The 57671-nt window shown below is 58.4% G+C and carries 49 protein-coding genes, 2 tRNA genes, 1 other RNA gene and 3 pseudogenes (1 of these 55 only partly in view); 34 read left to right on the forward strand and 21 right to left on the reverse strand.

Going from position 1 to position 57671, the window contains the following annotated elements:
- Both ACZRKZ_RS23170 and ACZRKZ_RS23175 read left to right on the forward strand, forming a co-directional pair.
- A protein-coding gene (locus ACZRKZ_RS23170; RefSeq protein WP_463970152.1) for a Rid family detoxifying hydrolase crosses the window boundary here: on the forward strand, positions 1-678 show its 3' portion. 594 nt of this gene lie to the left of the window's left edge; only the last 678 of its 1272 coding nucleotides appear in the window; the start codon falls outside the window, past its left edge; it ends in the stop codon at positions 676-678.
- A 781-nt stretch (positions 679-1459) separates the two neighbouring features.
- Positions 1460-2854 carry an aminotransferase-like domain-containing protein gene (locus ACZRKZ_RS23175; RefSeq protein ID WP_463982861.1) on the forward strand — a complete coding sequence of 465 codons (1395 nt, stop codon included), beginning with the start codon at positions 1460-1462 and terminating at the stop codon, positions 2852-2854.
- 11 nt (positions 2855-2865) lie between these two features.
- On the opposite strand, the gene panB is transcribed toward ACZRKZ_RS23175, so the two are convergent.
- The 9 genes from panB to ACZRKZ_RS23220 form a co-directional block, all read right to left on the reverse strand.
- Entirely contained in the window at positions 2866-3684 is an 819-nt protein-coding gene (panB, locus tag ACZRKZ_RS23180; protein WP_463982862.1) for a 3-methyl-2-oxobutanoate hydroxymethyltransferase, read from the reverse strand.
- Positions 3685-3727: 43 nt separating this feature from the next.
- Positions 3728-4981 (reverse strand): ATP-grasp domain-containing protein, encoded by a 1254-nt coding sequence (locus ACZRKZ_RS23185; RefSeq protein WP_463982863.1) that lies wholly within the window; start codon positions 4979-4981, stop codon positions 3728-3730.
- Positions 4962-6221 carry a methylaspartate mutase gene (locus ACZRKZ_RS23190; RefSeq protein ID WP_463982864.1) on the reverse strand — a complete coding sequence of 420 codons (1260 nt, stop codon included), beginning with the start codon at positions 6219-6221 and terminating at the stop codon, positions 4962-4964. Before ACZRKZ_RS23190 ends, ACZRKZ_RS23185 begins: the two co-directional genes overlap by 20 nt.
- Before the next feature lie 3 nt (positions 6222-6224).
- Positions 6225-7721 (reverse strand): hypothetical protein, encoded by a 1497-nt coding sequence (locus tag ACZRKZ_RS23195; RefSeq protein ID WP_463982865.1) that lies wholly within the window; start codon positions 7719-7721, stop codon positions 6225-6227.
- Positions 7718-8956: an ATP-grasp domain-containing protein gene (locus ACZRKZ_RS23200; RefSeq protein WP_463982866.1), complete on the reverse strand. Its 1239-nt coding sequence runs from the start codon at positions 8954-8956 to the stop codon at positions 7718-7720. Before ACZRKZ_RS23200 ends, ACZRKZ_RS23195 begins: the two co-directional genes overlap by 4 nt.
- A 42-nt stretch (positions 8957-8998) precedes the next feature.
- Positions 8999-9454 (reverse strand): cobalamin B12-binding domain-containing protein, encoded by a 456-nt coding sequence (locus tag ACZRKZ_RS23205; protein WP_463982867.1) that lies wholly within the window; start codon positions 9452-9454, stop codon positions 8999-9001.
- Positions 9451-10692 carry an MFS transporter gene (locus tag ACZRKZ_RS23210; RefSeq protein ID WP_463982868.1) on the reverse strand — a complete coding sequence of 414 codons (1242 nt, stop codon included), beginning with the start codon at positions 10690-10692 and terminating at the stop codon, positions 9451-9453. Before ACZRKZ_RS23210 ends, ACZRKZ_RS23205 begins: the two co-directional genes overlap by 4 nt.
- A complete protein-coding gene (locus ACZRKZ_RS23215) occupies positions 10685-11755 on the reverse strand; it encodes an LLM class flavin-dependent oxidoreductase (RefSeq protein ID WP_463982869.1) in 1071 nt (356 codons plus the stop codon). Before ACZRKZ_RS23215 ends, ACZRKZ_RS23210 begins: the two co-directional genes overlap by 8 nt.
- 63 nt (positions 11756-11818) lie before the next feature.
- Positions 11819-12748: an asparagine synthetase A gene (locus ACZRKZ_RS23220; protein WP_463982870.1), complete on the reverse strand. Its 930-nt coding sequence runs from the start codon at positions 12746-12748 to the stop codon at positions 11819-11821.
- 237 nt (positions 12749-12985) lie between these two features.
- On the opposite strand from ACZRKZ_RS23220, the gene ACZRKZ_RS23225 reads away from it, so the two are divergent.
- The 5 genes and pseudogenes from ACZRKZ_RS23225 to ACZRKZ_RS23245 all read left to right on the forward strand — a co-directional run.
- Positions 12986-14299 carry an MFS transporter gene (locus ACZRKZ_RS23225; protein WP_463982871.1) on the forward strand — a complete coding sequence of 438 codons (1314 nt, stop codon included), beginning with the start codon at positions 12986-12988 and terminating at the stop codon, positions 14297-14299.
- 321 nt (positions 14300-14620) lie between these two features.
- A pseudogene (locus ACZRKZ_RS23230) lies at positions 14621-14782 on the forward strand (amidase); the annotation flags it as partial.
- 107 nt (positions 14783-14889) lie between these two features.
- Positions 14890-16215, forward strand: a complete 1326-nt coding sequence (locus ACZRKZ_RS23235) for an OprD family outer membrane porin (RefSeq protein WP_463982899.1) — start codon at positions 14890-14892, stop codon at positions 16213-16215.
- A gap of 9 nt (positions 16216-16224) precedes the next feature.
- Positions 16225-16473, forward strand: a complete 249-nt coding sequence (locus tag ACZRKZ_RS23240; RefSeq protein WP_463982900.1) for a hypothetical protein — start codon at positions 16225-16227, stop codon at positions 16471-16473.
- Positions 16410-16700, forward strand: a pseudogene (locus ACZRKZ_RS23245) (integrase core domain-containing protein); the annotation flags it as partial. The gene ACZRKZ_RS23240 and the pseudogene ACZRKZ_RS23245, both read left to right, overlap by 64 nt.
- 7 nt (positions 16701-16707) lie before the next feature.
- On the opposite strand, the pseudogene ACZRKZ_RS23250 reads toward ACZRKZ_RS23245, so the two are convergent.
- From ACZRKZ_RS23250 to ACZRKZ_RS23285, 8 genes and pseudogenes are all read right to left on the reverse strand, one after another.
- Positions 16708-16932: pseudogene (locus ACZRKZ_RS23250) on the reverse strand (Arm DNA-binding domain-containing protein); the annotation flags it as partial.
- A gap of 153 nt (positions 16933-17085) precedes the next feature.
- Positions 17086-17479, reverse strand: a transfer-messenger RNA (tmRNA) gene (gene ssrA / locus ACZRKZ_RS23255).
- A gap of 103 nt (positions 17480-17582) precedes the next feature.
- Positions 17583-17864, reverse strand: coding sequence for a hypothetical protein (locus ACZRKZ_RS23260; protein WP_149413244.1), 282 nt, complete (start codon positions 17862-17864; stop codon positions 17583-17585).
- A gap of 136 nt (positions 17865-18000) precedes the next feature.
- Complete coding sequence (locus ACZRKZ_RS23265) at positions 18001-20811, reverse strand: FAD-binding and (Fe-S)-binding domain-containing protein (RefSeq protein WP_463982872.1); 2811 nt, start codon at positions 20809-20811, stop codon at positions 18001-18003.
- Positions 20808-21479 carry a LutC/YkgG family protein gene (locus ACZRKZ_RS23270; RefSeq protein ID WP_133103662.1) on the reverse strand — a complete coding sequence of 224 codons (672 nt, stop codon included), beginning with the start codon at positions 21477-21479 and terminating at the stop codon, positions 20808-20810. The genes ACZRKZ_RS23265 and ACZRKZ_RS23270 overlap by 4 nt, the downstream gene beginning before the upstream one ends.
- Positions 21479-22933: a LutB/LldF family L-lactate oxidation iron-sulfur protein gene (locus ACZRKZ_RS23275; RefSeq protein ID WP_463970159.1), complete on the reverse strand. Its 1455-nt coding sequence runs from the start codon at positions 22931-22933 to the stop codon at positions 21479-21481. The genes ACZRKZ_RS23270 and ACZRKZ_RS23275 overlap by 1 nt, the downstream gene beginning before the upstream one ends.
- A complete protein-coding gene (locus tag ACZRKZ_RS23280; protein WP_149413241.1) occupies positions 22930-23754 on the reverse strand; it encodes a (Fe-S)-binding protein in 825 nt (274 codons plus the stop codon). Before ACZRKZ_RS23280 ends, ACZRKZ_RS23275 begins: the two co-directional genes overlap by 4 nt.
- 138 nt (positions 23755-23892) lie before the next feature.
- Positions 23893-25587 (reverse strand): lactate permease LctP family transporter, encoded by a 1695-nt coding sequence (locus ACZRKZ_RS23285; protein WP_463970160.1) that lies wholly within the window; start codon positions 25585-25587, stop codon positions 23893-23895.
- 262 nt (positions 25588-25849) lie between these two features.
- Between ACZRKZ_RS23285 and ACZRKZ_RS23290 the strand changes: the two genes are divergently transcribed.
- Positions 25850-26617, forward strand: a complete 768-nt coding sequence (locus ACZRKZ_RS23290; RefSeq protein ID WP_463982873.1) for an FCD domain-containing protein — start codon at positions 25850-25852, stop codon at positions 26615-26617.
- A gap of 96 nt (positions 26618-26713) precedes the next feature.
- On the opposite strand, the gene smpB is transcribed toward ACZRKZ_RS23290, so the two are convergent.
- Positions 26714-27196, reverse strand: a complete 483-nt coding sequence (gene smpB / locus ACZRKZ_RS23295) for an SsrA-binding protein SmpB (RefSeq protein ID WP_133103657.1) — start codon at positions 27194-27196, stop codon at positions 26714-26716.
- Positions 27197-27365: 169 nt separating this feature from the next.
- Here smpB and ACZRKZ_RS23300 point away from each other — a divergent pair, with 169 nt between their 5' ends.
- Both ACZRKZ_RS23300 and ACZRKZ_RS23305 read left to right on the forward strand, forming a co-directional pair.
- Positions 27366-27800, forward strand: coding sequence for a type II toxin-antitoxin system RatA family toxin (locus ACZRKZ_RS23300; RefSeq protein ID WP_463970162.1), 435 nt, complete (start codon positions 27366-27368; stop codon positions 27798-27800).
- Entirely contained in the window at positions 27793-28107 is a 315-nt protein-coding gene (locus tag ACZRKZ_RS23305) for an RnfH family protein (RefSeq protein ID WP_463982874.1), read from the forward strand. Before ACZRKZ_RS23300 ends, ACZRKZ_RS23305 begins: the two co-directional genes overlap by 8 nt.
- Before the next feature lie 61 nt (positions 28108-28168).
- Here ACZRKZ_RS23305 and ACZRKZ_RS23310 read toward each other — a convergent pair whose 3' ends face one another.
- Positions 28169-28696, reverse strand: a complete 528-nt coding sequence (locus ACZRKZ_RS23310; RefSeq protein ID WP_463982875.1) for an outer membrane protein assembly factor BamE — start codon at positions 28694-28696, stop codon at positions 28169-28171.
- A 98-nt stretch (positions 28697-28794) separates the two neighbouring features.
- Here ACZRKZ_RS23310 and fur point away from each other — a divergent pair, with 98 nt between their 5' ends.
- A complete protein-coding gene (fur, locus tag ACZRKZ_RS23315) occupies positions 28795-29199 on the forward strand; it encodes a ferric iron uptake transcriptional regulator (protein ID WP_133103545.1) in 405 nt (134 codons plus the stop codon).
- Positions 29200-29296: 97 nt separating this feature from the next.
- On the opposite strand, the gene recN is transcribed toward fur, so the two are convergent.
- Complete coding sequence (gene recN / locus ACZRKZ_RS23320) at positions 29297-30970, reverse strand: DNA repair protein RecN (protein WP_463982876.1); 1674 nt, start codon at positions 30968-30970, stop codon at positions 29297-29299.
- A 243-nt stretch (positions 30971-31213) separates the two neighbouring features.
- Here recN and grpE point away from each other — a divergent pair, with 243 nt between their 5' ends.
- The 8 genes from grpE (at position 31214) to ACZRKZ_RS23360 (ending at position 41698) form a co-directional block, all read left to right on the forward strand.
- Positions 31214-31783, forward strand: coding sequence for a nucleotide exchange factor GrpE (gene grpE / locus ACZRKZ_RS23325; RefSeq protein ID WP_463970165.1), 570 nt, complete (start codon positions 31214-31216; stop codon positions 31781-31783).
- Between the two features lie 103 nt (positions 31784-31886).
- Positions 31887-33803 (forward strand): molecular chaperone DnaK, encoded by a 1917-nt coding sequence (gene dnaK / locus ACZRKZ_RS23330; RefSeq protein ID WP_463982877.1) that lies wholly within the window; start codon positions 31887-31889, stop codon positions 33801-33803.
- A 324-nt stretch (positions 33804-34127) separates the two neighbouring features.
- A complete protein-coding gene (gene dnaJ, locus ACZRKZ_RS23335; RefSeq protein ID WP_149413233.1) occupies positions 34128-35252 on the forward strand; it encodes a molecular chaperone DnaJ in 1125 nt (374 codons plus the stop codon).
- A gap of 10 nt (positions 35253-35262) precedes the next feature.
- Positions 35263-36069 carry a 4-hydroxy-tetrahydrodipicolinate reductase gene (dapB, locus tag ACZRKZ_RS23340; protein ID WP_463970167.1) on the forward strand — a complete coding sequence of 269 codons (807 nt, stop codon included), beginning with the start codon at positions 35263-35265 and terminating at the stop codon, positions 36067-36069.
- Positions 36070-36328: 259 nt separating this feature from the next.
- Positions 36329-37465, forward strand: a complete 1137-nt coding sequence (carA, locus tag ACZRKZ_RS23345) for a glutamine-hydrolyzing carbamoyl-phosphate synthase small subunit (protein WP_133103498.1) — start codon at positions 36329-36331, stop codon at positions 37463-37465.
- A 105-nt stretch (positions 37466-37570) separates the two neighbouring features.
- Complete coding sequence (gene carB / locus ACZRKZ_RS23350; protein ID WP_463970168.1) at positions 37571-40792, forward strand: carbamoyl-phosphate synthase large subunit; 3222 nt, start codon at positions 37571-37573, stop codon at positions 40790-40792.
- Entirely contained in the window at positions 40789-41265 is a 477-nt protein-coding gene (greA, locus tag ACZRKZ_RS23355; RefSeq protein WP_149413229.1) for a transcription elongation factor GreA, read from the forward strand. Before carB ends, greA begins: the two co-directional genes overlap by 4 nt.
- A gap of 28 nt (positions 41266-41293) precedes the next feature.
- Positions 41294-41698: an MFS transporter gene (locus ACZRKZ_RS23360; RefSeq protein ID WP_463982878.1), complete on the forward strand. Its 405-nt coding sequence runs from the start codon at positions 41294-41296 to the stop codon at positions 41696-41698.
- Positions 41699-41706: 8 nt separating this feature from the next.
- On the opposite strand, the gene ACZRKZ_RS23365 is transcribed toward ACZRKZ_RS23360, so the two are convergent.
- Positions 41707-42015: a YhbY family RNA-binding protein gene (locus ACZRKZ_RS23365; RefSeq protein ID WP_133103502.1), complete on the reverse strand. Its 309-nt coding sequence runs from the start codon at positions 42013-42015 to the stop codon at positions 41707-41709.
- A gap of 104 nt (positions 42016-42119) precedes the next feature.
- Between ACZRKZ_RS23365 and rlmE the strand changes: the two genes are divergently transcribed.
- The 15 genes from rlmE (at position 42120) to pnp (ending at position 57468) form a co-directional block, all read left to right on the forward strand.
- Positions 42120-42770 (forward strand): 23S rRNA (uridine(2552)-2'-O)-methyltransferase RlmE, encoded by a 651-nt coding sequence (rlmE, locus tag ACZRKZ_RS23370; RefSeq protein WP_463982879.1) that lies wholly within the window; start codon positions 42120-42122, stop codon positions 42768-42770.
- Positions 42771-42970: 200 nt separating this feature from the next.
- Positions 42971-44881, forward strand: a complete 1911-nt coding sequence (gene ftsH, locus ACZRKZ_RS23375) for an ATP-dependent zinc metalloprotease FtsH (RefSeq protein ID WP_463970169.1) — start codon at positions 42971-42973, stop codon at positions 44879-44881.
- Positions 44882-44889: 8 nt separating this feature from the next.
- On the forward strand, positions 44890-45741 hold the full coding sequence (folP, locus tag ACZRKZ_RS23380) for a dihydropteroate synthase (RefSeq protein WP_463982880.1): 852 nt from the start codon (positions 44890-44892) through the stop codon (positions 45739-45741).
- A 16-nt stretch (positions 45742-45757) separates the two neighbouring features.
- A complete protein-coding gene (gene glmM, locus ACZRKZ_RS23385; RefSeq protein WP_463982881.1) occupies positions 45758-47095 on the forward strand; it encodes a phosphoglucosamine mutase in 1338 nt (445 codons plus the stop codon).
- A gap of 66 nt (positions 47096-47161) precedes the next feature.
- Entirely contained in the window at positions 47162-47917 is a 756-nt protein-coding gene (tpiA, locus tag ACZRKZ_RS23390) for a triose-phosphate isomerase (protein ID WP_063033212.1), read from the forward strand.
- Between the two features lie 4 nt (positions 47918-47921).
- Positions 47922-48305 carry a preprotein translocase subunit SecG gene (secG, locus tag ACZRKZ_RS23395; protein WP_133103507.1) on the forward strand — a complete coding sequence of 128 codons (384 nt, stop codon included), beginning with the start codon at positions 47922-47924 and terminating at the stop codon, positions 48303-48305.
- Between the two features lie 29 nt (positions 48306-48334).
- A tRNA-Leu gene (locus ACZRKZ_RS23400) sits at positions 48335-48420 on the forward strand.
- Between the two features lie 96 nt (positions 48421-48516).
- A tRNA-Met gene (locus ACZRKZ_RS23405) sits at positions 48517-48593 on the forward strand.
- Positions 48594-48734: 141 nt separating this feature from the next.
- Positions 48735-49193, forward strand: coding sequence for a ribosome maturation factor RimP (gene rimP / locus ACZRKZ_RS23410; protein WP_133103508.1), 459 nt, complete (start codon positions 48735-48737; stop codon positions 49191-49193).
- A 47-nt stretch (positions 49194-49240) separates the two neighbouring features.
- Positions 49241-50722, forward strand: a complete 1482-nt coding sequence (nusA, locus tag ACZRKZ_RS23415) for a transcription termination factor NusA (protein ID WP_133103509.1) — start codon at positions 49241-49243, stop codon at positions 50720-50722.
- Between the two features lie 27 nt (positions 50723-50749).
- On the forward strand, positions 50750-53257 hold the full coding sequence (gene infB / locus ACZRKZ_RS23420; protein ID WP_463982882.1) for a translation initiation factor IF-2: 2508 nt from the start codon (positions 50750-50752) through the stop codon (positions 53255-53257).
- A 159-nt stretch (positions 53258-53416) separates the two neighbouring features.
- A complete protein-coding gene (gene rbfA / locus ACZRKZ_RS23425) occupies positions 53417-53818 on the forward strand; it encodes a 30S ribosome-binding factor RbfA (RefSeq protein WP_133103511.1) in 402 nt (133 codons plus the stop codon).
- 3 nt (positions 53819-53821) lie between these two features.
- On the forward strand, positions 53822-54739 hold the full coding sequence (gene truB / locus ACZRKZ_RS23430; protein ID WP_463982883.1) for a tRNA pseudouridine(55) synthase TruB: 918 nt from the start codon (positions 53822-53824) through the stop codon (positions 54737-54739).
- A 159-nt stretch (positions 54740-54898) separates the two neighbouring features.
- The gene (rpsO, locus tag ACZRKZ_RS23435; protein ID WP_003176135.1) at positions 54899-55168 is read left to right on the forward strand and encodes a 30S ribosomal protein S15; all 270 of its coding nucleotides are present in this window, start codon (positions 54899-54901) and stop codon (positions 55166-55168) included.
- Positions 55169-55362: 194 nt separating this feature from the next.
- Positions 55363-57468, forward strand: coding sequence for a polyribonucleotide nucleotidyltransferase (gene pnp, locus ACZRKZ_RS23440; RefSeq protein ID WP_463982884.1), 2106 nt, complete (start codon positions 55363-55365; stop codon positions 57466-57468).
- Positions 57469-57671 lie beyond the last annotated feature (203 nt).

Consider the following 57671-nt stretch of genomic DNA (forward strand, 5'->3'; position numbering starts at 1 on the left):
AAGAATGTCAAGGCAATTTTAGAAAGTATCGACGTTCCTTTTGATGACATTGTTAAAGTAAATATTTACCTTAAAGATCTCTCGGATATTGAAGCTGTAAACGAAGTTTACACAACATTTTTCCCAGACTCAGCTATCGCTAGGACCGTAGCCTATGTTCCTGCACGGACGGCAATTGCAGTTTCAGCTTTGCCTATGGATGCTTTGGTACAAATCGAAGTAGTTGTGTCACACGGGGATGGCACACCACCGCAAATTGTTGAAGATAGACATGGCCTCGTCATCAGGGCAAACAATACAGAAGACGCACCAAAAAGCGCTCTATCTACACAAACGGTAGCTTTTTCTCATTACAACCACCTCTCAGCTCAATTGCCTGTAGACCCAAAAACGGGTGAAGTGGTTGGCGGTGGTGTAAAAGAGCAGGCTGGGCAGTGCTTGAAAAACATCAAGGCAATTGTGGAAAGTATCAACCACGTTATGGGTGATGTGGTTAAGATAAATATCTTCCTCAAAAATATCGAAGATATTGATGCTGTAGATGAGGTTTACACAACATTCTTCCCAGGCGGTATTCCTGCACGAAGGACAGTGGGTGTATCAGCTTTGCTTCAAGATGCTTTGATCCAAATCGAAGCAGTTTTGTCACACGCTGAAGGCACGCCTCCAAACGCATAACAGACATTTATTTGTCAGCGCAGAAACCGCCATGGGTACTTATTAGTGCCGGCGGTTAATGCGAGATCGCATGTGAAATTATAAAAAGGAAACTGGAAATAGTGTCCAGCTTCCTTTTTTAATAGTGCGAATATTGTACTAAATGGCACATCTAAAACTAAATTCCCCCCCCCGTTTTTCTAGGCGCTGGAACTGTCCATTGCAGGTCGGAAGCAGTCCTCTGCGATCGTCCGTTTCTGGCCGAAAGGGGTCCGTTCTCTAACAACATCATCCTACCCCGCACTCACCCCCCCCCCACACAATTGGCATCGACCTCTGAAAGCGAGCACTATCGAATCTTCCTGACGACCGACGCCGGGCAGGACGCTGACGACGCGGTTGATGCTGACACCCCGATCGTTCCGTCCCTGCAAAAACTGGCGGATGAAGGCATCGGTCCGCAGTAACGGCTTCACCCCCCGCATCGAGTCGATGATCGGTGCGTGCTTTGCTGACAGAGCGGGTCAACCCTGAAAAATCTGTAAATTTTTGCCGGTACTGCTGAAGATGCCATCCGTGTCAGGCTTTCGGCAGTCGTCCACGGGGAAAACAGTGCCAACCATCACCTGGCACCTTGTGTGGCTATCGAAATCGTTCACCGCTGATTACGCTTTTTGACCGACAGGCATCCGTTCGAGCCTGAGCGTCGGCATGGACGGCCGAGTGCAAGCGTTTACCTCGTGGTCATGACCTCGATGGGCAGGCGCAGTACCTAACGCACCAGGATTTAAAGCGATTGAGCATGAACCCAAGTAAAGATTCAACATTTGCCTATCAGGCCGTTTACCGCTATCTCGTCGAACTGATCGAAGCCGCGAGCCCTGAGGGAGAGCAGAAACTGCCTTCGCTGCGCCAATTGGCGCAGCGTTTGAACGTGTCGGTGTCCACGACTAAATACGCCTATTCATTGCTGGAAGACCAGGGACGGATCTACGCCAGGCCCAAGCTCGGCTACTACATCAAGGCGATGCCCACCGCGCTGCTCAACGAAGACTCGCCCAACCTGCTCGACAACGTCTTCGCCAATGCCCGGCAACCCGGCATGCTGGCGCTCAGCAGCGATGCCCCGGCGATGCTGCTGTCGCTGGAGAACCCGTTGCTGATGACAGAGCGAGAGCTGATGCGACAATATCCGCGCTCCCATGCACCGCTCTACCAGCCGTTTGGCGAAACCGAATTGCGCAGTGTCCTGGCGGATCGCTACACCCGTTCGACGACGTGCTACTGGCGCGCCGAACACGTGTACATCGGCTCCGATCTGCGTAGCGTGCTGGAAATATCCCTTGAAGCCCTGAACCTCATGGGCACCGTGGCGCTGGTCGAGTCCCCGTGCTCCTGGGCCATTTTGCGGCAACTGCACGCGGCCAAAATCCGCGTGATCGAAATGCCGTTGGGCGACGATGGGCGCTTCGACTTGCATCAAGTCCAGGAGCTGTTGCAGCGAGAGCCGATCAGCCTCGCGGTGTTGTCGTCCACCGTGAGCATTCCTCACGGCAGCCTGATGCCGGCTGAAGACAAGCAATTGATCTGTCGCTGGTTGGCGGAGCGCCGGATCTGGCTGTTCGAGAATGACAGCTATGGAGAATTCAGTTTCGAGCCCAATGCCACGCGTTACCGCGACTTTGCCGACCCGCAGCGTTTGCTGGTGTTTTCGACGTTCGACAAGATCATCGGCTCGGAAGCTCCATACGGCTATGTGCTCAGTCGGTTCCAGGGACCTGAGCTGCACCGCTTGTTTCTGGAGCGCGCCTTTCGCTTGTCGCCGATTCGGCAAAAAGCGATTGCCAAGTTATTCGCCACGCGCCGGATCGACCAGCACACTCAGATGCTGCGCAGCATGCTGGTCGATCGCATGCAGCGTATGAAAGACATGCTGTACGAACACACCGAAGGCCAGTTGCGGGTTGTGGCCCCCCGGGGTGGCGCAGCGTTCTGGATCGAGGCCACGCACCCGGTGAATATGCGCCGGGTGTTCGAGCGCCTGTTGGCCAAACGCATCGTCATCGCTCCCGGCGAAATATTCAGTCAGCAGGGTGCGTGGCAGCACCACTTGCGCCTGAGCTACACCATCGACTGGAGCAAGGACATCGTCCATGCGCTGAAGATGCTGACCCAGGCCATTCAAGATGAGAGCTGAATGTCAGGCGTTCAGTTGACGCCATAGCAATGCTTGGGCTCGGGGAAGGTGCCGTCGCGCACCTGCGCGGCAAATTCTTCGCAGGCCTGGCTGATCAGTGCGCCGATATCGACATATTGTTTGACGAAGCGTGGCACATGGTCACCCCCGAGCCCCAGCATGTCTTCGGTCACCAGCACTTGGCCGTCACAGGCCGGTGAGGCACCGATGCCGATGGTCGGTACCGGCGAAAAGTCGGTCACCCGGCGCGCCACCCCTTCGGCGACGCCTTCCAGCAACAAACTGAAAGCGCCGGCCTGCAGGTGTGCGCGAGCATCAGTCTCGATGGCCAGGGCCGCAGCTTCGCTCATGCCTTGGGCCTTGAAACCACCCATGGCGTGAACGTATTGCGGCATCAGGCCGATATGCGCCATCACCGGTATGCCGCGCTTGACCAGGAACTCGACTGTGTCGGCGAGGACCGCGCCGCCCTCCAGTTTGATGGCGTCGCATCCGGTGCGCGCCAGCACCTGCGCGCAGTTGCGGTACGCCTGCTGTGGCGACTCCTGATAACTGCCGAACGGCATGTCGGCGATCACACAGGCCAGTCGTGTACTGCTGACCACGGCGCGGGTATGAGCGATGGTTTCGTCCAGGCTCATGTCGAGGGTAGAGGTACGGCCGTAGCCGACCATGGCGGTCGAATCACCGACCAGGATGAAGTCGACGAAAGGGTCCATCAACTTGGCGATAGAGCTGGTATACGCGGTCAGGGAGACAATTTTCCGTTGTCCCTTCATAGCGACCAATTGGGGAACGGTCAGTCGTTTGGTTCGGGTATGCAGGCTCATGGCTCTCTTCCTTGTTGAGCCCCGATGTCGGGGCTGTTTGTGGTTACAACCAATCTTTCTCCCATCCACGCCAGGCGTTGTAATCGGCGTTGATGCGTTCGATCAACGGGTGCAGCAGAAACACCGCACCCGGTGAACTGTTCAGGTCAACGGTGGGGGCAATCCTTGCCCCTTCACCGAAACGGAACCTGGCGTTATGAAAACTCGATAAAGCTTCCAGGCGATGGCGAACATGGCTCTGGGCGAACAGCCCGGGCTTGTGCGCGATAAGGTTCAGACCCCGGGCGTGTTGCAGCAGACGATAACGTTTGGGCCACTGGGCCAGGCGTGAAGGCTCCAGATAGCTGAGGCAGGTCAGCGCCACCTGATCGTTGCCGGTAGCCGCTTGCAGGGCGGGCGGGCAAGCCAGCCCCGACAGACGTGCGCCGGTTTCCAGCAGACGCGGGCCGTCGGCGGTCAGGATCAGCTCGGTATGCGCCGGGCCATGGACAATGCCCAGCGCGTCGAGCACCCCTTCCACATACTCGATCAGTTGCGGCAGCTCCCGGGCCTCTGCCGGCAGCAGGTCCTCGCGGTCATAGATTTTCCGGCCGTCGCAGGTAACGGTCTTGGAGCACTTCCAGACGTCGGTGATCCAGTGCTCGCCCTGATGGCTGACGCTGTTGATCACATATTCGGCGCCTGTCAGGTATTCCTGTAACAGCACCGCTTTGTTGCTGAGCATCATCAGGTTGGTCGCGCCGAGGATCGACTCGATGGCGGTCTGTAGCTGAAGCGCATCGTGGCAGATGAACACATTGTCCGAGCCGGCACTGTCCAGCGGTTTGGCGACCACGCTGGCGCCGCCCCGGGCCTTGAACCAGGCCAACGCCCGGGCCATCGAGTGAGTGCGCAACTGCGCGGCCACCGGCAAACCGGCGTCAGCCACACGTTCGGCCATCAACGACTTGTCGCGACGGGCGGCCGAGGTCGCCGGATCGTTGCCGGGCAAACCCAGCCTCGCGGCCAGCAAATCCGCCAGTTCGACGCCAAACTCACTGCCGGTCAGCACGGCCGCCGGATGCTGCGCGGCGAGTTTGAGCAGCAAGGGTTCGAGGCCTTCCTCGGCGAGGCTGTAGTCCTCGGCAAACAGGCTTTTCGGGCAACTGGCGGCGAAGGCCGCGGGCATGTCCCCTCGCGAACGCACATGCAGCAAGCGGCGCTGCCCGGTGAGCGACTGGGCCAGCAGGGCACCGGTGGAGTAAGCGTCGACCAGAATCAACGGCGCGTCGCTGGAATCAATGCAAGGGTTGGTCATAACGGTTCACCGTGTGATGCAACATCTGAAACAGTTCGGAGGAGCTGATACCGGGGCCATCCACCGACCAGCCGCTGGCGCGTGGCAAGGGCAGGCCGCCGATATTGCCCCAGCGAAGTGCGCCCTTGTCATCGATACGGGTGGTGGCGCGGCCGGGGTTGTCCGGGTGCAGGCAGTAGGGAATGTCCAGCAAGCCACGGGCGAACGCCTGAATCAGTGCCACGCCGATGTCGGCATGTAGGTTCAGCACGGTTTCCACTAGGCGCTGGGCTTCGAAAACGGTTTCCTGGTAGTACCCGGCGCTGGCCGGGTCGATGGGCGTAAGGTCTCCCGCGGCTACTTCGGCGGTCATGCGCAAGGCATCGAGGTTGTCATCGACCGATGGAATTTGCCGTGACTCGGCGATGGTCTTGACGATCAGACGCTCGCAACCGGCGGCCCGGGTCAGGTGCGCGCTGTCGCAAATTAGCCAGCGGGCGCCATGCGCCGTGGTCGGGAACACCCCCATGTAGGAATACACCACGACGTGCCAGTGATCGCCGTCTAGGTAATCGGCGGCGAGTTCGCGCAACGCTTGCAAGGCGCCGAAATCCTGGGCCATCGAGGTGCCTTGGGCATAGCTCAGTGACACCCCGCGCACACCGTGCTGACGGAAGAACAGCGCCTCGAGCAAAGTCATGGCGATCAGCATCGACGGCGGGCACAGCTGACCCAGCAGGCAACCGCCGAAACTCTCAATGTGCGGATGCGCGGTGGCGCCGGCCAATAACCGGCAGCTCTGCGCCCAGGCGCTGACGGCTTCGGCCAGCGGCAAGCGGCTGTAGGGCATGCAATACGACACCGGCCCGCCTTCCGTGGCATCCAGGCCCAGGGCCGCCAGACGCTGGAACACGTTCTGCGGTTTGGCGGTGCCGTGGCGGATCTGGATTGGAAACTGCGCCCCATAGAGCCCATCGAGCATGCTGCGCACGGCCTCGATCGGGTGGCTGATGATTGGGAAACCGTTCATCGGGCTCGAACTGTTGAGGCATTGCAGGGCGCTCTGGTAATCGCCGACGCGGGTGTAGCTGTCCAGCGTGATGGTGCCGATGGCCGCACAGGGCAGGGCGGCCACGCGCTCGAGCCCGGCGCGCATCTGTTTCAGTGCGCCAAAGCCCATGCGCGGTTGCACCACCAGCTCGTCCCGGGCGCGGGCACGCTCGATGAATTGTTGAAAATGACCCCCGTTGAACACTGTCATGCCTCAGCGTCCCGAGACCAGTTCAACCACGGTTTTCCCGGTGGCCGGGTCATAGCGGCTGATGCGACCCTTGTGCGGGTCGCCAGCGCGGACGCGGGCAATCAGTGTGGCGTCGCTGTCGAAATCAATCCGTTGATGGTCATACAAATTGCGCAATGCCGGCAGCGGCAGGCCGCTGATCCGGGTCAGCCACTGGCTCAAAATCGGGTCGTTACGTTGGCCCGAGAGCACTTGATGCAGGCCATCGAGATCGACCAAACGTTGCGGATGGCACAATCCGATAAAGCCTGACAGCTCGCGGCCACGGTCGACGAACGGTGCGAACTGCATGCAGACCAATTGCGTCTCATCGAGCCCGAACGCCTGCTCGGCGAAGCGCGTGGCGAGATTGCGGCGTGCTTGCATGCCTTGAGCATCGGCATAGGCAGCCATTGCCAGATCGATCAGGCGCTGAGGCATTTCTTTCTTGCGCATCAAGCCCTGCGCCAGCTCCAGGTATTCGGCAATACCCTGGTTATAGGTCCGGCCCTGGACGTACTCGGCCTTGAGACCGCGAAAGTGCGCCATCAGCATCGGGTTGGCACAGTCCGACTCGGTGAAGCTGAACGCCAGTTCCTCGAAGCGGAAGTCGAGGAACTCGGTAATCAGCTCCCAGTGATCCTCGACCTTGTAGCTGACCAGGTCATAGATGCTGATAAACGCCGGATCGGCATTGTCATCGCCGCAGGCCACGCGTCGTTCGTCTCGCTGGTGGTCGAAGCCTTCGCCAAACAGTTCGATGAAATACGTCTGGGCCACGCCGTCCAGCGCTTGCAGCAAGCCACGGAAACCCTGACGACGGCATTCGTCGACGTTCAGGCCCAGCCGCTGCGCCAGGCGCATGATCCAGGTGAAATAGTGCTTTTGTTCCTTGCGCGAGTCGCCGGTGACGACCGCGTTGACGCCACCTTGCCACCAGGCGGCCCGGCCGTAGAAGTCCGCTACCGCCAGGTTGCAACTGTTGCAAAAGGTCGGCCGGCCGTCTCCAGCGGTGCGATGGCCATTCATCAATACGTCGAAGCGGTTCATCGCTTGAACATCGTCCGGGAACGGCAAATGCCGCTCGAAAGGACGGATCTGGCGGTGGTCGACTACCAGCATTTCTACGCGAGGGTCGTCGAACAGGTGCAGGGCGCGGTAGACCCGATCGATGTTCGCCATAACCGCATCCGGCACGCCGGCATGGCGCATGTTGGCGATGCGCAACTGGAACGTGCGGCCATGCAGGACCGACAGGTGCAACTGCGTCGCACGCAACATGGCCACGGTGTAGGAGCTGTCTTTGCCGCCGCCGTAGGCGACCATCAACTTGTAACCGGTCAGCCCGTCGAGGCCGCCGGCAGCGTCTATCAGGCGCTCGCCCAGGGTGGCGACGGCGCGACGTTCGTCGGCACAGAAATAATGATTGAGCTGACCCAGCAATGGCTCATCGTTCAAAGCCTGGGACGTGGTGAAGTTCATAGCGGTTCGGCCTGGAATTGGAAGGTCTGAGTGGCGTGGTGGATGTCGTTTTCAGTGGCGACTTCGCTACCTCCGACAAAAATGAAGCGTCCGCTGTGCAGCGCGTCATAGCTGCCACCGGCTTCGAGGACTTGCCCCGGTTCGGGCAACAGTTCGCGCCACAGATTGGGCAGCACTGCGCGCAACGATTCGGCCTGCACGACCTTGCACGGCAAACGCGCCGGTTTGGGAATCACCAGCCAGCCGCCGCTCGGGTCGTGGCTGATGGCCGGTACTGGCACCTGGTCGCCGGCCAGGCGGCGCAGCCAGTGTTCGTACAGATTGACGCCAAACACCTTGTTGATCAGGTGCGGCACTTCGCTGCCGCCGACGCGCGCGCCGATTTCGAGGAATACCAGCGAGTCGTCGGGCTCGACGAAAATTTCCAGGTGGAACGCCGTGCAGCGCAGGTTCAACGCCCGCAGGCATTGCTCGCTAAAGGCTTCGATGCGGGTGCGCAGCGCCGACGCCTGGACGATTACCGAGCCCAGCGGTTGGGCCTGGGCGAAATCCAGGCAGCTGTTGATGTAACGCGAGACCACTTGAAACGGCACGCTGCCATCGACGTCGGCGAAACCATCAATATGGTAGGTCTGGCCGTGCATGAAGCCTTCGATTTCATAACGCGACAGGTCGATGTCACTCAGCAGGTTGCGCAGCGCTGATTCGTTTTCAACCTTTTCCACCCCCATGCTGGCGGCGCCGTCCACCGGTTTGACGATGACCGGGTAACCGATTTCGCGGGCAAAGTGCACGGCCTGTTCCACCGACTGGCAACGCGCAAATGGCGGTACGGGCAGGCCTTGGGCCTGGAGGATTTCCTTCATGCGCGCCTTGTCGCGGTACACCGCCACTTCGTCTGGACCGTGGCCCGGGATGTTCAGGGTCTGACGGACCTGGGCGGCGATTTCCAGGGTGAACTCCGACAGTGCGATCAACTGGTCCACCGGGCCCACCCGGTCGATGACTTCCTGCACCGCGCCCAGCAGTTGCTCGTATTGATTGACGTCGCCAACCTGCACTTGATGGGCAATGTGCTGCACCGGGGCGAGCACGCCCTCGGCGCCGGGTCCGTCGACCACGTAGCTGATCCGGTGCTGCTGATGGTCGAAGAAATCTTCGTAGCGGGTCAGTTCGTTGTCCCAGCGGCGTTCGTCACGAAAGCGCGGCCAGCGATTGACGATAACGATATGCATCGTAGTAATCCTTTGAATGAGCGAAGACAGCCGTGGTCGGGGTTAACCCCAGGACGTCACGCTGTTGACGGGAGCAGGTTCAGCATCGGGCTGGGCGTGCAGCGTGCCCAGGTAACCGCTGAAGGCTTCGATGGCGTCGGGGCCGACGAACACCTGGTTGTAACCGGCGTCCATCAAGGGCTGCCGGACCGCCAGGGTTTCATCTTCGGAGGTGGTCAACTTGCCGCCGATCACGCAGGGCATATGCGGGTGCAACCGGCGCACCTGGCGGATCAGTTCCAGGCCCTGGGAATAACCGTGGCCATTGACGCTGCTGACCACCAACAGTTGGGTGCGGAACTGCTCAAGGGCGGTGAGTACGGCATCCACCGGGGTGCAACTGCCGAGGTTCTTCACGCTCAAACCGTGCTCGGCCAGCCACAGTTGCAGGTACACCAGGTTCCACATGTGCGAGTCGGATTCGACCGTTGCGATCAGGCAGTGCGGGAGGGTTTTCATCGGGACGCCTCCATGGCGAGTGACGGACCATCCAGGGCAATACGAAAACGCCGAGTGGTGAGGATAAACAGCAAGGTACCGGGCACGGTCAGCACGAGTGCGAGGACCAGGATCAGCACCTGCACGCCATAAACGTGGCCGACGCTGGCGGTCAACAGCCCGCCCAGTGGGTAGGAAAGCAGGTTGACCAGGTAAAACGGCCCCATGACTTTGCCCAGGTGTGCCGCCTCGATCGCCTTGATCCGCTGCGTACGGTTGAACACGTTGAACAGTGCGCAACCGGCCATCGCCAACAGAAAGCTCAAGGCATAGAGCAACACGCCGCTGGCCACGCCCATGCAGATCAGGCCCAGGCACAACAGGGCGAAACCCAGCGCGCCAAGCCGATAGATCGACATGCGCGCCAACAGACGAGGCACCAGGATAAAATTCAACAGACCGAGGGCACCGGCACCGGCATTCATCAGGCCAAAGACACCATCGGCCGCACTGAATACCCCGCTGATGACGAACGCGTTGGCGCTCAGCACGGCGGCAAAGGCCAGGTTGATGGTGAAGTTGAGCGCAGCCAGCGACAGCACCGGCGGATTGCCGAGCAACAGGCGCCAACCGAGGGCCAGGTCTTTGAAAACACTGGTGGGGCGATTGGCGGAACGCGCGGTCGGCAGGCCTTTCCAGAACATCGCCGCGGCAAACAGTGCCGCCGCCGCGAGCCCCAGCAGCAGGCGCTTGTCGGCATACATCGCCAGCCCCGCCGCCAGCGCCGGGCCGAGGGCCATGGCCAGTAGCTCCATGTTCTGCACCAGCGACTGGCAGTGCGCCAGACGTTCGGGGCCGGCGATCAGGGGCACGCTTTTTTCAACGGCCATGCGCACCGGGGCCATCAACACCGACAACACGATGCCGTTGCCGATCAACGCCCAGATCATCCACTGCGGCTGGTACCAGCAGATCCACAGCGTGACGGCCAGGCTCAGGGCGCGGGCCGTGTTGGCGCTGCGAAACAGCAGTCGTCCGCCAAATCGGTCGGCCAGCAGCCCGGCGAACGGATAAGCGATCAGCGCCGGAAGCCACTCAAGGGCAAACGCGACACCGGAATAGCGCACGTTGCCAGTGAGCTGAAAGATCATCAACGGTACGGCGAACAGCACGGTCTGCTCGGCCAGCAAGGCGCACAGCAACCCGGCACCGAACCAGCGCATCGCGCTGTGTCGGGCGTCGATGCTGGCTTCACGCATGTTCGCGGTCCCAGACGGTTTCGAGTTCGCGCAGATAAGGCAGCACGTATTTGCAGAAGCGGCGCATTTCGTCACGGGTCGGCCAGCCGGAGAAAATAAACTCGCTGACGCCGACTTTTTTGTACTCGAACAAATATTCGGCAACTTCCTGATAGCTGCCTACCACACACAATGCCGGGCCGCCACGGTAGGCCACGGCGCCGGACCAGAGCATCGGCGACAGCCAGTCGTGCTCAGCCTTGTCAGCCAAGCGGAACGAGGTTTTTACCGCTTCGGAATCGCAGCGGCCGACGAACTGACGGACCCATTCACGATGCTGCTCGTCAGGGTTTTCCATCATGCTTTCGACCGCAGCCAGGGCTTCGGCCCGGGTTTCGCGGGCGAGCACGTGCATGCGAATCCCCACCGAACATCCAGACTCGAGCACCGTGCGGCTGGCCTCGGCAATGCCTTGGGGCGTATCGCCGTAACGCAGCCAGCAATCGCTGTGTTTGATGGCGATTTGTTGGGCAATGTCCGAAGCGCCGCTGAGGTAGATGCGCGGGCGCTCGGCGTCCTTGAAGGGCAAGCCCAACTGGGCTTTTTCGATGCGGTAGTGTTCGCCGTGATAGGTCAGCGGAGATTCACCGCTCCAGAAGCGATGCAGGATGTCGAGGAATTCGCCAGTGCGCTCATAGCGACCGTCGTGGGCCACGAAGTCGCCGTAGAAGGCCTGCTCGTCCGGCGAAATACCGGCGACCAGATTGAGCGAGATACGTTTGTCGGACATCCACGACACCGTGTTGACGATTTGCGTGAACAAGGTTGGCGGCACCAAGCCGGGACGGTAAGCCAGGATGAATTTGACCCGCTCGGTCTCGCGGACCAGAGCGCCGATCATCGGCAGCGGATCGGGCATGTGGTAGCTGATCCCCATCAACAGCGAGTCGATCCCCAGCTCGTCGGCTTCCTGGGCGAAGTCGACGATTCCGGCAAAATCGAGCGCGCCGGTATCGTATTTTTCCGACGCCTTTTGCTGACCGCTATCGAGCGGTGAGCACCAGTGAATACGCAGTGCAGGCATTGTGTTTCTCCATGGCGACGCCTGCCACCAATGGTGGGGCAGGCGTTGCGAATCAGTCCTTGATCAGAACAGGAAGTGGGTACCGACGGTGCGGTCGAACAGCGCGACGTCGCGGATGCGCCGCTTGCCGCAAATGAACTTGAGCAGGCGCTCGATCCCCAGGCCGCCACCGGCGCTCGGATGCAGCAAACCGCGGCGGGCGACTTCCAGGTAGTTGGCGAACGGCTGCAGGTCCATCGACAACTCGTTCATGCGGTAGACGATCTGCTCGTATTCGAACTCGCGCTCTGCGCCGGACAGGGCTTCGCCGTAGCCATCGGGATAGATCAGGTCGTAGTTGTTGTAGGTGCCGCGCTTGCCCGGGGTTTCGCGATCGTAAAACTCGCGACGGTAGTTGGTGACGAAGAACGGCGTGTGCGCGCGGGCCGACATGATCTTCTCGAAGTCGTCGCCATGTTCGGCGCGCAGTTCATCGGAGCTGTAGATCGGGAACGCGGTTGCATAGTGCGGCAGTTGACGGTTGAGCTGCGAAAGCTCGGCGGCGCAGTGCTGATTGACCTCGTTGAACACATGCTTGATCAGGCCTTCGATGAGGGCCATGACTTGATGCATATCACCGTTGCGGATCTCGAAATCGAACTGCGAGAACTCCAGCAGGTGGTTCTCGGAATCCTTGATCTCGGCCTTTTCCAGGCGGATGTTCGGCGCGACGATAAAGATCTTGTCGTGGCCCTTGGCGGTCAATGCCAACTGCTTGTGGAAGATCATGCTCGCGGTCAGTTTCAGGCGCCGTTCTTCGTATTGAAGCTCGGCGGGATACACCGCGTGGTTCAGCGGATCGGTGATCGGCGACATCAGGATCGGCATCAACTGCTTGAAGTTGCGCTCGAGTAAATAATGCTGCAAAGCCTGAAGGACACGGCCGCGGATGATAGCAATGGATTCTGTGTCGGGATGAGCAAAATCGGCGAAGTTGCGTGCAATTTCTTCCATGATTGGCCAAATATTCAGGGAGTTGGGAAGGCCCTGATTATTGTTTAAACGGAAGAAAGCGCAATGTACAGATTTCAGCTAAAAAGCAACACAGAGCCACAGTCTGGTTGTCCGGATGCCCTTTTGCGTAGACCATATTGCGCTGCTGAAATTGATTCGAAGGCGCACGCGTGGACAGGGTTGAGCGGGTCCTTATTGCCGTAGCGTCGTTCTTTATTGCCTGTTCAGAGTTTGCCCATGACTGCCCTTACTGATTCGCGAGCTCATCAGTTTTCCAAGGCCGACTACAAAACCCTCGGCCTGGCGGCCCTTGGTGGTGCGCTGGAAATCTACGACTTCATTATCTTCGTGTTCTTTGCGCTGACCCTCAGCCAGCTGTTTTTCCCTCCGGAGATGCCGGAATGGCTGAGGTTGCTGCAAAGCTTCGGCATCTTCGTCACCGGTTACCTGGCGCGACCGCTGGGCGGCATCCTGATGGCCCACTTTGCCGACCAGTTGGGCCGCAAGCGGGTCTTCAGCCTGAGCATCCTGATGATGGCGTTGCCGTGCCTGTTGATTGGCATCATGCCGACCTATGAGCATATCGGTTATTTCGCCCCGTTATTGCTGCTGGTGCTGCGCGTGCTGCAAGGCGCCGCCGTGGGCGGGGAAGTGCCGAGTGCGTGGGTATTCGTCGCCGAGCACGCGCCCGCCGGCCATCGTGGCTACGCCTTGGGCTTTTTGCAGGCAGGGCTTACCTTCGGCTACCTGCTGGGGGCGCTGACCGCGACAATGCTGGCGCAAGTCTTTACCGCCGCCGAAATCCTCGATTACGCCTGGCGCCTGCCGTTTCTACTTGGCGGAGTCTTTGGCGTGATCGGCGTCTGGTTGCGCCGTTGGTTGAGCGAGACGCCGGTGTTCATGGCCCTGCAGGCGCGGCGCGAGGCGGATGCCGAGTTGCCGTTGCGCACGGTACTGCGCGAGCACCGGCACATGTTGCTGCCGGCGATGATTCTGACCTGTGTGCTGACCTCAGCCGTGGTGGTGCTGGTGGTTATCACTCCGACAGTCATGCAAAAGAGTTTCGGCATGAGCCCCAGCCATACGTTTGCCCTGAGCAGCCTGGGCATCGTGTTCCTTAACATCGGCTGTGTGCTGGCCGGGTTGATCGTTGACCGGATCGGTGCCTGGCGGACCGTCATGCTGTACAGCGTGCTGCTGCCGATCGGTATCGCAGCACTCTATGGCTGCCTGATCAGTGGCGGTGCCTGGCTGGGCCTGGCCTATGCGCTGGCGGGCCTGAGCTGCGGGGTGGTCGGCGCCGTACCGTCGGTGATGGTCAGCCTGTTTCCGGCGCACATACGCGTGTCGGGTATTTCCTTTACCTACAACATTGCCTACGCATTGTGGGCGAGCACGACACCCTTGTTGCTGATCGCGCTGATGCCGTGGAGCCCGTGGGTGTGCGTGGCGTATTGCGTGGTGATGGGCGCCGTCGGCGTAGGCTGCGCTGTGATTTTCGGTGGGCGCGAGCCCGCAGAGCATTGTCAGGCGCTGGTTTCGGAGCGTTAAGGCAAGAGCGTTGCAGGTACGCAACAGGGGTTTGGCACGGACGGCTATTGGATGACGGATCTACATGATTTGCCTGCGGCGCGACTGTTGGCCTTGTTTGCCAGTCGCGAATTGTCACCGCTGGAGTATTACGATCACTTGCTGGCTCACATCGAGCGCTGGAGCAGAGGCACGCCCCGCGGGATGCTCGACGGCGTACCGGTGACGCTCAAGGCGTTAATCGCCACCCAAGGTGATTGCACTCCTCAGGGAAGCGCCGCTACGGCGCTGATCCCTGCGACCGAAGACGCACACCCGCCGCACGATTGCGTGAGGCTGGGGCCATCATCGTCGATTAATTGCGGGTTCACCGCTCGGGGCATGCCCATCGGCCTGCAAATGATTGCCCCGCGATTCGCCGACCAATGGTTGCTGCAATGCGCCAAGGCCTACGAAGACTGGCGCGGCCCGATCAAACACTGGCCGTCTGCGCCGACCCACTGATCCCCTGACTGCTGCTGTGTGCCGCTCAAGCGCCAGGTGCCTTGAGCGGTGCGCCCTTTTATAGGCACTTCTTCATGCACGTACATGTACTTCGGGCGTCGGTCCTGATGCTGGTTGTTGTCCAGCCAGGCTGGGCCGCCGAGCCCATTTCACCGCAGGATCAGGCGACAGGTCTGATCGACGGCAGCCATCTGGGCCTCAATCTGCGTCACTACTATTCCGACCAGCACACCCAGCGCAGCACACACCTGGTCATCAAAAAACACGGCGTTGCGCAACCGACCCGCGAACGCGAAACCTGGGTACAGTCCGGCATGCTCAACTACACATCCGGCTATACCCAGGGTTTGGTGGGGTTTGGGGTGGATGCTGCGTTGTTTAGCGCTGTCACCCTGGAACGCGGGCATGGCGCGGTGGCCAATGGCGGCGACCGGGTGTTGGTCGACAGCGATGGCGACGCTGTGCCGACCTGGAGCCGACTGGGTGTGGGTGACCTGCGGCTGCGGGTGTCGAGCACTGAGCTCAAGGCCGGACGGATGCTCACGGAGAACCCGATCCTGCGCTACAAGGACAACCGTGCCTTGCCATCGACTTTTCAAGGCATCGCCCTGAGCAGCAACGAATTCGACTGGCTGGCGCTGCAAGGGGGAAGCTTCGAACGCGCCATCCCGCGCACCGGCACTGGCAGCGAACGCCTGACCACCACCTTTGGCAATCGCGCCTACACCGGTTCGCGCATCAGCTACCTAGGCGCCACGGCAAAATCACCTGGCGGGCTGACGTTGAGTGCCTACGGGTCGCGCTTTGAAGACATGTGGCAACAATATTATCTGGGGGTGACTCACGTGGTGGGTGATCGAGCGAACCTGGCGCTCAAAACCAGCCTCAACTACTACCGCACACGCGATCAGGGCGAACAACGCCTAGGCTTTATCGACAATGACGCCTACAGCCTCGCAGTGACCGCCTCCCATGGTGCCCATGGCTTGACAGCCGCGTGGCAGCAGGTGTTTGGCGACGAATATTTCGACTACGTGTGGGAGTCCACGGGCAACTACATGGCCAATTCGCTGTACTCGGACTACAACGGCCCCAACGAAAAATCCTGGCAACTGCGCTACGACCTCGACCTGGCCACCTACGGCCTCCCGGGCCTGACCGCCAGCCTCTGGCACGCCAAAGGCTGGGGCATCGACGGCACCCACTACAGCGGCGATCGCGATGGTCGCAACACGGGCTACAACGTCCGCGGACTGGATGGCGCCAAACACAACGAAAACGGTTTGATGCTCGCCTACGTGGTCCAGTCAGGAACGCTGAAAAACGCCGTGCTGCGCAGCATCGTCTACAACCACCGCGCGAGTGGCGGGCAGATTGATGGCAGTTACGATGAGTTTCGGTTAGTGGCGAATGTGCCGTTCAATCTGTTTTAGGTCAAGGCCATGTCCTGCCGTGGTGCGGCGCTATCACTGCTGAAAATTCTTTTTCCAGCGCCGTGGAGCCCGCACACCCGACTGCTGCGCATCGGCATCAAGGCCTCGGACCGCGCGGTGGCAGAGCTGGCCCAGGCGAACCTGGTGTTTCTGGTGGACGTCTGCGGTTCGATGGACCGTCGCGAGGGTTTGCCGCCCAGTATGCGAGTCGTTTATTTCGCCAGCAGTTGTGGCGTTATCGCATGCGTCAGAGCATGAGTCGTCGGGGGAATTGCTGGGACAACGCGCCGATGGAGCGGGTGTTCCGCAGCTTGAAAACCGAATGGATACCGAGCACGGGCTACAGAACTGCTCAAGAAGCCCAACGCGATATCAGCCATTTCTTGATGCATCGGTACAACTGGATTCGGCCCCATCAATTCAACGATGGGTTGGCGCCAGCTCGGGCCGAAGAAAAACTTAACGTCGTGTCCGGGATTAGTTGACCACTACAGCTAGGGAGAGGTCGGGGTATGGACCAAGCGCCATGTTGATACGGCTTCTGGTCAACGGCTCGCGGTAATTGAAATTCCACATCATCGAGCCGCTCGCGCGTACTCGAAGCTGCAAGCCATCGCCGTCGCTGAGGACGAAGTCTTTACCAGTTGCCTTGACTGCCTTGAGCTGGCGATCGGAGAGGCGGGTTGCGTTAGTAGGCGTGGGGGCTACCTCCGGCACCGTTTTGGTATCCTGAAAATAGCATCTGGTAGTCCGGGATACCATCTGGGATACCAAAGCGCCTGGAACTCAGGAACTCCCCCAAGCCCCCCCCGCATTCACTGGATTCCAGGCACAAAAAAAGACGTCCGTGGACGTCTTTAGATGATGAAGTGGTGGAGCCGGGGGGATTTGAACCCCCGTCCGCCAGTACTCTGCTGTCGGTACTACATGCGTAGCCGTGTCTATTGAGTTAACCCTCAGCCGCCCGACGGGCAGGGTGCATTGGGCGAGTTGTGTAAGTTTTAGCCGCTTCGTCCACAACGTACTGCACGGCGATTCTGTTCTATATGACAATCACTTTGGGTTTACAGACATCCCCTGATGATTGCTGGACCCGAAGGTACCAGGAGGGAAGGGCTAAGGCTGCTTACGCAGCGAGAGCGTATTCCCCGTAGGTTTCGTCATTGGCAACTATAGAAAGTTGCAACAGTGGATTTACGAGTTCTGTTACCAACTCGGCATGCACCTAAAGGTTCGCAACCAGCGTCGAATCCTAAACGGCCCCGTGCTTGTTGCTCGGTGTTTCTTAATGAGCGACAAGCCTGCGCAGTGTACGTCAAACGGTCACAGAAGGCCAACCCGAAGGTTGGCCTTGAGCGGTTGGCGAATTACTTGCCGCCTTTGTCGCTGTCCTGCAGATCTTGCAGGGCCTTGGAGGTGATCTCGATACATCTCTTGTCGTCCCCCGCTGCATGGGCGGCTTTGGCTTGGGAAACGGCCGTATCAATTTCGCCGCTTTTGCCGCTGGTGTCAGTGGCGAGCAACGCTTTCCCGTTGTTGATTTTGTCCAGATTGATCTGGCACAGGTCATCGGTTGTACCGGCTGCAAACACCGGGGAAGCCAGCATTGCAGCGGTAACGAACAAACCAGCAAGAGCGGAGCGCTTCATGGGTATCTCCTTGTGCAAAGAGGGCTCGATGCCGCCGGATTTCCCGTGCAGCCAGCGAGGTCACTGATGAGCCTCGTTCGTCGAGGCCTATGCAGATGACTGCGCGGGCGCGCAGGGGTTCTGTTTTATTGCCGGATTAGTGAGTTCGCGCCTGAGTGACACGATCCACCAGGTACACCAAACCGTGATAATCAATCCCGCCATGCTGGCTCAGGCCGATCTCGCAGGTACGGCTGGTGGAGATGCCCTCGCTGCAATATTGCACCGCCTCTTTCAGGGATCGCAGTGAGTGAGCGTTCAGCTCGGGTGTGGTGAAACCCTTGTCACCGGCAAAACCGCAGCAGTGAATGCCTTCGGGGATCACTACGTTTTTGCTGCATCGCCGGGCCAGGTCGATCAAGGCCTGGCTTTCGCCCAGATGCTGGGTGCTGCAGGTGACATGCACGGCGATGGGCGCGTCTTGAGGGGTGAAGTCGAGGCGGTCCATCAAGTGTGTGCGGATGAAGCGCACCGGGTCGTAGAGGTCCAGGCGCGTCTCGCCCAAGTCTTGAACCAGGCGCAGGGTGCAAGGGCTGGTGTCGCAATAAATAGGGTCAAGGCCGCCACGGCTGGCGTGAAGCAGGGCGCCGATCAGTTCCTGGCGCTTGTGCTCGGCTTGCTCGGCGTAGCCTTTGGACGCGAAAGGCTGGCCGCAGCAGAGGCTGTCCTGATTGTCCGGGAAGACTACTTGATATCCGGCCTTTTCCAGCAGACCACGGGTTTTGTCGTACAGCGACATCTGTTCCTTGTCACTCGCCGCCGGCCCCATCGCTCGGGATACGCAAGCCGCCAGGTAAACCACTCGTGGCCGTTCATCGTTGACGGTCGGACTGAAACGAATGGCCTTTTCCGGCTGCGGCATGGCGCTGGTCCATTGGGGAATTTGCCCCTTGGACAGCTTGGTCACCGTGGCGGAAAGTTTTGCCAGGCGTGGCGCGCCCAGTAACATCCGCGCACCGTTGGCCACGTGAAGGGTAAAGCGTGCGCCTTGCAATACTGTTGCAAAATGCGTCGCCAGCCACTCCGCTGTTTTCGTGTGGTCGGCGTCACGGCTGCGCAGCTTTTTCACCAGGTCACCGGTATTGATGCCTACGGGGCAGCGTTGAGCGCAAAGCCCGGTGGCGGCGCAGGTGTCGATGCCCTGATAGCGGTAAGCCTCTTCAAGTTCGGTGGTGTCGATGCCTGCGCGTTTTTTCGCCTGGATATCGCGCCAGATCACAATGCGCTGGCGCGGGCTCAAGGTCAGGCCTTTCGACGGGCATACCGGTTCGCAAAAACCGCACTCGATGCACTTATCCACCAACTCGTCGGCAGCCGGCAGAGGCTTGAGGTTTTTCAGGTGGATTTGCGGGTCTTCGCTGAGCACCACGTCCGGGTTGAGAATGCCGTTGGGGTCGAGCAGGCGCTTGAGTTGCCACATCAGTTGATAAGCATCGCTGCCCCATTCCAGCTCGACGAAGGGCGCCATATTGCGGCCAGTGCCGTGTTCGGCCTTCAGCGAGCCGCCGAACTCCACCGCCACCAATTGTGCCACGTCGTCCATGAACGCCTGGTAGCGTGTGACTTCTTCGGCACTGTTGAAGCCTTGGGTGAAGACAAAGTGCAGATTGCCTTCCAAAGCGTGTCCGAAAAGGATGGCTTCGTCGTAGTGATGTTTGTCGAACAACTCGATCAGGCGGTTTACGCCGATAGCCAGTTGTTCCACTGGGAAGGTGACGTCTTCGATGATCACGGTGGTGCCGGTTTTACGCACGGCACCGACGGCAGGGAAGGTATCTTTTCGGATGGCCCAGAGGCGGGCGTTTTCCAGCGGGTCTTCAGTGAAGTCGACTTGCTTCTCCACCGGGAAACCGGCCAGGGATGCCATGATCAGCGCCAGTTGTTCATGGAGCAGCGAGGACGATGCCGCGCGGGATTCGATCAATAGCGCGCAGGCGTTTTCCGACAGTTGCTGTACGAAAGCCGGCATGCCGGGTTTGTCCTGCACCGAACGCATACTGCGCCGATCCAGTAGTTCGACCGCTGAAACCGGCTGGGTTTTCAGCACCGTTACTGCGTTGCAGCAAGTTTCCACGTCTGGGAATACGATCAGCGCCGAGGCTTTGTTCGGGTGGTCGATGACCGTGTCGTAAGTCACTGCGCTGATAAACCCCAGGGTGCCCTCGGAGCCCACCAGCAGATGGCTGAGGATATCCAGTGGTTCGTCGAAGTCCACTAACGCGTTGAGTGACAGGCCAGTGGTATTTTTCAGACGGTATTTGTGGCGAATTTTTGCGGCCAATTCAGCATTGGCCCGGGTCTCGCGGCCCAGGGTCGCCAGGCGTTCAAGCAGGTCACCGTGCTGCTCACGGAATGCCGAGACGCTGACCCTATCTTCGGTGTCGAGGCTGCTGCCATCGGCCAGCACCAGGCGGATTCCGGCCAGTGTGTGGTAGGTGTTCTGCGCCGTACCGCAGCACATGCCGCTGGCGTTGTTGGCGACGATGCCGCCGATCTTGCAGGCGTTGATCGACGCCGGGTCAGGGCCTATCTTGCGTCCGAACGGTGCCAGCCAGGCGTTGGCCTGGGCGCCGATTACCCCAGGTTGCAGGCGGATTTGCGTGCCTTGGCCGCGAATCTCGCGACCGTTCCAGTTGTCGCCGAGCACGATCAATACTGAATCGCTGATGGCCTGACCGGAAAGGCTGGTGCCAGCGGCGCGAAAGGTCACTGGTACGCGGTCGCGCTGGGCCAGTTGCAGCAGGTCGACGACTTCCTCTTCCGACTCGACGCGGATGACCAGCTGTGGGATCAGTCGGTAAAAGCTGGCGTCGGTGCCGAATGCCAGAGTGGAAAGCGCATCGTCGAAGCGCCGATCTTTCGGGATCAGCCGTGCGACATCATCAAGGAACGCTGCGGGCAGACTCATTGGTCCTCCAGGATCAATACCACCAAGTCTTTCGGACCGTGGGCGCCGTAGGCCAGCACCTGTTCGATGTCGGCGGTCTTCGACGGACCGGACACCAGCAGGGCGTTGGTGGGCATGCCTTGGGCCCAGGCGAATTGCTGCTGGACCTGATAGAAATTATCGTAAATCTCACTGGCCTTGAGCAGGGCGAAATGCACCGGCGGCACCAGGCTCATCAGGCGCGGCTCTTCCCGCGTTGGCCAGAGAATCAAGCTGCCGGTTGCGGCGATAGCGCCCAGGGTTGTTGTAAGACTGGCTGGGGTGTCATTGAACAGCTCGGCTTTCCACTCTTCTACCGGACGGTTGTAGGCTTTTAGCACCGGCAGATGCGGATTGTTCGCCCAGTGCTCGGTAACACATCGGCCGTGGGGCGTGGTTGGGGCGATCAGCAGGCTGGGCAATGTTCGGTCTTGCAGCAGTTGCGCCAGCAACGTTGGCCAGCCGGCACCAGACGTCAGGTGGATTTCAGTGTGTACCGCTTCCATCAGCTTGCGCAGTTGCGGGATACGTTGCTCGGCAGTGTAGGTGTAGATCTCCGTCACCAGGGCTTCGTCGAAGTTGTCAGGCACCGGCGTGGTGCCCGTCAGACTATGGCGCAATTTGGCGAGGATGTTGTGCTTGGCGCTCATCAGCGACCTCCCTGTTTGGCCAGATGCTCGCGGGCCAGGTCATGCAGTGAGCGTGCGGCGGGTTTCGGCGCACTGTGGTTTTGCGTCCACGGCCCGAGGTTGTTCGGCGCCAGGGCGCGCAGACGGGTGGCGCAGAAGGCAAACAGCCGGTACAGCGTCGGTGAACTATTGAGTCGGGCCCAGGCGTTCCAGATAAAACGTTCCTTGCGCGAGTACTTGCTGCCTTGGCCGCGCATCACCTGATGAGGGCTGTCGGGGGCTTTGACGTTCTCTTCCCGCAGGCGACGCAGCAGCGCAGGGATTGGTATTTTTACCGGGCACACTTCACCGCAGGCGCCGCACAACGACGAAGCACTGGGATGATCGGGGACTTTCGCCAGGCCGACCATATGTGGGGTGATGATTTTTCCGATAGGGCCTGGGTACACCTCGCCGTAGGCATGGCCGCCGATTCGCGTGTACACCGGGCAGTGATTCATACAGGCGCCGCAGCGGATGCAGTTGAGGGTCTGGCGCAGTTCGCTGTCGGCAAAGGCCTGGCTGCGGCCGTTGTCCAGCAGTACCAGATGCACTTGCTCGGGGCCGTCCAATTCATCGGCCTTGCGCGGGCCGGAGATCATGTTGACGTAGGTGGTGATCGGCTGGCCAAGGGCCGAGCGGGTCAGCAACGACAACAGCGGCACCACATCTCGCAGGTTTTCGACGACCTTTTCGATGCCAGTGACGGCAATATGCACTGGCGGCACGGTGGTCGACATGCGCCCGTTGCCTTCGTTTTCCACCAGTAGCAGGGTGCCGGTTTCGGCCACGGCGAAGTTGACACCGGAGACGCCAATGTCGGCTTCGAAGAATTTTTGCCGCAAGACTTTACGACCAATCTGGATCAGTTGATCGACGTCCTTGGTGTACTCCACGCCCAATTTCTCGTGGAACAGCGACGCGACCTGGCCGGCGTTCTTGTGAATGGCCGGCATGATGATGTGGGAAGGCTTCTCGTGGTCCAGTTGAACAATGAACTCGCCCATGTCCGACTCCAGGCATTCAATGCCCTGGGCGGCGAGGACGTGGTTCATGTCCATCTCTTCACTGACCATGGATTTGCCCTTGATCACCTGTATGGCTTCGCGCTCGCGGATGATCGACAGCACGATGGCGTTGGCCTCTTCGACTGTTTGCGCCCAGTGCACCTTGACGCCGTTGCGGGTCAGGTTCTGTTCAAGCTGCTCCAGCAGGTCAGGCAATTTGGACAGCGCCCGGGCACGCACAGCATTGCCCAGGGCTCGCAGGTGTTCACGTTCGTGGGCATCGCTAAAAGACGCTGCCCGTTTGGTCATCAGCGAGTCCATCGCGCTGCGAAAGTTGTTTCGCAGTTGTGCGTCACCCAAGGCTTGATGGGCGCGGGAGCGGAAATCTTCCGACACGTCGACGGTGGGAATCAGCGTGGCGGTGTTCATTGTGCACCCCCGGTTCGCTGCCAGAGAAAGCTGGCCAGGTGCTGACCGCGCAATGCAGCCTGCTGTTTCTCCAGGGAGCCATTGATGTTCATCAGGCAGCCGCAATCGGCACTCAACACTTGGTGGGCGCCGGATTCTTTCAGGGCTCGGGTCTTGTCGGCGACCATCGCCCCGGAAATATCCGGCATGCGCACGCTGAACGTCCCGCCGAAACCGCAGCATTCGCTTTCGTGGCTGTGGTCGACCCGCTCGACGTTGTTCAGTTGCGCCAGCAGTTCACGGCCATGCAGGTGGGTGTTCATTTCCCGGCGTGCCGAGCAAGAGGTATGCAGCGCCACCTTGACTGGCGCACCGCTGTCCTTGAGCTGGACCTTGCACACGAACAGCAGGAACTCCGCCAACTCGTAGGTGCGGGCGGCGAGGGCCTGCACCTGTTTGAGCGTTTCGGGCTCGTCCTTGAACAGGTCGGCATAGTGCTCGCGCAACATGCCCGCGCAGGAGCCTGAAGGCACCACCACCGGGTAGTCATCGGCAAACAGTGCCAGTTGCGAGCGTGCCACTTGTCGGGCCTGTTCGGTGTAACCCGAGGTGTAGGCCGGTTGCCCGCAGCAGCTTTGTCCCTGGGGGTAGTTGACGCGAATGCCTTCGCGCTCCAGCAGGTGAATCGCGTCCATCCCGGCTTCGGGATAAAACAGGTCCACTACGCAGGTACCGAACAGGTAGACCTGTTGAGGTTTTACTCCGGGGTACTGGCGCGGTTCGGCCAAGGGCGGCGCGACACGGGTGGCATTAGGCACGGCATTGTAAAAAAGCTCGCTCATCAGGCGCATTCTCCGGGTGGTCCCGGTTATCCGTCCGTGTTGGCCGCTGATTGCTCGGCGGCCTTACAGACCGGGTTGTGAATAGCTGACGCCGGAATCGCTGTCCGGCGTCGGTTCTTACCCTAATCCCTGCACGGCTTAGTGCACCAGCATGCCGGTGAGCCAGTAGGCCTGGGCCAAGGTGATCAGCCCGACAATCGTGGCGAAAAACAGGCTGTGCTTGAGGGTGAAGCGGAACAGGTCGGACTCTTTGCCCACCAAGCCTGTTGCTGCGCAGGCCACGGCGATCGATTGTGGGGAAATCATCTTGCCGGTCACGCCGCCGCTGGTATTTGCCGCGACCAGCAGGGTGTCGCTGACACCAATCTGGTGGGCGGTGGTGGCTTGCAGGGAGCTGAACAGGGCGTTGGACGACGTGTCGGAACCGGTCAGGAATACCCCCAGCCAACCGAGGAATGGCGAGAAGAAGGGAAATGCTGCGCCGGTACCGGCCAGGACCAGGGCCATAGTCGACGACATGCCGGAGTAGTTGGTAACGAACGCGAACGCCAGCACCATGCCGATGGACAGGATTGGCCAACGCAACTCGTAGAGGGTCTCTTTAAAAGTGGTCAGACCAGTTTTGAAGTCGATTTTCAGCACTGCCATAGAGATCAGTGCCGAGAAGAAAATAGCCGTGCCGGTGGCAGAAATAGGGTCCAGTTTGAACACTGCAGGAATGGCGGTCGGGTTCGTGACGATCGGGGCAACCTTGACCACCAGTTGGTCCAGGTGTGGGATCGCGAAATTGAAGACCCAACTGTACATCGAGCCGCCAGCAGCGAACATCGCCTTGAACGGTTTGAGGGTCCAGATGGTGACCAGTACCGTCAGAATCAGGAACGGTGACCAGGCTTTGAAAATTTCCCCAAGGCTGTAGGGCGAAGCCACGGAAGTGCGAGGTTGGCCGAAACCGCCGACGCGGGCAGTGACGGCTGCGCTGGAAGTTGCCCCGGCAATTTGTGCGCCTGCGGTGCGCTTGGGTTGCCAGACTTTCAGGAACAGGGTCAGGGAAATCAGGCTGGCCAGGGCCGAGGTGATGTCCGGCAGTTCCGGGCCGATGAAGTTAGAGGTGAAGTATTGGGTGATGGCGAAGCTCAAGCCCGCCACCAGCGCTGCCGGCCAGGTCTCTTTGACGCCGCGTAGGCCGTCCATCATGAACACTAGCCAGAATGGCACGAACAGCGACAGCAGCGGCAATTGGCGACCGGTCATGGCGCCAATCTTGAAGGCGTCGATGCCCGTCACCTGGCCGGCAACGATGATCGGGATGCCCAGCGCGCCGAAGGCCACGGGCGCGGTGTTGGCAATCAGGCACAGGCCAGCGGCGTACAGCGGGTTGAAGCCCAGTCCTACCAGCAATGCGGCGGTAATCGCTACCGGTGCACCGAAACCGGCTGCACCTTCGAGGAATGCGCCGAAGCAGAAGCCAATCAGCAGCACTTGCAGGCGCTGGTCGTCGGTAATCGACAGCACGGAGCTGCGGATAACTTCGAACTGGCCGCTCTTGACCGTCAGTTTGTAGAGGAATACGGCGGCAACAATGATCCAGGCGATCGGCCATAGGCCGTAGGCAAATCCATAGCCAGCAGCGGCGAGCGCCATGTCTACCGGCATCTGGAAGGCGAAGATCGCCACCAGGATCGACAGCGCCAATGTGATGCTGCCCGCGACGTGGCCTTTAAGGCGAAACACGGCCAGGGCCAGGAAGAAAAATACGATGGGAATAACGGCGGCCAATGCGGACAAGCCGAGGTTGCCGAGTGGACTGTAGAGCTGTTGCCAGGTTTGCATATGGGGTGGCCCCTAATTGTTGTTGGTCATGCACTGTGCAGCCGATTTGGTTAATTGGTAATACCAATTTACAACCGCTGTTGGCTAGGTTAAAAGCCTTGGGGGCGATGTGTCAATTTGTCGCTTGTGAAACTTTGGTCGAATGCTGGCGGGCAAATGATCTGGGCGGCTAAATCAAAGGGGCTCTGATAGGTGCCGGCAGCGCGGCAATAGGCCAGAATAGAGGGCCCGGCGACTTGGTCGGGATGGTGGAGAGTGAGTTATGGGGTTTGATCAGGTGCGTCAGCGCCGTTTGTCTGACGATATTGTCGAGCAGCTTGAGGGGATGATCCTTGAGGGCACGTTGAAGTCGGGCGAGCGCTTGCCGGCCGAGCGCGCACTGGCCGAGCAGTTCGGCGTGTCACGCCCGTCGTTGCGTGAGGCAATTCAGAAACTGTCCGCCAAAGGTTTGTTGGTCAGTCGCCAAGGCGGTGGCAACTATGTGGTTGAAACCCTGGGCTCAACCTTCAGTGATCCGCTGCTGTACCTGCTGGAAAATAACCCGGAAGCCCAGCGTGATCTGCTGGAGTTTCGCCAGACCCTCGAAGCGTCTTGCGCCTATTACGCCGCACAGCGCGCCACCGAAGTAGACCGCGAGCGGCTGACCGCCGCCTTTGACACATTGCAGGATTGCTACACGCGGGTTGATGAAGTGAGCCGGGCGGAAGAGGGGGCGGCGGATGCCAGGTTTCACCTGGCCATCGCCGAGGCCAGCCACAACGCAGTACTGCTGCACACCATTCGCGGCCTGTTCGACCTGCTCAAGCGCAACGTGGTCACTAACATTGGCGGCATGTACCAGCAGCGCACAGAAACCCGGGACATGCTGATCAGTCAGCACCGGGATTTGTACCTCGCAATTATCGAGGGGAGAGCCGAGCAGGCGCGGGAAGTCTCCACGCGTCACCTGCTGTATGTGCAGGAAGTGTTGGAGGAAGTGCGTCAGGAGGTTCAGCGCATGGCTCGGGCGGAGCGGCGCAAAGGGATGTGATTGCTTAATGCAAAAAATCGCAGCCTGCGGTAGCTCTTTCAGGAGCGGCCGCTGGCTGCGATCTTTTCAATCGCGCCACATATTTAGAGCGAAAGATTAATCTTCCTTGCCCTTGTTACGTACGGCACGCTGCAATTCTCGGTCGGAATCGCGCTCGCGCTCGGTGTCACGCTTGTCGTATTCCTTCTTGCCCTTGCCCAGAGCGATTTCGCACTTGACCAAGTGCTTGCTCCAGTACCACGACAGGCAGATGCACGCGTAACCCTTTTGTTGCACGGCGGCGGCCAGCTTCTCCAGTTCGCGGGCATTGAGCAACAGCTTGCGGGTGCGTACCGGGTCGGCGATGACGTGGGTGCTGGCAGCGGTCAGCGGCGTGATATGGCTGCCGAGCAGCCACGCTTCGCCATCCTTGAGCAGCACATAACTGTCGACCAGCTGTAGCTTGCTGGCACGCAGACTCTTTACTTCCCAGCCGGCCAGGACCAGACCAGCTTCGAACCGATGCTCGATGAAGTAATCGTGTCGCGCCTTTTTATTTTGCGCGATGGTCCCTGTAGGGTGTTTCTTTTGTTTAGCCATAGGGGCGGCATTATAGGGAGTTGCGAGCGTGTCGGCTACGGTCAACCTGCGTGCTTGAGCGTGTTGGCTGAATCCCGGACAATACGCGCTCTTCTTTAGATTTCTTTCTTTCGCGAATCATGTAGTTCTTTCGCGATGTTTGCCGCTCAGCTGTGGAAATAACGCTCACATGACGACGCATATTCAACGCTCGGCCCTGTTGCCCTATCCGGCGCAAGCGCTCTATGACCTGGTCAACGATGTGGCGCGTTACCCGGAATTCCTGCCCTGGTGTTCGTCCGCCGAGGTGCTGGAGAGCAGCGATGAGCACATGCGTGCCAGTCTGGCAGTGGCAAAGAGCGGGCTCAGTCAGCATTTTGTTACACGTAATACGTTGGTGCCTGGCCACTCCATCGAGATGAACCTGGAGGAAGGGCCGTTCAGCCAGTTGCATGGCGTCTGGGTGTTCAAGCCCTTGGGGGAGAAAGCCTGCAAGATCAGCCTGGACCTGGCGTTCGATTATGCCGGTCCTATCGTGCGAGCTACGCTCGGGCCGCTGTTCAATCAGGCTGCGAACACGTTGGTGGATGCGTTCTGCCAGCGGGCCAAGCAATTGCATGGTTGAGTCATTGATCGAAATTGAGGTGGTCTACGCCGCGTTGGATCGTCAGGTGTTGTTGGTGCTGGCGGTTGCATCGGGCACGAGTGTGAGGGCCGCAGTACTGGAGTCGAGGATTGCAGCGCAGTTTCCTGAACTGGATCTGGCGGGCTGTCCATTGGGGATCTTTGGGAAAGTCGTAGCCGACGCTGATATTCGCACTGTGCAAGCCGGGGATCGCATTGAGATATATCGGCCTTTGATGGCTGATCCGAAAGAAGTTCGCCGGTTGCGTGCGGCCAAGGCCGCAAGCGCGAAGCAGCAGAATCGGTGATTTGTGAAACCACAGGCAACAAAAAGCCCGGCATGCCGGGCTTTTTGTTGGGCGTTTAAACTTACTGCGGGCTGGAATCCAAAGGTTCTGGAGTCGGCACCGGAACAGTTTGCACACCGTCGACGTCTTTCTGGATTTTATCCAGCAAGGAGCCTGGCTTGGCTGGCACCTCGGACTTTGGCTGTTCGCCATTCTGCGTAGGCGCAGTGACGTTGGTGCCGCTGTCCTTGCCCAGCAGGGCTTCATCGCGGCTTACGCCGGGCATGAAGTCACCGGACAGGCTGCTGAGCTGGTCATTGCCATTGAAGATGACACTGACGCGCTCCTGTTGGCGTTCCCCGCCTCCAGGCTGCAGGCTATAGAGATAATCCCAGCGATCGGCATGGAATGTGTCAGTCAGCAGGGGATTGCCCATAATAAACCGTACTTGCCGTCGGGTCATTCCCGGGCGTAACTGGTCTATCATGTCCTGCGTGACGACATTGCCCTGCTGGATGTCGATTTTGTAAACCCCGGGGAATGAACAACCGGCGAGTGCGAGCAGTCCCACAAAGGTGAAACTGGTTAGCAAGAGCTTGGTGTTTTGCATCGGTGGGCGACTTCCACTATCTTGGCTGGGACAACGTAAACGCCGATCATACCCGTATTAAGAGAAGCTGCGAAGCAGCATCCGCGAGAAAGCTGACCATGGTTGAAAATAGCGAACTTCGTAAAGCCGGCCTTAAAGTGACCCTGCCACGGGTCAAAATTCTACAAATGCTCGATTCTGCTGAGCAGCGCCACATGAGTGCCGAGGATGTTTACAAGGCGCTCATGGAGTCTAACGAGGATGTCGGCCTGGCCACGGTTTACCGTGTACTGACCCAGTTTGAAGCCGCAGGGCTGGTAGTTCGTCATAATTTCGACGGCGGTCATGCAGTATTCGAATTGGCTGACAGCGGCCACCACGACCATATGGTCGATGTGGAAACTGGCGAAGTTGTCGAATTCGTCAGCCCGGAAATCGAGAAGCTCCAGAATGCTATCGCCGAGGCGCACGGAGTCGAATTGGTGGATCACAATTTGGTTCTGTACATCCGTAAGAAAAAGTAAGAAATCTACGCAGATTCGCTCTGCGAAACGATCGAAGGCGACCTTAGGGTCGCCTTCGTGCTTTGTGTCGGAAGGGAAATGGTCTGCAAGGCTTGGCTCAGGCCTTCGCGGTAACGACCATTTTTTTCGCGTGGGCCAGGGACTCCTTGGTCAGGTCGATACCGCCGAGCATGCGCGCCACCTCTTCCACCCGCTCGGTCTTGTTCAGCTTGGACACGGCGGTATGGGTTGCGTCGCTGCCCCGCACCTTATGTACAAACAGGTGTTGATGCCCTTGCGCAGCCACCTGTGGCAAGTGGGTAACGGTCAATACTTGCCCGCGATCACCCAGCCGGCGCAGAAGTTGGCCGACAATCTCGGCTGTAGGCCCGCCGATCCCTACGTCCACCTCGTCGAATACCAGTGTCGGAACCCGTGAGGTCTGGGCGGTAATGACCTGGATCGCCAGGCTGATCCGCGATAGCTCGCCACCGGATGCGACCTTTGCCAGCGCTTTCAACGGTTGGCCAGGGTTTGCGCTAACCAGTAGCTCCACCTGCTCCAGGCCATTGGGCAGCAATTCATTACTGGTATTGGCGTGCAGTTCAATGGTGAAGCGCCCGCCAGGCATGCCCAGGCGTTGAATCTCCTGCTCCACCGCGCAGGCCAGGCCGGTGGCCGCCTGGTGCCGCAGATCGCTCAGTTCACGGGCCTTCTCTTGATAATGACGTGCGAAGGAGGCCAGTTCGTCCGCCAGCCGTTCGATGGATTCATCGTTGGCATTTAGTGTTTCGATTTCATCCAGCAGCTTCTGCTGCATGGTCGCCACTTCGGTTGGCTGGATTCGATGCTTGCGCGCCAGTGTGTAGATAGTGTCCAGGCGCTCTTCTATCTCTTGCAGGCGCGCTGGGTCGGCGTCGAAATGGTCAAGGAACCGGTTCAGCTCGCCCACGGCCTCTTCCACCTGAATCTGCGCGCTGGTCAGCAGGGTCGTTGCTTCATTCAGCGAGCCGGAGGAGTTGTTCACGCTCGACAGGCGATTGAGGCTGGCGGTCAGTGCGTTAAGCACATTTCCGGAATCGCTCTCGCTGCACTGCTCGACCACTTGTCGGCAAATACCCAGCAGGGTTTCGGCATTGGTCAGGTTCTTGTGCTCTTGCTCCAGTTGCTCCAACTCTGTTTCGCCCAGCCCCAGGCTTTCCAGTTCTTCGAGCTGATAGCTGAGCAATTGGTGGCGGGCGCGCTGCTCGTCGCCGGAGTTGGAGAGGCGTTCCAGCTCCTGGCGGGTCTGGCGCCAGCGCTGTGCGGCCAATTGCACCTGGCGCGCAAGGTCGGTTGCGCCGGCGTATTCGTCGAGAAGGCGGCGGTGGGTGTCGGTTTTCAGCAGGGACTGGTGTTCATGCTGGCTGTGGATGTCAATCAGCAGCTCGCCCAGGGCTTTCAAGTCGCCAAGAGGGCAGGGCGTGCCGTTGATATAGCCGCGCGAGCGCCCTTCGGCGGTGATCACGCGGCGCAGGATGCATGGGCCATCGCTATCAAGATCGCGTTCGGCAAGCCAGGCGCCGGCTTCCGGGATATCCGCCAGGTCAAAGGTCGCGAGAATGTCGGCTTTGTCGGCGCCTGGGCGAACCACGCCGCTGTCGGCGCGATCGCCCAGGGTGAGACCCAGGGCATCAAGCATGATCGACTTGCCGGCGCCGGTTTCGCCTGTGATTACGCTCATCCCGCGATCCAGTTCAAGATCCAGGTGTTCAACGATGGCGTAGTTGTGTACAGACAGGTGCACCAGCATGACGGCCGCTCCCAAGCTTAAGGTATGGTTATTTATACAGTGTTTTGTTCTGAGCTGACAATCCTGCCGCTTAGCTCGATTCGCTTGGTGATAGGTGTTTTTTAGTGCACCAAGGAATGAGTCGGGGAAGTTGATCCAATACATGTCAAAGGCATCGGTGCCCTTGAACCTGAAAATTGTGGCCCCATATACCGGAACAGAAGCGCGAGTCGAGTTCGCGCACGATTTTGAAAGGAGAAATCTATGGCTGACGAACAGACGCTGGATACGCAAAATCTAGACGCCAACCAGGCCTCGCAAGCATCGGGTGAAGACCTGGCGGCTCGTGTGCAAGTGCTCGAAGAGCAACTGGCAGGCGCTCAGGATCAGGCTTTGCGTGTTGCTGCCGATCTGCAGAACGTCCGCCGTCGCGCTGAGCAGGATGTAGAAAAAGCCCACAAGTTTGCTCTGGAAAAATTTGCCGGGGATCTGTTGCCGATCATCGACAGCCTGGAGCGTGGCCTGGAGTTGTCCAATCCGGACGACGAAAACATCCGCCCCATGCGCGAAGGGATCGAACTGACCCTGAAAATGTTCCAGGACACCCTGAAGCGTTATCAGCTGGAAGCCATCGATCCGCAAGGCGGTGAGCCGTTCAACGCTGAGCACCACCAGGCAATGGCGATGCAGGAAAGCGCGGATGTTGAGCCCAACAGCGTATTGAAGGTGTTTCAGAAGGGTTATCAGCTCAACGGTCGTTTGTTGCGTCCGGCGATGGTGGTGGTGAGCAAGGCTCCTGCACCGGTCGCACCTTCGATTGATGAGCAAGCTTGAAATTAGCCGCAAGGCCCCCATTTATAAGTCAAGCGTTTAAGTGCTACCGCAGTTAGCCACCACTGCTGCGGCAACCAAATCCAAAGTTTCGGGAGAGTAAATCATGGGCAAAATTATCGGTATCGACCTGGGGACTACCAACTCCTGCGTCTCCGTGCTGGAAAACGGCGTATCCAAAGTTATTGAAAACGCCGAAGGCGCGCGCACCACTCCGTCCATCGTGGCTTATGCCAGCGACGGCGAAATCCTGGTGGGCCAGTCCGCCAAGCGTCAGGCTGTGACCAATCCGCATAACACCCTGTACGCGGTGAAGCGTCTGATCGGTCGTAAGTTCGACGAAGAAGTCGTACAGAAAGACATCAAGATGGTCCCTTACAAAATCGCCAAGGCTGACAACGGTGACGCCTGGGTTGAAGTAAACGGCCAGAAAATGTCGCCGCCACAAATCTCGGCTGAAATCTTGAAAAAGATGAAGAAGACCGCCGAAGACTACCTCGGTGAAGCCGTGACTGAAGCGGTCATTACCGTTCCGGCCTACTTCAACGACAGTCAGCGTCAGGCGACCAAAGATGCCGGCCGTATTGCTGGTCTGGACGTAAAACGTATCATCAACGAACCAACCGCGGCCGCTCTGGCTTACGGTATGGACAAGGCTCGGGGCGACCACACTGTGATCGTTTACGACCTGGGTGGCGGTACTTTCGACGTTTCCGTGATCGAAATCGCTGAAGTCGATGGCGAGCACCAGTTCGAAGTGTTGGCCACCAACGGTGACACGTTCCTGGGTGGTGAAGACTTCGACATTCGTCTGATCGACTACCTCGTTGACGAATTCAAGAAAGAAAGCGGCATGAACCTCAAGGGTGACCCGCTGGCGATGCAGCGCCTGAAGGAAGCTGCTGAGAAGGCCAAGATCGAACTGTCTTCGAGCCTGCAGACTGACGTGAACCTGCCGTACATCACTGCAGACGCCACCGGTCCTAAGCACTTGAACGTGAAGATTTCCCGCGCCAAGCTGGAATCGCTGGTTGAAGACCTGGTTCAACGCACCATCGAGCCTTGCCGCATTGCTCTGAAAGACTCGGGTATCGACGTTGGCAAGATCGACGATGTGATCCTGGTCGGCGGTCAGACCCGTATGCCACTGGTTCAGAAGCTGGTGACCGAGTTCTTCGGTAAAGAAGCGCGTAAAGACGTCAACCCGGACGAAGCGGTTGCCATGGGTGCTGCCATCCAGGGTGCGGTATTGGCCGGCGACGTGAAAGACGTTCTGCTGCTGGACGTAAGCCCGTTGACCCTGGGTATCGAAACCATGGGCGGCGTGATGACTGCGCTGATCGAGAAAAACACCACGATTCCTACCAAGAAATCGCAAGTGTTCTCGACTGCCGACGACAACCAAGGCGCCGTGACCATTCACGTGCTGCAAGGTGAGCGTAAGCAAGCTGGTCAGAACAAGTCCCTGGGCAAGTTCGACCTGGCCGAGATTCCACCAGCACCACGTGGTGTGCCACAAATTGAAGTGACCTTCGACATCGACGCCAACGGCATTCTGCACGTAGGCGCTAAAGACAAGGCCACCGGCAAGACTCAGTCGATCGTGATCAAGGCCAACTCCGGTCTGTCCGAGGAAGAAATTCAGCAGATGATTCGCGATGCTGAAACCAATGCCGAGGAAGATCGCAAGTTCGAAGAGCTGGCAGCTGCCCGTAACCAGGGTGATGCACTGGTTCACTCGACTCGCAAAATGGTCGCTGACGCTGGCGACAAAGTGACTGGCGAAGAGAAAACTGCGATCGAAGCTGCTGTAGTTGCCCTGGAAGCCGCCGTAAAAGGCGACGACAAGGCTGCTATCGAAGCCAAGGTTGAGGAGCTGTCGAAGGTCTCCGCGCCAGTGGCTCAGAAGATGTATGCCGAGCAAGGCCAGCCGGCTGATGGCGCTGCGCAGCAAGCAGAGCCTGAAGCCAAGCACGACGATGTTGTCGATGCCGAGTTCGAAGAAGTCAAAGAAAACAAGTAAGCAGTAAGTTGGTCGGCCGGTTGACCGCTTTCAGGCGGTGACTGGTAGGATGTCGCCGCGCGGGAGCTTGCTCCCGCGTTGGCGTGTCTGGGGTACGCGAATTTTTACAGCATGCGACAGCGTTCGGATGCTGGCGGTGTGATCGGGGATGCTCCTGCTTTCCGAGCGACAGTCGCCGCTTTTTTGGCCGGGTTCCTGGCTGAAAACATTTGAGACCAGGATCGTTGAATTGACGTGAGTTGGGTCCGGGCCTGTATTGGGGCTCAACGAGTTTGGCGAGGCTCAGGAGGGGTTTGCCGAACGTCCTTAAGAGTGCAAAGACTTATGGCAAAGCGTGACTATTACATAGTGTTGGGTGTGGAGCGCGGTTCCAGCGAGGCGGACCTGAAAAAGGCTTACCGTCGCCTGGCGATGAAGCACCACCCGGACCGTAATCCGGATAACAAAGAATCCGAAGACTTGTTCAAAGAGGCCAACGAGGCCTACGAGTGCCTGTGTGATCCAAACAAGCGGGCGGCCTACGATCAGTATGGCCACGCTGGTGTTGATCCAAGCATGGGTGGCGGCGGTGCCGGTTTTGGCGGCCAGAACTTCTCCGATATTTTTGGCGACGTGTTCAGTGACTTCTTTGGTGGTGGTCGTGGCGGTCAGCGTGGCGGTGCCCAGCGTGGTAGCGACCTGCGCTACACCCTTGAGCTGAACCTCGAAGAGGCAGTGCGTGGCACCAGCGTCAATATCCGTGTGCCGACACTGGTCAACTGCAAGCCGTGCGACGGTGCGGGCGCCAAGAAAGGCTCCTCGCCGATCACTTGCCCGACCTGTGGTGGTATCGGTCAGGTACGCATGCAGCAAGGCTTCTTCTCGGTGCAGCAAACCTGCCCGCGCTGCCATGGCCAGGGCAAGATCATTTCCGATCCGTGCGACTCCTGCCACGGTGAAGGTCGTGTCGAAGAGTACAAGACCCTTTCGGTGAAAGTGCCATCGGGTGTTGATACTGGTGACCGCATTCGCCTGTCGGGTGAGGGTGAGGCGGGCGCTCAAGGTGGTCCAGCGGGCGACCTGTACGTGGTGATCAATGTGCGCGAGCACGCTATCTTCCAGCGCGACGGTAAACATCTGTTTTGTGAAGTGCCGATCAGCTTCGTCGATGCGGCTCTGGGTGGTGAATTGGAGATTCCGACACTGGATGGTCGGGTCAAACTCAAGATTCCCGAGGGTACGCAGACCGGCAAGCAGTTCCGTATCCGTGGCAAAGGCGTTGCGCCGGTGCGCGGTGGTGGTGCTGGCGACTTGATGTGTCGTGTGGCGGTAGAGACGCCGGTCAACCTGGGTCGTCGTCAGCGCGAGCTGCTGGAAGAGTTGCGCAGTTCCCTGGCGGGCGATGACACTCATTCGCCCAAGACTGCTGGCTGGTTCGAAGGCGTGAAGCGCTTCTTCGGCGACCTGTAAGGACGTGAGTATGCGACGTATAGCTGTGATGGGCGCGGCCGGACGCATGGGCAAGAACCTGGTTGAGGCGGTGCAGCAGCGCTCGCCTCTGTCGGGTCTGACGGCGGCGATCGTTCGGCCGGGCAGCACACTGATCGGCGCCGATGCCGGTGAGTTGGCATCGCTGGGCAGGATCGGTGTGTCGTTGTCCGGTAGCCTGGAAAAGGTTATTGATGAGTTCGATGTGTTGATCGATTTCACGCTTCCAGAGGTGATGCTGAAAAACCTGGCGTTCTGCCGCAAGGCGGGCAAGGCCATGGTCATTGGCACCACCGGCTTGAATGCCGAGCAAAAGCAGCTGTTGGTTGCTGCGGGTAAGGATATCCCGATTGTGTTTGCTGCCAACTTCAGTGTTGGTGTCAATCTGTCGCTGAAGTTGCTCGACATGGCAGCTCGTGTGTTGGGTGATGATGCGGATATCGAAATTATCGAAGCTCATCACCGGCACAAGGTCGATGCGCCGTCGGGTACGGCGATGCGCATGGGTGAAGTGATCGCCGATGCGCTTGGCCGTGATCTTTCGAAAGTGGCGGTGTATGGCCGCGAAGGCCATACCGGCGTGCGCGATCGTGAAACCATCGGCTTTGCTACCGTTCGCGGCGGTGATGTGGTGGGTGATCACACGGTGTTGTTCGCGGCAGAGGGTGAGCGCCTTGAGATCACGCACAAGGCTTCCAGTCGTATGACTTTCGCCAAGGGTGCGGTGCGTGCGGCGTTGTGGCTGGACGGTCGTGAGCCTGGCCTGTACGACATGCAAGATGTGCTTGAACTGCGTTAAGCAGTAGCTAAAACAGGGCTCAGGCATTAACCTTGGGCCCTGTTTTTACCCGCTAAGCGATGTCCTGTCGCATTCCCCTGCCTTTAAGGCTCATTAGCGGTGGACCAAAAAAGCCTTTTTCTGTAAGCTACAGCTTTAGTGTGTCCACTAAAAGCGCGCAGAATAATTCAGTGAAGAAGCGGGGTGACGTGTCCATACGTCACTCCGCTTTTTTGCAACCTGCGATCGCCCTTTCAGGCTTTATTTACGGGAGGTCTTCTTGACTAAGCCAGCCATACTCGCCCTTGCTGATGGCAGCATTTTTCGCGGCGAAGCCATTGGAGCCGACGGTCAGACCGTTGGAGAGGTGGTGTTCAACACCGCCATGACCGGCTATCAGGAAATCCTTACCGATCCTTCCTACGCCCAACAGATCGTTACCCTGACCTATCCGCACATCGGTAATACCGGCACTACGCCGCAAGATGCCGAGTCTGATCGTGTCTGGTCGGCCGGTCTGGTGATTCGTGACCTGCCACTGGTTGCGAGCAACTGGCGTAGCACGATGTCCCTGTCCGATTACCTGAAAGCCAACAACGTAGTGGCGATCGCAGGTATTGATACGCGTCGCCTGACACGCATCCTGCGTGAAAAGGGCTCGCAGAGCGGCTGCATCATGGCCGGTGACAATATTTCCGAAGCAGCAGCGATTGCTGCGGCGCAAGGTTTCCCTGGCCTGAAAGGCATGGACCTGGCGAAAGTCGTCAGTACCAAGGAAAAGTACGAGTGGCGCTCCACTGTCTGGGACTTGAAGACCGACAGCCATGCCACCATCGAAGCCTCCGAGCTGCCGTATCACGTAGTGGCTTACGACTACGGTATCAAGCACAACATCTTGCGCATGCTGGTCGAGCGCGGTTGCCGCGTGACCGTGGTGCCGGCGCAAACCCCGGCCAGCGACGTACTGGCCTTGCAGCCGGACGGTGTGTTCCTGTCCAACGGCCCGGGTGACCCGGAGCCTTGCGACTATGCGATTCAGGCCATCAAGGACGTGTTGGAGACCGAGATTCCGGTATTCGGCATTTGCCTGGGTCACCAACTGTTGGCCCTGGCCTCCGGCGCCAAGACCCTGAAAATGGGGCACGGCCATCACGGTGCCAACCACCCGGTGCAGGACCTGGATACCGGTGTCGTCATGATCACCAGCCAGAACCACGGTTTTGCGGTGGATGAAGCGACCTTGCCGGGCAACGTCCGGGCGATTCACAAGTCGCTGTTCGACGGCTCCCTGCAAGGTATCGAGCGCACAGACAAGAGCGCGTTCAGCTTCCAGGGCCACCCTGAAGCAAGCCCGGGCCCGAACGACGTAGCGCCGCTGTTCGACCGTTTCATCAATGAGATGGCCAAGCGACGCTAAGTGAGTGGCCTGAGGGAGGCACGGGAAACCGGCGGCCCCCTCAGGCTCTTCAAGGATTGTTCAAGACGGCTTGCCGACTGACCTGCGGATTTGAGTGACAAACCCATGCCAAAACGTACAGACATAAAAAGCATCCTGATTCTCGGCGCTGGCCCGATCGTGATCGGCCAGGCCTGCGAATTCGACTACTCCGGCGCGCAGGCCTGTAAAGCCCTGCGCGAGGAGGGGTACCGCGTCATCCTGGTGAACTCCAACCCAGCCACCATCATGACCGATCCGGACATGGCCGACGCCACCTATATCGAGCCGATCAAGTGGCAGACCGTTGCCAAGATTATCGAAAAAGAGCGTCCGGACGCACTGCTGCCAACCATGGGCGGCCAGACTGCACTGAACTGCGCCCTGGACCTGGAGCGCGAAGGCGTTCTGGAAAAGTTCGGCGTAGAGATGATCGGCGCCAATGCCGACACCATCGACAAGGCTGAAGACCGTTCGCGTTTCGACAAGGCGATGAAGTCCATCGGCCTTGATTGCCCGCGCTCGGGTATCGCCCACAACATGGAAGAGGCCAACGTGGTCCTCGAGAAGCTTGGCTTCCCGTGCATCATCCGTCCGTCCTTCACCATGGGCGGTACCGGTGGCGGTATCGCTTACAACCGTGAAGAGTTCGAAGAAATCTGCGCTCGTGGTCTGGACCTGTCGCCGACCAAAGAGCTGCTGATCGACGAATCCTTGATCGGCTGGAAAGAATACGAGATGGAGGTTGTCCGCGACAAAAAGGACAACTGCATCATCGTTTGCTCCATTGAAAACTTTGACCCGATGGGTGTGCACACTGGTGATTCGATCACCGTGGCTCCTGCACAAACCCTGACCGACAAGGAATACCAGATCCTGCGTAACGCCTCCCTGGCGGTACTGCGCGAGATCGGCGTGGAAACTGGTGGCTCCAACGTTCAATTCGGTATCTGCCCGAACACCGGCCGTATGGTCGTGATCGAGATGAACCCGCGTGTTTCGCGTTCTTCGGCCCTTGCTTCGAAGGCCACTGGCTTCCCGATTGCCAAGATCGCGGCCAAGCTGGCTGTGGGTTATACCCTGGACGAGCTGTCGAACGACATCACCGGCGGCAAGACCCCGGCGTCCTTCGAACCGTCCATCGACTATGTCGTGACCAAGCTACCGCGCTTTGCCTTCGAAAAATTCCCGAAAGCCGACGCTCGCCTGACCACCCAGATGAAGTCGGTGGGTGAAGTCATGGCCATCGGTCGGACCTTCCAGGAATCCCTGCAGAAAGCCCTGCGCGGCCTGGAAGTGGGCGTTTGCGGCCTGGACGAGAAGCTCGACCTGAGCAATCCGGAAAGCATGAGCGTGCTCAAGCGCGAGCTGACCGTGCCGGGCGCCGAGCGTATCTGGTACGTGGCTGACGCCTTCCGCGCCGGCATGACCGTCGAAGAGATCTTCGGCATGAACATGATCGACCCATGGTTCCTGGTACAGATCGAAGACCTGATCAAGGACGAAGAGAAGGTCAAGACCCTGGGTCTGGCCAGCATCGACCGCGACATGATGTACAAGCTCAAGCGCAAGGGCTTCTCCGATATGCGCCTGGCCAAGCTGCTGGGTGTCACCGAGAAAAGCCTGCGTCGCCACCGTCACAAGCTTGAGGTGTACCCGGTCTACAAGCGCGTTGACACCTGCGCCGCCGAGTTTGCCACCGATACCGCTTATCTCTACTCGACGTACGAGGAAGAGTGCGAAGCCGCACCGTCGGGCCGCGACAAGATCATGATCCTTGGCGGTGGTCCCAACCGTATCGGTCAGGGCATCGAGTTCGATTACTGCTGCGTACACGCGGCACTGGCCCTGCGCGCAGATGGTTACGAGACCATCATGGTCAACTGCAACCCGGAAACCGTTTCCACTGACTACGACACCTCGGATCGCCTGTACTTCGAACCAGTGACCCTGGAAGACGTGCTGGAAATCGTTCGTGTAGAGAAGCCAAAAGGCGTGATCGTCCAGTACGGCGGCCAAACTCCGCTGAAATTGGCTCGTGCCCTGGAAGAGGCCGGCGTACCGATCATCGGTACCAGCCCTGACGCCATTGACCGTGCCGAAGACCGTGAGCGCTTTCAGCAGATGGTCGAGCGCCTGAACTTGCGTCAACCGCCAAACTCCACCGTACGCAGCGAAGACGAAGCCATTCGTGCAGCCAGCAAGATCGGTTACCCGCTGGTGGTGCGTCCCTCCTACGTACTGGGCGGCCGGGCGATGGAAATCGTCTACGAGGAAGAAGAGCTCAAGCGTTACCTGCGCGATGCGGTGAAAGTCTCCAACGACAGCCCGGTGCTGCTGGACCACTTCCTCAACTGCGCCATCGAAATGGACGTGGATGCGGTCTGCGACGGTACCGACGTAGTGATCGGCGCGATCATGCAGCACATCGAACAAGCGGGTGTTCACTCGGGTGACTCCGCTTGCTCGCTGCCGCCGTATTCGCTGCCAGCGCACATCCAGGACGAGATGCGCGAACAGGTCAAGAAAATGGCCCTGGAGCTGGGTGTGGTCGGCCTGATGAACGTACAGTTGGCGCTGCAAGGCGAAGACATCTACGTCATCGAAGTCAACCCGCGTGCTTCCCGTACTGTGCCGTTTGTTTCCAAGTGCATCGGTGTTTCCCTGGCAATGATTGCCGCACGTGTGATGGCCGGTAAGACCTTGAAGGAAATCGGCTTCACCAAGGAAATCATTCCGAACTTCTACAGTGTGAAAGAGGCGGTGTTCCCATTCGCCAAATTCCCTGGCGTGGACCCGATCCTGGGCCCAGAGATGAAGTCCACCGGTGAAGTGATGGGTGTGGGCGACACCTTCGGTGAAGCGTTCGCCAAGGCCCAGATGGGCGCCAGCGAAGTGCTGCCGATCGGCGGTACTGCCTTCATCAGCGTGCGTGATGATGACAAGCCGCTGGTTGCAGGCGTGGCCCGTGATCTGATCAACTTGGGCTTTGAAATCGTGGCTACTGCCGGGACTGCCAAGCTGATCGAGGCGGCAGGCCTGAAAGTGCGTCGCGTGAACAAGGTGACTGAAGGCCGTCCACACGTGGTCGACATGATCAAGAATGACGAAGTCACTCTGATCATCAACACCACCGAAGGTCGCCAGTCGATTGCGGACTCCTACTCCATTCGTCGTAACGCCTTGCAGCACAAAATCTATTGCACCACCACTATTGCTGCTGGCGAAGCTATCTGTGAAGCGCTCAAGTTTGGTCCAGAAAAGACTGTGCGCCGCTTGCAGGATCTACACGCAGGATTGAAGGCATGATCAAGTACCCAATGACAGTCCAGGGCGCCAAGGCCCTGGAAGAAGAACACGCTCATCTGACCAAGGTTGTCCGTCCGAAGCTGAGTCAGGACATCGGGACCGCCCGCGAATTGGGTGACCTGAAGGAAAACGCCGAATACCACGCCGCTCGTGAGCAGCAAGGTATGGTCGAGGCTCGGATCCGTGACATCGAAGGCCGCATGCAGAACGCGGTGATCATTGATGTCACGACCATCCCGCGCACCGGCAAGGTGATTTTTGGTACGACCGTGGAAATCGCCAACGTCGAGACTGATGAACGCGTGACCTACCACATCGTGGGTGAGGACGAGGCTGACTTCAAACTCGGCAAGATATCCGTCGGTTCGCCACTGGCCCGCGCCTTGATTGCCAAGGAAGAGGGTGATGTGGTGGCCGTCAAGACGCCTGGTGGCGTGATCGAGTACGAGATTGTCGAAGTTCGTCACATCTGAGAGGCGGCGCCCGCTACGTGCGGGCGCCATGCTCTGGCAGTTGGCCCAGATGCTCTGGGTCGGCGGCCTGTGGCTGTTGCATCTTGGTGTCTTACCGGTGTTGGGCCTGATTGGTCTGGCGCCGTTGCTGATTGATGAGGTCGGCGGATTATTGAGTGCGCTGCTGGTGGGTTTTGCAGCGGCGTGCGTGACGCTTCAGGCGCTGGTGCTGATCGAGGCCGAAGGCTTGGGGAGTTTGTGGCGGGATATTCGCGGGCAACTGCTGTTGATGGCGTTGTATGCGTGCGCAATGTATTGCTTGGTGCGCATGTTTCTGCCGGAAGCGTTGCGCTGGCAGCTGTTCAGCTATCTTGTGCTAGGGTTCTCCGGCTTGGTGCTGGTTGTGCAACCAGCGCCGGGGTGGAGCGGCAGGGCGCGCGAAGCGCGCCCTTGACCCTTGTATCATTTGAAACGATGGACGTTCGACAGTTGCTTGTTGGCGCTGAAGTTCCTGCGATACAACAGTGCCATTTTGCCGATGACCTGAACCAGGTCCGCTTTGCCGGCCTTGCAGAGTTCTGCAATGGCCGCCAGGCGCGCCTCGCGATCAAGGATGCTGACCTTGATCTTGATTAGTTCGTGATCGCCCAATGCGCGTTCAAGTTCGGTTAACACACCTTCAGTCAAACCGTTGTCAGCCACAGTCAAAACTGGTTTCAGATGGTGGCCAATGGATTTGTACTGTTTCTTCTGCTCTTGAGTGAGCGGCATAATCTGACCCCTGTGTCTGATCTTGTAAAAAGCGGCGGCCAGTTTACCCGAGCGAGTCCGGGACCGCCCAGTTAATCACGACCCGTTTATTTTTGAGGTGGCCCGTGGCCCGTTCCAAAACTAGCCTTAAGTGGCTGCAAGAGCATTTCAACGACCCTTACGTCAAAATGGCGCAAAAGGATGGCTACCGTTCCCGGGCCAGTTACAAGCTGCTGGAGATCCAGGAAAAGGACAAGTTGATCCGCCCTGGCATGAGCGTTATCGATCTTGGCGCAGCCCCCGGTGGCTGGTCCCAGGTGACCAGTCGTCTGATTGGTGGGCAGGGTCGTTTGATCGCTTCCGATATTCTGGAAATGGACAGCATCCCGGATGTGACCTTCGTCCATGGTGACTTTACCCAGGACGTCGTGCTGGCGCAGATTCTCGAAGCCGTTGGAAAATCGCAGGTAGACCTTGTGATTTCCGATATGGCCCCCAATATGAGTGGATTACCAGCCGTGGATATGCCGCGAGCGATGTTCCTTTGCGAGTTGGCATTGGACCTGGCTGGTCGGGTTTTGCGTCCCGGTGGTGATTTTCTGGTCAAGGTCTTCCAGGGTGAAGGCTTCGACGAGTACCACAAAAACATCCGCAAACTGTTCGACAAGGTGCAGACGCGCAAGCCTGACTCTTCCCGGGGCAGGTCCCGCGAGCAGTATTTGCTGGGTCGCGGTTTCCGTGGCATTGAAGGCGCTGCCAGCGATGAGCGTTTTTGAGAGATTGAAGGGAGTCGATAGGTTTTTTTATATCGCTTTCGTCACGAAGCTTTACGAATATTGTGTAGTCAAAGTTTCACAAAGGGTTACAGACGGCGCCTGCCAGAGTTGTCGGTAATGTAGTAAGTTAGGCCGATGAATATCATGCGAAGCACGCGCCAGTAGCGGAGCTTGCTTCAGAGGGTAGTTAATTGAACGATATGGCAAAGAATCTGATCCTGTGGTTGATCATCGCGGCTGTCCTGGTGACGGTGATGAACAACTTCTCCAGCCCTAACGAGCCGCAGACCCTCAACTATTCCGACTTCATCCAGCAAGTTAAGGATGGCAAGGTCGAGCGCGTAGCGGTTGATGGCTACGTGATTACCGGCAAGCGCAGCGATGGCGACAGCTTCAAGACCATTCGTCCGGCAATCCAGGACAATGGCCTGATCGGCGACCTGGTGGATAACCACGTAGTCGTTGAAGGCAAACAGCCTGAACAGCAAAGCATCTGGACCCAGCTCCTGGTGGCCAGCTTCCCGATCCTGGTGATTATCGCCGTGTTCATGTTCTTCATGCGCCAGATGCAAGGTGGTGCGGGAGGCAAGGGCGGGCCGATGAGCTTCGGCAAGAGCAAGGCGCGCCTGCTCTCCGAAGATCAGGTGAAGACCACCTTGGGTGATGTTGCTGGTTGTGACGAAGCCAAGGAAGAAGTGGGCGAGCTGGTTGAGTTCCTGCGTGATCCGGGCAAGTTCCAGCGCCTGGGCGGCCGTATTCCTCGCGGCGTGCTGATGGTGGGCCCTCCAGGTACGGGTAAAACCCTGTTGGCCAAGGCCATTGCTGGTGAAGCCAAAGTACCTTTCTTCACCATTTCCGGTTCTGACTTCGTCGAAATGTTTGTCGGTGTTGGCGCCAGCCGTGTTCGTGACATGTTCGAACAGGCCAAGAAGCACGCTCCGTGCATCATCTTCATCGATGAAATCGACGCCGTTGGTCGCCATCGTGGTGCCGGCATGGGCGGCGGTCATGATGAGCGTGAGCAGACCCTTAACCAGTTGCTGGTTGAGATGGACGGCTTTGAAATGAATGACGGCATCATCGTTATCGCGGCTACCAACCGTCCTGACGTACTTGACCCGGCGTTGCTGCGTCCAGGTCGTTTCGACCGTCAAGTCGTAGTTGGTCTGCCAGATATCCGTGGTCGCGAACAAATTCTGAAAGTGCACATGCGCAAAGTGCCGATGGGCGACGACGTGGCTCCGGCCGTAATTGCCCGTGGTACCCCAGGCTTCTCCGGCGCTGACTTGGCCAACCTGGTGAACGAGGCGTCGTTGTTTGCCGCACGTACCGGCAAGCGCGTTGTTGAAATGAAAGAGTTCGAGCTGGCGAAAGACAAGATCATGATGGGCGCCGAGCGCAAATCCATGGTCATGTCTGAGAAAGAGAAGCGCAACACCGCTTATCACGAAGCTGGTCACGCCATTGTGGGTCGCGTTGTGCCTGAGCATGACCCGGTTTACAAGGTATCGATCATTCCTCGCGGTCGGGCGCTGGGTGTCACCATGTTCCTGCCGGAAGAGGATCGCTACAGCCTCTCCAAGCGTGCCTTGATCAGCCAGATATGTTCGCTGTATGGCGGCCGGATTGCTGAAGAGATGACCTTGGGCTTCGACGGTGTCACCACGGGTGCCTCCAACGACATCATGCGCGCCAGCCAGATTGCGCGGAACATGGTGACCAAATGGGGTCTTTCGGAAAAGCTTGGCCCCTTGATGTATGCCGAGGATGAAGGCGAAGTGTTCATGGGTCGTGGTGGTGGCGGTCAAGGTGCAAGTTTCTCCGGTGAGACCGCCAAGCTGATCGACTCCGAAGTGCGCAGTATCATTGACCAATGCTATGGTACGGCCAAGCAGATCCTTACGGATAACCGTGACAAGCTCGACGCCATGGCTGATGCCTTGATGAAGTACGAGACCATCGATGCCGAGCAGATCGACGATATCATGGCTGGTCGCACTCCTCGCGAGCCTCGCGATTGGGAGGGTGGTTCGGGCACTTCGGGTACACCGCCGGTTGTACAGGACGAGCGCCCTGAAACCCCGATCGGCGGCCCGGCTGCTGATCATTAAGGTTTGAAATGACTTCTGTGTTGTCCTCAACCCGGTTGCCTTGCGGCAGTCGGGTTCTTGATTTGTCCCATACGCATGTCATGGGCATTCTCAATGTAACTCCCGACTCGTTCTCCGACGGTGGTCGCTTTAGTCAGCTTGATGCGGCATTGCGTCATGCCGAGGCTATGGTTGCTGCGGGTGCCACTCTGATTGATGTTGGTGGTGAGTCAACTCGTCCCGGCGCCCGTGCAGTTTCTCCCTTGGAGGAATTGGAGCGCGTCGTGCCGATTGTTGAGCGCATTCATCGCGAGTTGGACGTGATCATTTCGGTGGATACGTCGACGCCGGCCGTCATGCGCGAAACAGCGAGGTTGGGGGCAGGTTTGATCAATGACGTAAGGTCCTTGCAGCGTGATGGTGCCCTTGATGCGGCGGCTGCGACTGGGCTGCCGGTGTGCCTCATGCACATGCGCGATGAGCCGGGGACCATGCAGGACGACCCGCATTACGACAACCTTGTCGGGGAAGTGGCTGAGTTTCTTGCCGAGCGTATTGCCCAATGCGCCGCAGCCGGGATCGCCCCTGAGCGGATTATTCTCGATCCGGGGTTTGGCTTTGCCAAAACACTGCAACACAACTTAAGTCTGTTCAAGCATATGGAATCCCTGCATGCCCTTGGTCGCCCCCTGTTGGTTGGGGTTTCGCGCAAGAGCATGATAGGTCTGGCGTTGAATCGTCCGGTAGGAGAGCGGCTGCATGGCGGCCTGGCTCTCGCGGCGCTTGCCGTAGTCAAGGGTGCGCGTATCTTGCGTGTGCATGACGTAGCCGAGACGGTAGATGTGGTGCGGATGATTGCAGCGGTTGAATCAGCCGAATAAGAATGATGGAGCACTTATGACTAAAAAATACTTTGGCACCGATGGCATTCGCGGTCGGGTTGGTGAGTTTCCGATTACTCCGGATTTCATGCTCAAGCTCGGCTGGGCCGCCGGGATGGCGTTCCGCAGCATGGGTGCGTGCCGCATCCTGGTGGGCAAGGACACGCGGATCTCGGGTTACATGTTTGAGTCCGCGCTGGAGGCGGGCCTGTCCGCCGCTGGGGCCGATGTGATGCTGCTGGGGCCCATGCCTACGCCGGCGATCGCTTACCTGACGCGTACCTTTCACGCTGAAGCCGGTATCGTGATCAGTGCCTCGCACAATCCCCATGACGACAATGGCATCAAGTTCTTCTCGGGCCAGGGCACCAAGCTGCCGGACGAGATCGAGCATATGATCGAAGAGCTGTTGGATGCGCCGATGACCGTCGTCGAGTCGAGCAAATTGGGCAAGGTCTCGCGGATTAACGACGCCTCTGGCCGTTACATCGAGTTTTGCAAAAGCAGCGTACCGAGCAGTACCAATTTTGCTGGCCTGAAAATCGTCATCGACTGCGCTCATGGTGCGACTTACAAGGTGGCTCCCAGTGTATTCAAGGAGCTTGGTGCGCAGGTGACGGTGCTGTCGGCTCAGCCTAACGGCTTGAACATCAACGACAACTGTGGCTCGACCCATATGGGGCAGTTGCAGGCGGCAGTATTGGCCGAGCACGCCGACCTGGGTATCGCTTTCGATGGTGATGGTGATCGAGTATTGATGGTCGATCACACTGGCGCCATTGTCGACGGTGATGACCTGTTGTTTATCATCGCTCGCGACTTGCATGAGCGTAATAAGCTCCAGGGCGGCGTTGTCGGTACCTTGATGAGTAATCTGGGGCTGGAGTTGGCGCTGGCAGATCTGGGGATTCCGTTTGTGCGCGCCAATGTTGGTGACCGTTACGTGATCGCTGACCTGCTGGAGCGTAACTGGCAGGTGGGTGGGGAAAACTCCGGGCATATCGTGTGTTTCCAGCACACCACTACCGGCGATGCGATCATTGCGGCGCTGCAAGTGCTGCTGGCATTGCGACGTCGCGAAGAAAGCCTCGCTCAGGCGCGCCAGGCGCTGCGCAAGTGCCCGCAAGTGCTGCTTAACGTCCGTTTTGCGGGCGGTGATAATCCTGTCGAGCATCCGGCCGTCAAGGAGGCCTGCGAGCGCGTTACTGCGGCCATGGCAGGTCGTGGTCGGGTCTTGTTGCGCAAGTCTGGCACCGAGCCTTTGGTCCGGGTGATGGTCGAAGGTGAGGATGAAAGCCAGGTTCGTGGCTATGCCGAAGAGCTGGCAAAACTGGTAACTGAAGTTTGCGCCTGAATTCGGCTTGCCAGTGATGGTGTGGTTGGGTAACATCTGCGCCCACTTTGACCGACGGGGTACAGCATGCGTCGCACTATGGTAGCTGGTAACTGGAAAATGCACGGTACCCGCGCCAGTGTCGCTGAGCTGATCAACGGCCTTCGTCATTTGGCCTTGCCTAGCGGTGTTGATGTCGCGGTATTCCCGCCTTGCTTGTATATCAATCAAGTGATTGATGGCTTGAAAGGCAAGTCGATTCAGGTCGGCGCGCAGAACTCTGCGGTGGAATCCATGCAAGGTGCGTTGACTGGTGAGATTGCGCCTAGTCAACTGGTTGATGCGGGTTGTTCCCTGGTGCTTGTTGGGCACTCCGAGCGTCGTCAGATTATGGGCGAGCGTGATGGGACACTTAATCGCAAGTTCGCAGCGGCACAGGCTTGTGGCTTGATTCCGGTGCTGTGCATAGGGGAGACCCTTGAGCAGCGTGAATCCGGGAAAACTCTTGAGGTTGTCGGGCGTCAGCTGGGCAGTATCATTGAGGAGCTGGGAGTCGGTGCCTTTGCAAATGCAGTAATTGCTTACGAGCCGGTCTGGGCCATTGGTACCGGGCTGACTGCTTCGCCGCAACAGGCGCAGGATGTGCACGCAGCCATCCGCGCGCAGTTGGCGGCAGAGAATTCTGAGGTCGCACGAGGTGTGCGGCTTCTATACGGCGGCAGCGTGAAGGCGGCCAATGCGGTCGAACTGTTCGGCATGCCGGATATCGATGGGGGGCTCATTGGTGGAGCCTCCCTGAATGCAGATGAGTTCGGTGCGATTTGTCGCGCCGCGGGAAACTGAGAAAATGCTGGAAACAGTCGTAGTCGTTTTTCATCTGTTGGGTGCACTGGGCGTTGTTGCTCTGGTATTGCTGCAGCAGGGTAAAGGTGCGGACGCTGGTGCGTCTTTCGGGGCAGGTGCTTCAAATACTGTGTTCGGAAGCCAAGGTTCCTCTACCTTTCTTAGTAAGTTTACTGCTATACTTGCCGCCGGTTTCTTCATAACCAGCTTGGGGTTAGGTTACTTTGCTAAAGAGAAAGCTCATGTGCTGACTCAAGTAGGTTTGCCAAACCCAGCAGTGTTGGAAGTTCCAAAAGCAAAACCGGCTTCTGATGATGTACCGGTGCTTCAAGAGCAAAAGTCGGCTACCCCAGCGACTGACGTGCCTCCAGCTCAAGAGCAAAAGTAAGAAGGGTTACACGCTGTAAATGTTGTATTGCCGAGGTGGTGGAATTGGTAGACACGCAACCTTGAGGTGGTTGTGCCCATAGGGTGTAGGGGTTCGAGTCCCCTTCTCGGTACCAATTGTCAGGAGAGCCCGCTGTTGCGGGCTTTCTTGTAGGTGGAAGGTTACATTGACCCTGTAAGGGATCGGTCGTATACTTCCGCCCCAGCTTTGTCGCGGGGTGGAGCAGTCTGGTAGCTCGTCGGGCTCATAACCCGAAGGTCGTCGGTTCAAATCCGGCCCCCGCAACCAGTTTTAGCGGAGCCCCTTTTAAGGGGCTTTTTGTTAGCTGGACACTTTCAACGCCGCTGTTCGACGGCGTTTCAAGGATGGGCGTTTCGCCCATTTTTTTTATTTTGCATAGCATGCACATACATGCACTAGGGGGTTCAGGTGTCGAGCAAGCTAGAAGAGTTGCAGGCCTTGTTGGCCCCGGTGATCGTGGCCCTAGGCTATGAATGCTGGGGTATTGAGTTTTCGGCTCAGGGTCGTCACTCAATGTTGCGTGTTTATATCGATAAAGAGGGCGGCGTGCTGGTGGACGATTGTGCCATTGTCAGCCGTCAGATCAGTGGTGTCCTGGATGTTGAAGATCCAATCGCCGTTGAATACACCCTTGAAGTTTCCTCGCCTGGCATGGAACGCCCACTGTTCACTATTGAGCAGTTTGCAAAATTTGCCGGTGAACAAGTGAAGATCAAGTTGCGTTCCCCTTTTGAAGGGCGCCGCAACTTTCAGGGCCTTCTGCGCGGTGTAGAAGAGCAGGACATCGTGGTGCAGGTAGAAGACCATGAGTTCCTGTTGCCGATCGATATGATCGACAAGGCCAACATTATTCCCAGTTTTGACTGAGACGCGGATCCCGCGGATCCAATGGCTTGCGAAAGGCGAGGCGTACGATGAGCAAAGAAGTACTGCTGGTTGTTGAGTCGGTATCCAATGAAAAGGGCGTACCGGCAAACGTGATTTTTGAAGCGCTGGAGCTGGCCCTGGCCACTGCTACCAAAAAGCGTTTTGAGGACGAAGTTGATCTGCGTGTGGAAATCAATCGCCACACCGGTGCCTATGAGACTTTCCGTCGCTGGACGGTCGTCGAAGAAGCCGATCTTGATGATCCGGCTATCGAAACCTGGCCAAGCAAGGTTGCTGAAACGCATCCTGGTGCCAACGTTGGCGATGTCGTTGAAGAAAAGATCGACTCCATCGAGTTCGGCCGCATCGCTGCACAGACCGCCAAGCAGGTCATCGTGCAAAAGGTTCGCGAAGCCGAGCGTGCTCAAGTCGTTGACGCCTATCGCGAGCGCCTGGGGGAAATCATCTCCGGCACCGTGAAAAAAGTGACCCGCGACAACGTGATTGTCGATCTGGGTAACAACGCCGAAGCGTTGCTGGCCCGTGAAGACATCATTTCTCGCGAAACTTTCCGGGTTGGCGTGCGTTTGCGCGCGCTGCTCAAGGAAATCCGCACTGAAAACCGCGGCCCTCAGTTGATCCTGTCGCGTACCGCGCCGGAAATGCTGATTGAGTTGTTCCGCATTGAAGTGCCGGAAATTGCCGAAGGCCTGATCGAAGTCATGGCTGCGTCCCGCGATCCGGGTTCGCGCGCCAAGATCGCGGTCCGCTCCAAGGACAAACGCATCGACCCGCAAGGCGCTTGCATTGGTATGCGCGGTTCGCGCGTCCAGGCAGTGTCGGGCGAATTGGGCGGTGAGCGTGTGGATATCGTGCTGTGGGACGATAACCCGGCGCAGTTCGTGATCAACGCCATGTCACCGGCCGAAGTCGCGGCAATTATCGTTGACGAAGATGCCCATGCAATGGACATCGCCGTTGGCGCAGACAATCTGGCTCAGGCCATCGGTCGCGGTGGTCAGAACGTACGTTTGGCCAGCCAGTTGACCGGCTGGACCCTGAACGTGATGACCGAATCGGACATCCAGGCTAAGCAGCAAGCAGAAACCGGTGACATCCTGCGCAACTTCATCGACGAGCTGGAAGTCGACGAAGACCTGGCACAGGTGCTGGTAGATGAAGGCTTCACCAGCCTGGAAGAGATTGCCTACGTACCGTTGGAAGAAATGCTCAACATCGACGGCTTTGACGAAGATACTGTCAACGAGCTTCGCGCTCGGGCCAAGGATCGTTTGTTGACTAAAGCCATCGCTACTGAGGAAAAGCTGGCAGACGCCCATCCGGCCGAAGACCTGCTCTCGCTTGAGGGTATGGACAAGGATTTGGCGATGGAACTGGCGGTGCGCGGCGTAATTACCCGCGAAGACCTGGCCGAGCAGTCTATTGACGACCTGCTCGACATCGACGGCATTGACGATGATCGTGCCGGCAAGTTGATCATGGCCGCCCGAGCCCATTGGTTCGAGTAATTAGGCGCGGCCTGAGGAGAGAAGTGCATGACGCAAGTCACGGTGAAACAACTGGCCGATGAGGTCAAAACACCGGTAGAGCGCCTGTTGCAGCAGATGCGTGAGGCAGGTCTGCCGCACACCGCCGCCGATGAAGGTGTGAGCGATAGTGAGAAGCAGTCTTTGCTGACTCACTTGAAGAGCAGCCACAAGGCGAAAGTGGAAGAACCGCGCAAGATTACATTGCAGCGCAAAACCACCAGCACCTTGCGTGTTGCTGGTAGCAAGAGCATCAGCGTTGAAGTACGCAAGAAGAAAGTCTTCGTACAGCGCAGCCCGGAAGAAATCGAAGCCGAGCGCAAACGTGAACTGGAAGAACGTCGCGCAGTAGAAAATACTGCTCGTCAGAAGGCTGAAGAAGAAACCAAGCGTCGCGCCGAAGAAGAAGCGCGTCGCCAGCCTGCTGGTACTGATGCAGTTGCGGCACCTGCTGCACCTGTAGAGGCTGTGCGTGAGGCCGCTCCGGTTGCCACAGCACCAGCCCCTGCAGCTGACGCTCGTAAGCGCGACGAACCTCGTCGTCCGGATAAACCACGTGCCGACGATAACAGTCGTCGTGGCAGTGGTGATGGTGAGCGCAAAAACGCTCCACATCGTGCTTCGGTCAAAGAGAAGGCGCCAACGCCGCGGGTTGCTCCACGTACTACCGACGAAGAAAGCGACAGCTTCCGTCGTGGTGGTCGCGGCAAAGCCAAGCTGAAGAAACGCAACGCCCACGGTTTCCAGAGCCCAACCGGCCCTGTCGTGCGTGAAGTGAAGATCGGCGAGACCATCACTGTGGGCGACCTCGCTCAACAGATGTCGGTCAAGGCAGCTGAAATCATCAAGTTCATGTTCAAACTGGGTACTCCAGCGACCATCAACCAGGTACTGGATCAGGAAACTGCCCAACTGGTTGCTGAAGAGCTGGGCCACAAAGTGACCCTCGTCAGCGACACCGCCCTGGAAGATTCCCTGGCCGAGTCCCTGAAGTTTGAAGGCGAGACCTTCTCCCGCGCGCCAGTTGTGACCGTAATGGGCCACGTTGACCACGGTAAGACCTCGCTGCTCGACTATATCCGTCGTGCCAAGGTAGCTGCAGGCGAAGCCGGCGGTATCACCCAGCACATCGGTGCGTACCACGTTGAAACCGACCGCGGCATGGTCACCTTCCTCGATACCCCAGGTCACGCCGCGTTTACCGCCATGCGTGCCCGTGGTGCCAAGGCGACTGACATCGTGATCCTGGTAGTTGCAGCGGACGACGGCGTAATGCCGCAGACCATTGAAGCTGTCCAGCACGCCAAGGCCGCTGGTGTTCCATTGGTTGTCGCAGTGAACAAAATCGACAAGCCGGGCGCCGATCTTGATCGCATCCGTAGCGAACTGTCGGTTCACGGCGTGACTTCCGAAGAGTGGGGCGGTGATACGCCGTTCGTTTCGGTCTCGGCGAAAGTCGGTACCGGTGTAGACGAACTGCTGGAAGCGGTCCTGCTGCAAGCGGAAGTTCTCGAACTGAAAGCAACCCCTTCGGCCCCAGGTCGTGGTGTTGTGGTTGAATCGCGTCTCGACAAAGGTCGTGGCCCGGTTGCAACCGTTCTGGTTCAAGACGGTACCCTGCGCCAAGGCGACATGGTCCTGGTCGGTTCGAACTATGGCCGTGTACGTGCCATGCTCGACGAGAACGGCAAGTCTATCAAGGAAGCCGGTCCTTCCATCCCTGTCGAGATCCTCGGCCTGGACGGTACCCCGGACGCTGGCGACGAGATGAGCGTACTGTCAGACGAGAAGAAAGCCCGTGAAGTGGCTCTGTTCCGTCAAGGCAAGTTCCGCGAAGTCAAGCTGGCCCGTGCTCACGCTGGCAAGCTGGAAAACATCTTCGAGAACATGGGCCAGGAAGAGAAGAAGACGCTTAACATCGTCCTCAAATCTGACGTCCGTGGTTCCCTCGAAGCGTTGAACGGCGCCTTGAATGGCCTGGGTAACGACGAAGTGCAAGTGCGTGTTGTCGGTGGCGGTGTCGGTGGTATCACCGAATCCGACGCTAACCTGGCACTGGCCTCCAACGCTGTACTGTTTGGCTTCAACGTGCGTGCCGATGCTGGCGCACGGAAGATCGTCGAGCAGGAAGGCCTGGATATGCGTTACTACAACGTCATCTACGACATCATCGAAGACGTCAAGAAGGCCCTTACCGGCATGCTTGGCAGTGACGTCCGGGAGAACATCCTGGGTATCGCTGAAGTCCGCGACGTGTTCCGTTCGCCGAAGTTTGGCGCGATCGCCGGTTGCATGGTGCTCGAAGGTGTTGTGCACCGTAACCGTCCAATCCGTGTACTGCGTGAAGACATCGTTATCTTCGAAGGCGAGCTGGAATCTCTGCGCCGCTTCAAGGATGACGCTTCTGAAGTACGTGCCGGCATGGAATGCGGTATCGGCGTCAAGAGCTACAACGACGTCAAGGCCGGTGACAAGATCGAAGTCTTCGAGAAGGTTCAGGTTGCTCGCAGCCTCTAACTCGCGCACTTCAAGGGCCACGATGGGCCGCGGCACGCAAGTGCCCGGCGCAGCGTCCGGACTCTAAACGCAACGCCCGGTCTGGCTTTTGTCAGGCCGGGCGTTTGCCGCTTTCAGACCCCATGGGTTTCACCGTGTGGCAGTAACAGGTAACAAGACATGGCAAAAGAATACAGCCGTACCCAACGTATCGGCGATCAGATGCAGCGTGAGCTGGCACAGCTGATCCGTCGTGAAGTTAAGGACCCACGTGTAGGCCTGGTCACCATCACCGCCGTTGAAGTCAGCCGCGATGTGGGTCACGCCAAGATTTTCATCACTGTGATGGGTCAGGACAACGCCGAAGATATCGCGCAAAGCATCAAGGTGCTGAACTCCGCCGCAGGCTTCCTGCGCATGCAGTTGGCGCGTGAGATGAAGCTGCGCAGCGTCCCTCAGTTGCACTTCCACTACGACGAAAGCGTCGTGCGTGGCGCGCACTTGTCGGCACTGATAGAGCGGGCCGTGGCTGAAGACAGCCAGCGCCCGGAATCGGCCACACCTGAAGACGCCAAGGAGTAATCGGTGGCTCAGGTCAAACGTATCCGTCGTAACGTCAGCGGCATCATTCTGCTCGATAAGCCCATTGGCTTTACCTCCAATGCTGCCTTGCAGAAAGTGCGCTGGCTGCTCAATGCCGAGAAGGCAGGGCACACCGGTAGTCTCGATCCCCTGGCCACTGGCGTGCTGCCATTGTGCTTTGGCGAGGCCACCAAGTTTTCGCAATACCTGCTTGATTCCGATAAGGGTTACGAAACCCTGGCGCAACTGGGCAAGACCACCACCACAGCAGACGCCGAAGGTGATGTTTTGCGGGTTCGTGACGTGACCGTTGGTCGTGCTGATATTGAAGCTGCTTTGCCCGCTTTTCGTGGGAAAATCAGTCAGATACCGCCGATGTACTCGGCGCTCAAGCGTGATGGCCAACCCCTTTACAAGCTGGCGCGTGCTGGGGAAGTGGTGGAGCGCGAACCGCGTTCTGTTACTATTGCGCTCTTGGAATTGCTCGCCTGCGAAGGCGACACTGCCCGGTTGGCGGTGGACTGCAGCAAAGGCACCTATATCCGTACCCTGGTGGAAGATATTGGTGAGCAACTAGGCTGTGGCGCATACGTTGCAGAACTGCGACGGACCCAGGCAGGCCCTTTCACCTTGGCCCAGACGGTCACGCTGGAAGAGCTGGAAGCCGTACATGCCGAAGGCGGCAATGAGGCGGTTGATCGCTTCCTGATGCCATCGGACAGCGGTTTGCTGGATTGGCCATTGCTGCACTTCTCGGAGCACAGCGCGTTCTATTGGCTTAACGGCCAACCGGTACGCGCCCCGGATGCCCCGAAGTTCGGCATGGTGCGGGTACAGGATCATAACGGTCGCTTTATCGGTATCGGTGAAGTGAGCGAAGACGGGCGAATCGCGCCGCGTCGACTGATTCGGTCAGAATGACCGGAACCAGTTTGAGGTAAAAGCGCAGCAGCTTTTATACAAACTGGAACGAGGGTGGCTGTTAGCAGGCACGGTCACTACTCATTTTTAGATACAGGGATTTGTCCCTGGCCTGTTGAAACCGTCCCTTGGATGGTTTCCTGATAAAAGGATTGCCTCATGGCTCTCGACGTTCAAGAAAAAGCTCAAATCGTAGCTGACTACCAGCAAGCTGTTGGTGACACTGGTTCGCCAGAAGTGCAAGTTGCACTGCTGACCCACAACATCAACAAACTGCAAGGTCACTTCAAGGCCAACGGTAAAGATCACCACTCCCGTCGTGGTCTGATCCGCATGGTAAACCAGCGTCGTAAGCTGCTGGATTACCTGAAAGGTAAAGATCTGGGCCGTTACCAGGCTCTGATCGGTCGCCTGGGTCTGCGTCGCTAATCAGCGATTGCGCTAGAGGTTGGCTGTCTGTCGTGTGTCAGTGGGATTCCCGCTGGCCCATGGCAGGCTCCCAGCCTCAAGTTTTATCTGGATACACGTTTTACCCTGGACAGGCGTTGGGCCGACTCCCGACATTGCCCAAGAATTTCGCAAGAAGACAAGTTCCCCAAGAGCCACAAAGAAGGTAGGACACCGTGAACCCGGTAATCAAAAAATTCCAGTTCGGTCAGTCGACCGTTACCCTCGAGACAGGCCGTATCGCCCGTCAGGCCTCCGGCGCAGTGCTGGTCACCGTTGACGACGACGTCAGCGTATTGGTGACCGTTGTTGGTGCCAAGCAAGCCGATCCAGGCAAGGGCTTCTTCCCTCTGTCTGTCCACTACCAGGAAAAGACTTACGCTGCCGGTAAGATCCCTGGCGGTTTCTTCAAGCGTGAAGGCCGTCCTTCCGAGAAAGAAACCCTGACTTCCCGACTGATCGACCGTCCGATCCGTCCGCTGTTCCCAGAAGGCTTCATGAACGAAGTGCAGGTTGTCTGCACCGTCGTTTCTACCAGCAAAAAAATCGATCCGGACATCGCTGCGATGATCGGTACCTCGGCTGCACTGGCAATCTCCGGTATTCCTTTTGATGGTCCTATCGGCTGTGCCCGCGTTGCATTCCACGAAAGCACTGGCTACCTGCTGAACCCGACTTACGAACAACTGAAAGCTTCGAGCCTGGACATGGTCGTTGCCGGTACGTCGGAAGCCGTTCTGATGGTTGAATCGGAAGCCAAAGAGCTGACCGAAGACCAGATGCTGGGCGCGGTACTGTTTGCTCACGACGAGTTCCAGGTGGTGATCAACGCCATCAAAGAACTGGCCGCCGAAGCAGCCAAGCCAACCTGGACCTGGGCTCCAAAGCCAGAAGCCACTGCTCTGCTGGGTGCTATCCGTTCCGAGTTCGGCGACGCGATCTCCCAGGCTTACACCATCACCATCAAGGCCGACCGTTACGCTCGCCTAGGCGAGCTGAAAGACCAGGTTGTTGCCAAGCTGTCCGGTGAAGAAGGTCAGCCGACCTCCAGCGAAGTCAAAGCCGCTTTCGGTGAAATCGAATACCGCACCGTTCGCGAAAACATCGTTAACGGCAAGCCACGTATCGACGGCCGCGACACCAAGACCGTACGTCCGCTGAACATCGAAGTCGGTGTTCTGCCTAAAACCCACGGCTCGGCTCTGTTCACCCGTGGCGAAACTCAGGCTCTGGTAGTCGCGACTCTGGGTACTGCCCGTGACGCACAGCTGCTGGACACCCTGGAAGGCGAGAAAAAAGACCCCTTCATGCTGCACTACAACTTCCCTCCGTTCTCGGTGGGCGAGTGTGGTCGTATGGGCGGTGCTGGTCGTCGCGAAATCGGTCACGGCCGTCTGGCTCGTCGCTCGGTTCAGGCCATGTTGCCTGCTGCTGACGTGTTCCCGTACACCATCCGCGTCGTATCGGAAATCACCGAGTCCAACGGTTCCAGCTCCATGGCTTCGGTCTGCGGTGCTTCCCTGGCTCTGATGGACGCTGGTGTGCCAATGAAGGCCCCAGTTGCCGGTATCGCCATGGGTCTGGTTAAAGAAGGCGAGAAATTCGCCGTCCTGACCGACATCCTGGGTGACGAAGACCACTTGGGCGACATGGACTTCAAGGTAGCCGGTACCGCCAAAGGTGTTACCGCGCTGCAGATGGACATCAAGATCAAAGGCATCACCGAAGAAATCATGGAAATCGCTCTGGGCCAAGCCCTGGAAGCGCGCCTGAACATCCTCGGCCAGATGAACCAGATCATTGCTCAGTCCCGTACCGAGCTGTCGGAAAATGCTCCGACCATGATCGCGATGAAAATCGACACCGACAAAATCCGTGATGTCATCGGTAAAGGCGGCGCGACTATTCGTGCGATCTGTGAAGAGACCAAGGCTTCGATCGACATCGAAGACGACGGCTCGATCAAGATCTTCGGCGAAACCAAGGAAGCCGCAGAAGCCGCGCGTCAGCGCGTTCTGGGCATCACTGCCGAAGCCGAGATCGGCAAGATCTACGTTGGTAAGGTTGAGCGCATCGTCGACTTCGGCGCATTCGTCAACATCCTGCCGGGCAAGGACGGTCTGGTTCACATCTCCATGCTGAGCGATGCTCGCGTTGAGAAAGTGACCGACATTCTGAAAGAAGGCCAGGAAGTGGAAGTGCTGGTACTGGACGTGGACAACCGCGGTCGTATCAAGCTGTCCATCAAGGACGTTGCAGCAGCCAAGGCGTCGGGCGCTTAATCACCCCGTAGCTGTACGCTGAAAAGGGACTCTTCGGAGTCCCTTTTTCATGTCTGCAGGAAAGTGCCATGAAATCAGCTGTTTAGCCAAACTCAAAAACCGCAACTTGCATGCAGCTACAATTGGCTTCATGCAAATTGCACGATTTCGAAAATCATTATTTTTATAACATACTGATTTTTAAGGTTTTTTATTGCGATAAA

The organism is Pseudomonas sp. c313, assembly GCF_055407145.1.

Excerpts from the sequence above, each read along its gene's own strand:
- ACZRKZ_RS23175 (WP_463982861.1), top strand. The coding sequence starts at position 1,460 with ATGAACCCAAGTAAAGATTCAACATTTGCCTATCAGGCCGTTTACCGC.
- panB (WP_463982862.1), bottom strand. The coding sequence starts at position 3,684 with ATGAGCCTGCATACCCGAACCAAACGACTGACCGTTCCCCAATTGGTC.
- ACZRKZ_RS23185 (WP_463982863.1), bottom strand. The coding sequence starts at position 4,981 with ATGACCAACCCTTGCATTGATTCCAGCGACGCGCCGTTGATTCTGGTC.
- ACZRKZ_RS23190 (WP_463982864.1), bottom strand. The coding sequence starts at position 6,221 with ATGACAGTGTTCAACGGGGGTCATTTTCAACAATTCATCGAGCGTGCC.
- ACZRKZ_RS23195 (WP_463982865.1), bottom strand. The coding sequence starts at position 7,721 with ATGAACTTCACCACGTCCCAGGCTTTGAACGATGAGCCATTGCTGGGT.
- ACZRKZ_RS23200 (WP_463982866.1), bottom strand. The coding sequence starts at position 8,956 with ATGCATATCGTTATCGTCAATCGCTGGCCGCGCTTTCGTGACGAACGC.
- ACZRKZ_RS23205 (WP_463982867.1), bottom strand. The coding sequence starts at position 9,454 with ATGAAAACCCTCCCGCACTGCCTGATCGCAACGGTCGAATCCGACTCG.
- ACZRKZ_RS23210 (WP_463982868.1), bottom strand. The coding sequence starts at position 10,692 with ATGCGTGAAGCCAGCATCGACGCCCGACACAGCGCGATGCGCTGGTTC.
- ACZRKZ_RS23215 (WP_463982869.1), bottom strand. The coding sequence starts at position 11,755 with ATGCCTGCACTGCGTATTCACTGGTGCTCACCGCTCGATAGCGGTCAG.
- ACZRKZ_RS23220 (WP_463982870.1), bottom strand. The coding sequence starts at position 12,748 with ATGGAAGAAATTGCACGCAACTTCGCCGATTTTGCTCATCCCGACACA.
- ACZRKZ_RS23225 (WP_463982871.1), top strand. The coding sequence starts at position 12,986 with ATGACTGCCCTTACTGATTCGCGAGCTCATCAGTTTTCCAAGGCCGAC.
- ACZRKZ_RS23235 (WP_463982899.1), top strand. The coding sequence starts at position 14,890 with ATGCTGGTTGTTGTCCAGCCAGGCTGGGCCGCCGAGCCCATTTCACCG.
- ACZRKZ_RS23240 (WP_463982900.1), top strand. The coding sequence starts at position 16,225 with ATGTCCTGCCGTGGTGCGGCGCTATCACTGCTGAAAATTCTTTTTCCA.
- ACZRKZ_RS23260 (WP_149413244.1), bottom strand. The coding sequence starts at position 17,864 with ATGAAGCGCTCCGCTCTTGCTGGTTTGTTCGTTACCGCTGCAATGCTG.
- ACZRKZ_RS23265 (WP_463982872.1), bottom strand. The coding sequence starts at position 20,811 with ATGAGTCTGCCCGCAGCGTTCCTTGATGATGTCGCACGGCTGATCCCG.
- ACZRKZ_RS23270 (WP_133103662.1), bottom strand. The coding sequence starts at position 21,479 with ATGAGCGCCAAGCACAACATCCTCGCCAAATTGCGCCATAGTCTGACG.
- ACZRKZ_RS23275 (WP_463970159.1), bottom strand. The coding sequence starts at position 22,933 with ATGAACACCGCCACGCTGATTCCCACCGTCGACGTGTCGGAAGATTTC.
- ACZRKZ_RS23280 (WP_149413241.1), bottom strand. The coding sequence starts at position 23,754 with ATGAGCGAGCTTTTTTACAATGCCGTGCCTAATGCCACCCGTGTCGCG.
- ACZRKZ_RS23285 (WP_463970160.1), bottom strand. The coding sequence starts at position 25,587 with ATGCAAACCTGGCAACAGCTCTACAGTCCACTCGGCAACCTCGGCTTG.
- ACZRKZ_RS23290 (WP_463982873.1), top strand. The coding sequence starts at position 25,850 with ATGGGGTTTGATCAGGTGCGTCAGCGCCGTTTGTCTGACGATATTGTC.
- smpB (WP_133103657.1), bottom strand. The coding sequence starts at position 27,196 with ATGGCTAAACAAAAGAAACACCCTACAGGGACCATCGCGCAAAATAAA.
- ACZRKZ_RS23300 (WP_463970162.1), top strand. The coding sequence starts at position 27,366 with ATGACGACGCATATTCAACGCTCGGCCCTGTTGCCCTATCCGGCGCAA.
- ACZRKZ_RS23305 (WP_463982874.1), top strand. The coding sequence starts at position 27,793 with ATGGTTGAGTCATTGATCGAAATTGAGGTGGTCTACGCCGCGTTGGAT.
- ACZRKZ_RS23310 (WP_463982875.1), bottom strand. The coding sequence starts at position 28,696 with ATGCAAAACACCAAGCTCTTGCTAACCAGTTTCACCTTTGTGGGACTG.
- fur (WP_133103545.1), top strand. The coding sequence starts at position 28,795 with ATGGTTGAAAATAGCGAACTTCGTAAAGCCGGCCTTAAAGTGACCCTG.
- recN (WP_463982876.1), bottom strand. The coding sequence starts at position 30,970 with ATGCTGGTGCACCTGTCTGTACACAACTACGCCATCGTTGAACACCTG.
- grpE (WP_463970165.1), top strand. The coding sequence starts at position 31,214 with ATGGCTGACGAACAGACGCTGGATACGCAAAATCTAGACGCCAACCAG.
- dnaK (WP_463982877.1), top strand. The coding sequence starts at position 31,887 with ATGGGCAAAATTATCGGTATCGACCTGGGGACTACCAACTCCTGCGTC.
- dnaJ (WP_149413233.1), top strand. The coding sequence starts at position 34,128 with ATGGCAAAGCGTGACTATTACATAGTGTTGGGTGTGGAGCGCGGTTCC.
- dapB (WP_463970167.1), top strand. The coding sequence starts at position 35,263 with ATGCGACGTATAGCTGTGATGGGCGCGGCCGGACGCATGGGCAAGAAC.
- carB (WP_463970168.1), top strand. The coding sequence starts at position 37,571 with ATGCCAAAACGTACAGACATAAAAAGCATCCTGATTCTCGGCGCTGGC.
- greA (WP_149413229.1), top strand. The coding sequence starts at position 40,789 with ATGATCAAGTACCCAATGACAGTCCAGGGCGCCAAGGCCCTGGAAGAA.
- ACZRKZ_RS23360 (WP_463982878.1), top strand. The coding sequence starts at position 41,294 with ATGCTCTGGCAGTTGGCCCAGATGCTCTGGGTCGGCGGCCTGTGGCTG.
- ACZRKZ_RS23365 (WP_133103502.1), bottom strand. The coding sequence starts at position 42,015 with ATGCCGCTCACTCAAGAGCAGAAGAAACAGTACAAATCCATTGGCCAC.
- ftsH (WP_463970169.1), top strand. The coding sequence starts at position 42,971 with ATGGCAAAGAATCTGATCCTGTGGTTGATCATCGCGGCTGTCCTGGTG.
- folP (WP_463982880.1), top strand. The coding sequence starts at position 44,890 with ATGACTTCTGTGTTGTCCTCAACCCGGTTGCCTTGCGGCAGTCGGGTT.
- glmM (WP_463982881.1), top strand. The coding sequence starts at position 45,758 with ATGACTAAAAAATACTTTGGCACCGATGGCATTCGCGGTCGGGTTGGT.
- tpiA (WP_063033212.1), top strand. The coding sequence starts at position 47,162 with ATGCGTCGCACTATGGTAGCTGGTAACTGGAAAATGCACGGTACCCGC.
- secG (WP_133103507.1), top strand. The coding sequence starts at position 47,922 with ATGCTGGAAACAGTCGTAGTCGTTTTTCATCTGTTGGGTGCACTGGGC.
- nusA (WP_133103509.1), top strand. The coding sequence starts at position 49,241 with ATGAGCAAAGAAGTACTGCTGGTTGTTGAGTCGGTATCCAATGAAAAG.
- infB (WP_463982882.1), top strand. The coding sequence starts at position 50,750 with ATGACGCAAGTCACGGTGAAACAACTGGCCGATGAGGTCAAAACACCG.
- rbfA (WP_133103511.1), top strand. The coding sequence starts at position 53,417 with ATGGCAAAAGAATACAGCCGTACCCAACGTATCGGCGATCAGATGCAG.
- rpsO (WP_003176135.1), top strand. The coding sequence starts at position 54,899 with ATGGCTCTCGACGTTCAAGAAAAAGCTCAAATCGTAGCTGACTACCAG.